Annotated in this window: 49 protein-coding genes, 1 tRNA gene and 3 pseudogenes (1 of these 53 running past the window's edge); 22 read left to right on the top strand and 31 right to left on the bottom strand. The window is 73.1% G+C overall.

The annotated features are described in order from the left end of the window. Positions 1-740: the 3' portion of a LysR family transcriptional regulator gene (locus tag ACFV18_RS08165; RefSeq protein WP_380480523.1), read on the top strand. 244 nt of this gene lie to the left of the window's left edge; the window shows 740 of its 984 coding nt (coding positions 245-984); the start codon falls outside the window, past its left edge; it ends in the stop codon at positions 738-740. A 52-nt stretch (positions 741-792) separates the two neighbouring features. Here ACFV18_RS08165 and ACFV18_RS08160 read toward each other — a convergent pair. The 5 genes and pseudogenes from ACFV18_RS08160 to ACFV18_RS08140 all read right to left on the bottom strand — a co-directional run. After that, positions 793-1,144 (bottom strand): annotated as a pseudogene (locus tag ACFV18_RS08160) (XdhC family protein); the annotation flags it as partial. A 46-nt stretch (positions 1,145-1,190) separates the two neighbouring features. Next, entirely contained in the window at positions 1,191-3,401 is a 2,211-nt protein-coding gene (locus ACFV18_RS08155; RefSeq protein WP_380480521.1) for a xanthine dehydrogenase family protein molybdopterin-binding subunit, read from the bottom strand. Further along, a complete protein-coding gene (locus tag ACFV18_RS08150; RefSeq protein WP_380480519.1) occupies positions 3,398-4,387 on the bottom strand; it encodes an FAD binding domain-containing protein in 990 nt (329 codons plus the stop codon). The genes ACFV18_RS08155 and ACFV18_RS08150 overlap by 4 nt, the downstream gene beginning before the upstream one ends. A 2-nt stretch (positions 4,388-4,389) precedes the next feature. Further along, positions 4,390-4,908 carry a (2Fe-2S)-binding protein gene (locus tag ACFV18_RS08145; RefSeq protein ID WP_380480517.1) on the bottom strand — a complete coding sequence of 173 codons (519 nt, stop codon included), beginning with the start codon at positions 4,906-4,908 and terminating at the stop codon, positions 4,390-4,392. 267 nt (positions 4,909-5,175) lie between these two features. After that, on the bottom strand, positions 5,176-7,524 hold the full coding sequence (locus ACFV18_RS08140; protein ID WP_380480515.1) for a heavy metal translocating P-type ATPase: 2,349 nt from the start codon (positions 7,522-7,524) through the stop codon (positions 5,176-5,178). Positions 7,525-7,773: 249 nt separating this feature from the next. On the opposite strand from ACFV18_RS08140, the gene ACFV18_RS08135 reads away from it, so the two are divergent. After that, positions 7,774-8,265, top strand: a complete 492-nt coding sequence (locus ACFV18_RS08135; RefSeq protein ID WP_380480513.1) for a glutathione peroxidase — start codon at positions 7,774-7,776, stop codon at positions 8,263-8,265. A gap of 67 nt (positions 8,266-8,332) precedes the next feature. Here the strand turns inward: ACFV18_RS08135 and ACFV18_RS08130 are convergent, their stop codons facing one another. Continuing rightward, positions 8,333-8,587, bottom strand: a complete 255-nt coding sequence (locus ACFV18_RS08130; protein ID WP_380480511.1) for a hypothetical protein — start codon at positions 8,585-8,587, stop codon at positions 8,333-8,335. Positions 8,588-8,980: 393 nt separating this feature from the next. Between ACFV18_RS08130 and ACFV18_RS08125 the strand changes: the two are divergent. Then, a pseudogene (locus ACFV18_RS08125) lies at positions 8,981-9,079 on the top strand (YkvA family protein); the annotation flags it as partial. Positions 9,080-9,184: 105 nt separating this feature from the next. Here the strand turns inward: ACFV18_RS08125 and ACFV18_RS08120 are convergent. Both ACFV18_RS08120 and ACFV18_RS08115 read right to left on the bottom strand, forming a co-directional pair. Then, complete coding sequence (locus ACFV18_RS08120) at positions 9,185-9,805, bottom strand: GNAT family N-acetyltransferase (protein ID WP_380480509.1); 621 nt, start codon at positions 9,803-9,805, stop codon at positions 9,185-9,187. A 76-nt stretch (positions 9,806-9,881) separates the two neighbouring features. Continuing rightward, positions 9,882-10,745, bottom strand: coding sequence for a metallophosphoesterase family protein (locus ACFV18_RS08115; RefSeq protein WP_380480507.1), 864 nt, complete (start codon positions 10,743-10,745; stop codon positions 9,882-9,884). A 302-nt stretch (positions 10,746-11,047) separates the two neighbouring features. Between ACFV18_RS08115 and ACFV18_RS08110 the strand changes: the two genes are divergently transcribed. Beyond that, positions 11,048-11,902, top strand: coding sequence for a lysozyme (locus ACFV18_RS08110; RefSeq protein WP_380480505.1), 855 nt, complete (start codon positions 11,048-11,050; stop codon positions 11,900-11,902). A gap of 65 nt (positions 11,903-11,967) precedes the next feature. Here the strand turns inward: ACFV18_RS08110 and ACFV18_RS08105 are convergent, their stop codons facing one another. Beyond that, on the bottom strand, positions 11,968-12,915 hold the full coding sequence (locus ACFV18_RS08105) for a GNAT family N-acetyltransferase (protein ID WP_380480503.1): 948 nt from the start codon (positions 12,913-12,915) through the stop codon (positions 11,968-11,970). 250 nt (positions 12,916-13,165) lie between these two features. Further along, positions 13,166-13,723 (bottom strand): TetR/AcrR family transcriptional regulator, encoded by a 558-nt coding sequence (locus ACFV18_RS08100; protein ID WP_380480501.1) that lies wholly within the window; start codon positions 13,721-13,723, stop codon positions 13,166-13,168. Positions 13,724-13,797: 74 nt separating this feature from the next. Here ACFV18_RS08100 and ACFV18_RS08095 point away from each other — a divergent pair, with 74 nt between their 5' ends. Beyond that, a complete protein-coding gene (locus ACFV18_RS08095) occupies positions 13,798-14,805 on the top strand; it encodes a DsbA family protein (protein WP_380480499.1) in 1,008 nt (335 codons plus the stop codon). 18 nt (positions 14,806-14,823) lie between these two features. On the opposite strand, the gene ACFV18_RS08090 is transcribed toward ACFV18_RS08095, so the two are convergent. The 5 genes from ACFV18_RS08090 to ACFV18_RS08070 form a co-directional block, all read right to left on the bottom strand. Continuing rightward, entirely contained in the window at positions 14,824-15,369 is a 546-nt protein-coding gene (locus ACFV18_RS08090) for a Uma2 family endonuclease (protein WP_380480497.1), read from the bottom strand. 78 nt (positions 15,370-15,447) lie between these two features. After that, positions 15,448-16,170, bottom strand: coding sequence for a hypothetical protein (locus tag ACFV18_RS08085; protein ID WP_380480495.1), 723 nt, complete (start codon positions 16,168-16,170; stop codon positions 15,448-15,450). A 327-nt stretch (positions 16,171-16,497) separates the two neighbouring features. Further along, positions 16,498-19,035: an ABC transporter permease gene (locus ACFV18_RS08080; protein ID WP_380480493.1), complete on the bottom strand. Its 2,538-nt coding sequence runs from the start codon at positions 19,033-19,035 to the stop codon at positions 16,498-16,500. After that, positions 19,032-19,832 carry an ABC transporter ATP-binding protein gene (locus ACFV18_RS08075; protein ID WP_380480491.1) on the bottom strand — a complete coding sequence of 267 codons (801 nt, stop codon included), beginning with the start codon at positions 19,830-19,832 and terminating at the stop codon, positions 19,032-19,034. The genes ACFV18_RS08080 and ACFV18_RS08075 overlap by 4 nt, the downstream gene beginning before the upstream one ends. A gap of 331 nt (positions 19,833-20,163) precedes the next feature. Then, positions 20,164-20,247 (bottom strand) — tRNA-Leu (locus ACFV18_RS08070). A gap of 128 nt (positions 20,248-20,375) precedes the next feature. On the opposite strand from ACFV18_RS08070, the gene ACFV18_RS08065 reads away from it, so the two are divergent. Next, positions 20,376-21,464 (top strand): hypothetical protein, encoded by a 1,089-nt coding sequence (locus ACFV18_RS08065; RefSeq protein ID WP_380480489.1) that lies wholly within the window; start codon positions 20,376-20,378, stop codon positions 21,462-21,464. Between the two features lie 3 nt (positions 21,465-21,467). Here ACFV18_RS08065 and ACFV18_RS08060 read toward each other — a convergent pair whose 3' ends face one another. From ACFV18_RS08060 to ACFV18_RS08050, 3 genes are all read right to left on the bottom strand, one after another. Further along, positions 21,468-22,349: a Gfo/Idh/MocA family oxidoreductase gene (locus ACFV18_RS08060; protein WP_380480487.1), complete on the bottom strand. Its 882-nt coding sequence runs from the start codon at positions 22,347-22,349 to the stop codon at positions 21,468-21,470. A 5-nt stretch (positions 22,350-22,354) separates the two neighbouring features. Continuing rightward, positions 22,355-23,038, bottom strand: coding sequence for an O-methyltransferase (locus ACFV18_RS08055; RefSeq protein ID WP_380480485.1), 684 nt, complete (start codon positions 23,036-23,038; stop codon positions 22,355-22,357). 161 nt (positions 23,039-23,199) lie between these two features. Next, positions 23,200-23,865, bottom strand: a complete 666-nt coding sequence (locus ACFV18_RS08050; RefSeq protein WP_380480483.1) for a DedA family protein — start codon at positions 23,863-23,865, stop codon at positions 23,200-23,202. A gap of 318 nt (positions 23,866-24,183) precedes the next feature. Here ACFV18_RS08050 and ACFV18_RS08045 point away from each other — a divergent pair, with 318 nt between their 5' ends. Next, on the top strand, positions 24,184-25,092 hold the full coding sequence (locus tag ACFV18_RS08045) for an aldo/keto reductase (RefSeq protein WP_380480481.1): 909 nt from the start codon (positions 24,184-24,186) through the stop codon (positions 25,090-25,092). An 88-nt stretch (positions 25,093-25,180) separates the two neighbouring features. On the opposite strand, the gene ACFV18_RS08040 is transcribed toward ACFV18_RS08045, so the two are convergent. Together ACFV18_RS08040 and ACFV18_RS08035 are read right to left on the bottom strand one after the other, a co-directional pair. After that, complete coding sequence (locus ACFV18_RS08040) at positions 25,181-27,580, bottom strand: glycoside hydrolase family 2 protein (protein WP_380480479.1); 2,400 nt, start codon at positions 27,578-27,580, stop codon at positions 25,181-25,183. A gap of 134 nt (positions 27,581-27,714) precedes the next feature. Then, positions 27,715-28,995 (bottom strand): alpha/beta hydrolase family protein, encoded by a 1,281-nt coding sequence (locus ACFV18_RS08035; RefSeq protein ID WP_380480477.1) that lies wholly within the window; start codon positions 28,993-28,995, stop codon positions 27,715-27,717. Positions 28,996-29,231: 236 nt separating this feature from the next. Between ACFV18_RS08035 and ACFV18_RS08030 the strand changes: the two genes are divergently transcribed. Continuing rightward, complete coding sequence (locus ACFV18_RS08030) at positions 29,232-31,079, top strand: hypothetical protein (RefSeq protein WP_380480475.1); 1,848 nt, start codon at positions 29,232-29,234, stop codon at positions 31,077-31,079. 127 nt (positions 31,080-31,206) lie between these two features. After that, entirely contained in the window at positions 31,207-32,610 is a 1,404-nt protein-coding gene (locus ACFV18_RS08025) for a hypothetical protein (protein WP_380480473.1), read from the top strand. 23 nt (positions 32,611-32,633) lie between these two features. On the opposite strand, the gene ACFV18_RS08020 is transcribed toward ACFV18_RS08025, so the two are convergent. Beyond that, entirely contained in the window at positions 32,634-34,580 is a 1,947-nt protein-coding gene (locus tag ACFV18_RS08020) for a transglycosylase domain-containing protein (protein WP_380480471.1), read from the bottom strand. A gap of 335 nt (positions 34,581-34,915) precedes the next feature. Here ACFV18_RS08020 and ACFV18_RS08015 point away from each other — a divergent pair, with 335 nt between their 5' ends. Further along, complete coding sequence (locus ACFV18_RS08015; protein ID WP_380480469.1) at positions 34,916-35,605, top strand: hypothetical protein; 690 nt, start codon at positions 34,916-34,918, stop codon at positions 35,603-35,605. Positions 35,606-35,612: 7 nt separating this feature from the next. On the opposite strand, the gene ACFV18_RS08010 is transcribed toward ACFV18_RS08015, so the two are convergent. After that, entirely contained in the window at positions 35,613-36,626 is a 1,014-nt protein-coding gene (locus ACFV18_RS08010; protein WP_380480467.1) for a LacI family DNA-binding transcriptional regulator, read from the bottom strand. A 665-nt stretch (positions 36,627-37,291) separates the two neighbouring features. On the opposite strand from ACFV18_RS08010, the gene ACFV18_RS08005 reads away from it, so the two are divergent. Both ACFV18_RS08005 and ACFV18_RS08000 read left to right on the top strand, forming a co-directional pair. Further along, positions 37,292-38,269, top strand: a complete 978-nt coding sequence (locus ACFV18_RS08005; protein WP_380480465.1) for an ROK family protein — start codon at positions 37,292-37,294, stop codon at positions 38,267-38,269. A gap of 256 nt (positions 38,270-38,525) precedes the next feature. After that, positions 38,526-39,860 carry a condensation domain-containing protein gene (locus ACFV18_RS08000; protein WP_380480463.1) on the top strand — a complete coding sequence of 445 codons (1,335 nt, stop codon included), beginning with the start codon at positions 38,526-38,528 and terminating at the stop codon, positions 39,858-39,860. Here ACFV18_RS08000 and ACFV18_RS07995 read toward each other — a convergent pair. From ACFV18_RS07995 to ACFV18_RS07980, 4 genes are all read right to left on the bottom strand, one after another. After that, positions 39,857-40,516, bottom strand: coding sequence for an SDR family oxidoreductase (locus ACFV18_RS07995; RefSeq protein ID WP_380480461.1), 660 nt, complete (start codon positions 40,514-40,516; stop codon positions 39,857-39,859). The genes ACFV18_RS08000 and ACFV18_RS07995 overlap by 4 nt on opposite strands. A 93-nt stretch (positions 40,517-40,609) precedes the next feature. Beyond that, positions 40,610-41,170 carry a GNAT family N-acetyltransferase gene (locus ACFV18_RS07990; RefSeq protein ID WP_380480459.1) on the bottom strand — a complete coding sequence of 187 codons (561 nt, stop codon included), beginning with the start codon at positions 41,168-41,170 and terminating at the stop codon, positions 40,610-40,612. A 224-nt stretch (positions 41,171-41,394) separates the two neighbouring features. Continuing rightward, positions 41,395-41,736 carry a winged helix-turn-helix domain-containing protein gene (locus ACFV18_RS07985; protein WP_380480457.1) on the bottom strand — a complete coding sequence of 114 codons (342 nt, stop codon included), beginning with the start codon at positions 41,734-41,736 and terminating at the stop codon, positions 41,395-41,397. Next, the gene (locus ACFV18_RS07980; RefSeq protein ID WP_380480455.1) at positions 41,733-42,542 is read right to left on the bottom strand and encodes a hypothetical protein; all 810 of its coding nucleotides are present in this window, start codon (positions 42,540-42,542) and stop codon (positions 41,733-41,735) included. Before ACFV18_RS07980 ends, ACFV18_RS07985 begins: the two co-directional genes overlap by 4 nt. Before the next feature lie 137 nt (positions 42,543-42,679). Between ACFV18_RS07980 and ACFV18_RS07975 the strand changes: the two genes are divergently transcribed. The 3 genes from ACFV18_RS07975 to ACFV18_RS07965 all read left to right on the top strand — a co-directional run bounded on the left by ACFV18_RS07975 (position 42,680) and on the right by ACFV18_RS07965 (position 45,434). Next, on the top strand, positions 42,680-43,072 hold the full coding sequence (locus ACFV18_RS07975; protein ID WP_380480453.1) for a DUF1992 domain-containing protein: 393 nt from the start codon (positions 42,680-42,682) through the stop codon (positions 43,070-43,072). A 400-nt stretch (positions 43,073-43,472) separates the two neighbouring features. Next, on the top strand, positions 43,473-44,615 hold the full coding sequence (locus ACFV18_RS07970) for a Cmx/CmrA family chloramphenicol efflux MFS transporter (protein ID WP_380480451.1): 1,143 nt from the start codon (positions 43,473-43,475) through the stop codon (positions 44,613-44,615). 126 nt (positions 44,616-44,741) lie between these two features. Further along, positions 44,742-45,434 (top strand): hypothetical protein, encoded by a 693-nt coding sequence (locus ACFV18_RS07965; RefSeq protein ID WP_380480449.1) that lies wholly within the window; start codon positions 44,742-44,744, stop codon positions 45,432-45,434. Between the two features lie 313 nt (positions 45,435-45,747). Here ACFV18_RS07965 and ACFV18_RS07960 read toward each other — a convergent pair. The 3 genes and pseudogenes from ACFV18_RS07960 to ACFV18_RS07950 form a co-directional block, all read right to left on the bottom strand. Beyond that, positions 45,748-45,921 (bottom strand): annotated as a pseudogene (locus ACFV18_RS07960) (SDR family oxidoreductase); the annotation flags it as partial. A gap of 21 nt (positions 45,922-45,942) precedes the next feature. Continuing rightward, complete coding sequence (locus tag ACFV18_RS07955; protein ID WP_380480447.1) at positions 45,943-47,259, bottom strand: cytochrome P450; 1,317 nt, start codon at positions 47,257-47,259, stop codon at positions 45,943-45,945. A gap of 210 nt (positions 47,260-47,469) precedes the next feature. Continuing rightward, positions 47,470-47,754, bottom strand: coding sequence for a hypothetical protein (locus ACFV18_RS07950; protein WP_380480445.1), 285 nt, complete (start codon positions 47,752-47,754; stop codon positions 47,470-47,472). A 203-nt stretch (positions 47,755-47,957) separates the two neighbouring features. Between ACFV18_RS07950 and thrS the strand changes: the two genes are divergently transcribed. The 4 genes from thrS (at position 47,958) to ACFV18_RS07930 (ending at position 51,605) form a co-directional block, all read left to right on the top strand. Next, on the top strand, positions 47,958-49,172 hold the full coding sequence (thrS, locus tag ACFV18_RS07945) for a threonine--tRNA ligase (protein WP_380480443.1): 1,215 nt from the start codon (positions 47,958-47,960) through the stop codon (positions 49,170-49,172). A 213-nt stretch (positions 49,173-49,385) separates the two neighbouring features. Beyond that, positions 49,386-50,024 (top strand): hypothetical protein, encoded by a 639-nt coding sequence (locus tag ACFV18_RS07940; RefSeq protein WP_380480441.1) that lies wholly within the window; start codon positions 49,386-49,388, stop codon positions 50,022-50,024. A 176-nt stretch (positions 50,025-50,200) separates the two neighbouring features. Then, positions 50,201-50,995: a thioredoxin domain-containing protein gene (locus ACFV18_RS07935; protein WP_380480439.1), complete on the top strand. Its 795-nt coding sequence runs from the start codon at positions 50,201-50,203 to the stop codon at positions 50,993-50,995. A 4-nt stretch (positions 50,996-50,999) separates the two neighbouring features. Beyond that, positions 51,000-51,605: a vitamin K epoxide reductase family protein gene (locus tag ACFV18_RS07930; RefSeq protein ID WP_380480437.1), complete on the top strand. Its 606-nt coding sequence runs from the start codon at positions 51,000-51,002 to the stop codon at positions 51,603-51,605. A gap of 44 nt (positions 51,606-51,649) precedes the next feature. Here ACFV18_RS07930 and ACFV18_RS07925 read toward each other — a convergent pair whose 3' ends face one another. Continuing rightward, positions 51,650-52,261 (bottom strand): TetR/AcrR family transcriptional regulator, encoded by a 612-nt coding sequence (locus tag ACFV18_RS07925; RefSeq protein WP_380480435.1) that lies wholly within the window; start codon positions 52,259-52,261, stop codon positions 51,650-51,652. 27 nt (positions 52,262-52,288) lie between these two features. Next, on the bottom strand, positions 52,289-53,134 hold the full coding sequence (locus ACFV18_RS07920; protein WP_380480433.1) for an alpha/beta fold hydrolase: 846 nt from the start codon (positions 53,132-53,134) through the stop codon (positions 52,289-52,291). A gap of 183 nt (positions 53,135-53,317) precedes the next feature. On the opposite strand from ACFV18_RS07920, the gene ACFV18_RS07915 reads away from it, so the two are divergent. From ACFV18_RS07915 to ACFV18_RS07905, 3 genes are all read left to right on the top strand, one after another. After that, complete coding sequence (locus ACFV18_RS07915) at positions 53,318-53,818, top strand: SRPBCC family protein (protein WP_380480431.1); 501 nt, start codon at positions 53,318-53,320, stop codon at positions 53,816-53,818. After that, complete coding sequence (locus tag ACFV18_RS07910) at positions 53,815-54,570, top strand: alpha/beta fold hydrolase (RefSeq protein ID WP_380480429.1); 756 nt, start codon at positions 53,815-53,817, stop codon at positions 54,568-54,570. Before ACFV18_RS07915 ends, ACFV18_RS07910 begins: the two co-directional genes overlap by 4 nt. Before the next feature lie 84 nt (positions 54,571-54,654). Continuing rightward, positions 54,655-55,275 carry a YbhB/YbcL family Raf kinase inhibitor-like protein gene (locus ACFV18_RS07905; protein WP_380480427.1) on the top strand — a complete coding sequence of 207 codons (621 nt, stop codon included), beginning with the start codon at positions 54,655-54,657 and terminating at the stop codon, positions 55,273-55,275. Positions 55,276-55,355 lie beyond the last annotated feature (80 nt).

The following is a 55,355-nucleotide window of genomic DNA, read 5'->3' as shown; positions in this document are numbered from 1 at the left end:
CCGCCGCCCGCGCCGAGGCCGCCGGGCCCGGCCGCCGCCGGCTGCGGATCGGCAGCGTCGGCAGCCGCGCGGTCGCCGCCTGGCTGCGCCGCATCCACGACCGGCTCCCGGAGACCGAGACCACCATTCACATCGACATCTCGGCGATCGCCCTGATCCACCTGGTCGCCGTCGAACAGCTCGACATCGCCTTCGTCCACGAGAGCGAGGGCTTTCCGCTGCACGTGCCGGTCGGCACCGAGCAGCGGGTGCTGGTCGCCCGCGAACCCCAGTTCGTCGCCCTCGCCGAGACCCACCCCGCCGCCGGCCGGCCGGTCGTCAGCCTCGCCGACCTCGCCCACGACACCTGGATGGTCGACCCGACCGCCGACCACGAGTACGCCGCGCTGCGCCGGGTCTTCGCCGAGGCCGGACTCGACCCGCGCGTAGTCCAGGTCCGGGACAACGCCACCGCCGCCGAACTCGTCGCCTCCGGCGAAGCCGTCCGCCCCTGCCAGCCCACCTCGCCGCCCGGCCCCGGCACCGTCCTTCGCCCCGTCCACGGCGACCCGCTCGCCGTCCGGCTACTGCTCACCTGGCGCCCCGACACCGTCGGCGGCCCGGCACTCGACGGCCTCTGGGGCGACCTCTGCCACGCCTACCTCGACCTGGCCGGCGTCAACCCCGCCTACCGCGCCTGGCTGCGCCGCCACAACCGCTCCCTGCACACCCTCCTCGCCCCGGCAGGGCCACCGGCCTGACGCCCCCTCCCGCCCCGCGCCGGATTCACCCGACCGGGCCGGGGCAGGCCGGCGACGCTCTACCGCCGCTCGGCGCGCCCACCGCCGCCGCGACCACTTCCCGGACGTCGGCCTCGTCAATGATGCCGCCGCAGGTCAGGCCCACCGCGAACGCGGTCTCATCGCTGTACCGAAGCTCTCGCGCACGGGCCGGCCGTCCTCCAGGGCCTGCCGGCACAGCTCGTACACGGCGCCCTCGACGCACCCGCCCGAGCCCGACCCGACGGCGGCGCCCTCGCGGTTCACGGCCAGTGCGGCGCCGGGTTCCCGGGGGTGCCCTTTCCGCTGACCCCGACGACGGTCGCCGCGGCGAAGTCCCGGCCCTGCCCGGCCCACCCATCGAGGGAGTCGGCGATGTCGAGCAATGTCTTCCTCCTTACGGATCCTCGCAGTTCGGAGCACGGACGCGGCTCAGAGCATGAGCTGGTCGATGGTGAAGGGCAGGGAGCGCAGGCGCCGCCCCGTGGCGTGGCGGACAGCGTTGCCGACGGCCGCCGCGAGCCCGACCAGACCGATCTCGCCGACGCCCTTGGTGCCGACGGCCGTCGCGCGGTCGGGACCGCCCACGAACAGCACCTCCACGTCGGGTACGTCCGCGTTGACGGGCATGAGGTAGTCGCCGAAGGTGGCGTTGGCGATGCGCCCGGTACCCCGGTCGGTGAGGGTCTCCTCGAACAGGGCCTGGCTGATGCCGCCGACCGTGCCGCCGATGATCTGGCCAGCGGCGGTCTTCTCGTTGAGGATCCGCCCGCCGTCGATCGCGGACACCACCCGGGCGACGCGCAGCAGGCCGAGGGCCGGATCGACGCGTACCTCGACGAACTTCGCTCCGAAGGCACCCGCGAGGGCCATGCCCAGGTCCTCGGACCGGGGAGGTGTGCTCCTGCCGTCGGCGCTCAGTTCTTCGAGGCCGTGGCGGGCCAGGATGTCCGCGAAGGACTCCCCCCGGGCCGTGTCCCCGGTGCGGTGGATGCGTCCTCCGGTGACGGTGACATCGTCGGGCGCCGCCCCGCGCAGCGAGGAGGCGGCGTCGTCGGCCACCACGTCCAGGAACTCCCGCACCAGCCGCCGGCACGCCGCGTGGACGGCGTTGGCGAGCGCGCCGGTGAGGCCGGAACCGCCCGCCTGGGGCGCGTACGGCATGTCGGAGTCGCCGAGGTCGAAGCGGACCCGCTCGACCTCCAGGCCGAGTAGCCCGGCCGTCAGCTGGGTCATCACCGTGTAGGTGCCGGTTCCGATGTCAACGGCGGCGCTGCGCACGTGGGCAGAGCCGTCCCGGCGCACGGAGACGCGCGCCTGGCAGGGCACCTGGTAGAAGGGGTAGGAGACGCCGGCCAGGCCGTATCCGACGAGCCAGCGGCCGTCCCGCATCGAACCGGGTTCCGGTGTGTACCGGGACCAGCCGAAGCGCTCGGCGCCCCGCAGGTAGCACTCCCGCAGCGCGTTGCTCGACCAGGGCAGGCCCGACAGCGGGTGCTGCTGGGCGTGGTTGCGCAGGCGGAACTCCAGGGGGTCCATGCCGAGGGCGTGGGCGACGTCGTCGATGGCGGACTCCAGGGCGAAGTTGCCCTGGCCCTCGGCCGGCGCCCGCATGGAGCCGGGGCAGGGGATGTTGAGTCGGACCTGCTTGTCCTCGGTGAGCACGTGGGGGCAGGCGTAGGCGACGGCCGAGCCGAACGACACCGGTTCGTAGTCGTCGTCCTCCATGGCCACCGAGGACAGGCCGTGGTGCTCGATGGCGAGGAGGTCGCCGTCGCGCGTGGCGCCGATCCTGATCCGCTGGACGCTGTTCGGCCGGTGTCCCACCGAGGTGAACATCTGCGGGCGGGTCAGGACGAGTTTGACGGGCCGCCTGACCTGCCGGGCCGCCAGCACGGTGAGGATGACGTGCGGCCACACCCGCAGACCGGCCCCGAAGCCGCCGCCGACGAACGGCGCGAGGACCCTGATGCCGCTCTCGGGCACCTTGAATACGACGGCCAGCGTGGTGCGGACGTTGTGCGGCCACTGGGTGGAGTCGTGCACCGTGAGCGCGTCGCCGTGCCACGAGGCCAGCGTGGTCATCAACCCCAGCGGGTTGTTGGTGTTGTCGGGGGTGGTGTACGTGTCCTCGACGACGACGTCGGCCCGGGCGAAGCCGGCGGCGACGTCGCCCTTGCGGGTGTCCAGTCCCCAGGGATCGTCCACGATCTCGGCCCGGGGGTCGTCGAGGTCGAGCACGGCCTCGGTCGCCTGGTAGTCGACGTGCACCAGCCGTGCCCCGTGCCGCGCCTGCTCGGCGCTCTCGGCCACGACGACGGCGACGTGCTGGCCGTAGTGCAGGATCCGGTCGTCCTGCAGCGGCGCCGGGGGCGATCCGCCCAGGAGTGTCAGTGGACCGCGCGCCAGCTCGGGCGCGGTGAGGTGGGTGATGACGGCCAGAACGCCCGGGGCCGCCTCGGCCCGCGACACGTCGATGTCCCGGATGCGTCCGGCGGCGACGGTGCTGCCCACCAGGGCGGCGTGGACCATGCCCGGCAGGGAGAAGTCGTTGGGGTAGTGCGCCGCCCCGGTGACTTTCAGCGGGGCGTCCACGCGCTCGATTCCCGCGCCGACGATGCCGCTGGTTCCGAAGGTCGTCATGACCGTACTCCTGCCACCGTCTCGAGGGTGCGGACGAGGGTGCGCGCGGCCAGGTCCACCTTGAACGCCATGCCCGGCAGCGGCCGGGCGCCTTCCAGGGCGGCCCGCGCCGCCGCGCGGAACACCTCCGGGGTCGCTCGGGAGCCGCGCAGTACGTCCTCGGCGCCCCAGGCACGCCAGGGCACGGTGCCCACGCCGCCGAGCGCGACGTGTGCCTCCCGGACGAGCCCGTCCTCCAGGACGAGGGCCACGCCGGCCGAGGTCAGGGCGAACTCGTACGAGGCCCGGTCGCGGACCTTGAGGTAGTGCGAGCGCGCGGCGGGCGGGAGCAGCGGGATCTCGACCGCGGTGATCAGCTCGCCGTGCCGCAGCACGTTCTCGACGTGCGGGGTGTCGCCCGGCGGGAGGTGGAACCGGGTGAGGGGGACCGACCGCGGGCCGTCGGTGCCCTGGATGTGGACGACGGCGTCGAGGGCCGCCAGGGGCACCGCCACGTCCGAGGCGTGCAGGGCGATGCAGTGGTCGCTGGTGCCGAGGATGGCGTGCATGCGGTGGCTGCCGTCGACGGCGGCGCATCCTGACCCGGGATCGCGCTTGTTGCAGGCCAGGACAGCGGGGTCCCGGAAGTAGCGGCAGCGGGCCCGCTGGAGCAGGTTGCCACCGATCGTGGCCATGTTGCGGAGCTGGGGCGACGCCCCGAGCAGCAGGGCTTCCCGGACGAACGGCAGGCGTTCGCGCACGACGGTGTCGGCGGCGAGTTCTTCCATCGTCGTCAGCGCACCGGCCCGGATCGTGGTCCCGGTGTACGTGATGCCGCCGAGCGGGAGGCGGGTGATGTCGAGGAGCCGCCCAGGCCGCACCACCCCGTCCTTCATGAGGTCCAGCTGCGTGGTCCCGCCCGCGAGGTACGAGGTGTGCGGGTCGGCGGTGGCGTCGGCGACCGCCTGGGCGACGTCAGTGGCCCGGGCGTAGGCGAAGGGGTACACGGTCAGCGCTCCCCGGTGACATCGCGGATGGCCGCGCGGATGTTCGGATAGACGCCGCAGCGGCAGAGGTTGCCGCTCATGAACTCGCGGATGTCCTCGTCGGTGCCAGCCCGTCCCTCGGCGACGAGGCAGACCGCGGACATGATCTGTCCCGGAGTGCAGTAGCCGCACTGGAACGCGTCGTGGCGCGCGAAGGCGGCCTGCATGGGGTGCGGCTCGCCGTCCGGGGACAGCCCCTCGATGGTGGTGACTTCCCGGCCCTCGCACTGGGCGGCCAGGACGAGGCAGGCGACCACGCGCTTCCCGTCCACCATGACCGTGCACGCACCGCAGGCACCCTGGTCGCACCCCTTCTTCGCCCCGGTGAGGCCCAGATGGTCACGCAGCGCGTCGAGGAGCGTGACGCGGGCGTCGACCCGGAGGGCGTACGCGGCGCCGTTGACGGTGAGCGTGACGTCAACGTGCGGCACGACGGGAGGCGACTGCCCGGAGCGGCGTGCCTCGGTCGTTGGGTGCTTCATGGTGCCTCGATTTCTTGAGCGCCGGGGAGACCTGGGGAAGGACATGCACGACTATTCCCTGGGAGCAGGGCCCGCGTACCAGGGTTGACCCCTGGTCAAGCCCCTGGGGTACCCGCGCCACCTGCCGTCGCGCTACGTCACGTGACGACACGCCAATGGACTGGGCCACGCTCCTGACGGTGTGCAGCGAGCGCGCCCCGTCGCCCGGGGACCGTCCGCCGTGTGGCGGACGGTCCCGGCGGGCCGCTGATGCAGGACGACGATCTGTCAGGCGGCGCTCAGCGAGAAGTAGTTCTCCTCCTCCTGTGCGAAGTGCAGTTGCAGGACGGAGTGCAGGCCGTAGAGGCAGGCCCGCAGGTCGTCGTGCTGTTCGGGGGCGAGGGCGCCGACGGGCTCCGCGTGGGCGAGGTGGGTGCTGATGCGGTGGGCGAGGCGGTGGATCTCGGTGTGGGTGCGGCTCATGGTGGCGGTGGTTTCGGGGCCGCCGAGGGCGTCGGCGAGGGCGGGGTAGAGCTCGTGTTCCTCGGCTTCCTCGTGCGGGAGGAGTCGGGTGGTGAGCAGGTGGTCGACGTGCCGGACGGCGAGGAGTGCGTCGGCGGGGTCCGAGGTGGTGAGGCGGTCGGCGGCGTCGCGGACGGCTTCCACGACCTCGCGCAGGTCGTCGTGTTCGGCGGCGAAGCGGTGAACGAGTTCTTCGGTGTCGGCGGAGATCTCCGGCCCGGTGCCGCGCCCGGGGCGCAGGGCGCGCAGGGCGTTGAGGATGACGGCGACGTCGATGAGTTCCTGGAGCAGGGCGCCGGCGGCGGGCGGCAGCAGGCCGAATCCGGCGAAGCCCATGGCGACGAGGGAGAGCAGCATGCCGCCGAGCGCGGACTGGACGGCGATCCGGCGGGAGCGGGTGGCGATCTGGGCGGCGTCGGCGAGGCGGTCGACGCGGTCGGCGGTGAGGACGATGTCGGCGGCTTCGGAGGAGGCGCTGGCGCCGCGGGCGCCCATGGCGACGCCGACGTCGGCGGCGGCGAGTGCGGGGGCGTCGTTGACGCCGTCGCCGACCATGACGGTGACGGCGCGTTCGCGTTCGGCGCGGACGGAGGCGACCTTGTCGGTGGGCGACTGACGGGCGCGGACCTCGTCGAGGCCGACCACGGCGGCGATTTCGCGGGCGGGTTCGGGGCGGTCGCCGGTGATCATGACCAGCCGGGTGACGCCGGCCTCGCGCAGGCGGCGGACGGTGCGCGGGGCGTCGTGCCGGACGGGGTCGCGGAGCAGGACGGCGCCGATCGGCCGGTCGTCCACGGCGACCCAGGCGAGGGCGGCGCCGTCGAGCGCGGCGCGGTTGTCGGCGGCGCGGATCCAGGCGGGCAGGCGCTCCGCGGGAAGGTGCTCGGTGTCGCGTTGGCCGACGGTGGCGGTGCTGCCGTCGGCCAGGGTGGCCCGGGCGCCCTGGCCGGGTTGTTCGGTGACGTCGTGGACGGGGGGCAGGGTGAGGCCCCGTTCGGCTGCGGCGGCGGTGATGGCTTCGGCGAGGACGTGCGGGGAGTACTGGTCTACGGCGGCGGCGAGGGCGAGGACCTCGGCGGGGGTGTGGCCGGGGGCGGTGGCGATGTCGAAGGCGCGGGGGCGCCCGGTGGTGAGGGTGCCGGTCTTGTCGAGGCAGACGGTGCGGGCCCGGCCGAGGGTCTCCAGGGCGGCTCCGTCGCGGACCACGACGCCCTTGCGCGCGGCGCGCGAGATGCCGGAGACCACGGCGACGGGTGCGGCGAGCAGCAGCGGGCAGGGGGTGGCGACGACCAGGACGGCGACGGCGCGGATCGCGTCGCCGGAGATCAGCCAGGCGAGGCCGGCGGCGGCGAGGGCGAGCGGCAGGAACCAGGCGGCGTAGCGGTCGGCGAGGCGGATGACGGGGGCGCGTTCGGCGCCTGCCTGTTGGGTGAGGCGGACGATCTCGGCGTAGGTGCTGTGTTCCTCGGTGGCGGTGGCGCGCAAGTCGAAGGCGCTGCCGGCGTTGACGGCGCCGCTGCGGACGGGGTCGCCGGCCTCGCGGGTGACCTGGGCGGATTCGCCGGTGAGCACGGATTCGTCGAGGACGGCGCGGCTGCCGGTGATCCGGCCGTCCACGGGGACGGTTTCGCCGGGGCCGACGACCAGCCGGTCGCCGATCCGGATGTCGGCGAGCGGGACGGTCTCGGTGGTGTCGCCGGTGCGCCGGCGGGCGGTGCGGGGGGCGTGGCGGAGCAGTTCGCGCAGGTCGCGGGTGGCGCGGCGTTCGGCGGCGGCGTCCAGCCAGCGGCCGCCGGAGAGCATCAGGGCGATCAGCGCGCCGGCCAGGTATTCGCCGGTGGCGAGGGTGCCGACCAGGGCGAGGACGGCGATCAGGTCGACGCCGGCCCGGCCGCGTCGCAGGGCTTGGACGACCCACATCAGGGCGGGGGCGATGGCGGCGGCGGTGGCGACGATCCAGCACCGGTCGGCGAAGCCGTGGGCGCCGGCCGCCCAGGCGATCAGGCCGACGGCGGTGGCGAGGGTGATCGCGCCGAGCAGGACGGGTTCGATGCCGCCGCCGCTCAGCAGCCGTCGGGCGCCGCCCTGTTCGCTCGGCGCGGTGTGCGGTGCCATGGGGGGTCTCCTCCGCTCGGGCTGTGGGTGTCCCTTCCAGTGCACCTCGGTCCACCGGGTCCGGCCAGGGGCCGTCCGTCCCGGCGGACGGGCCACAAGATCCTTCAGGGGCGGGCCACAAGATCCCGGGGCCCCGGGGCGCAAGAGCCCGGAAGCCCGGGTGGCGCGCGGTAGGTTCGGCGGTGTTGGTGTTTCCCGTCCGGCGTCCCGGGGTGCCCGGGGGCCGGCGTACAGAGGGCAGGTGGGGCAATGGCGTCGCTGTTCGAGCTTCCGATCCGGACGCCGGCGGGCGAGCCGTCGTCGCTGGCGGAGTACCGGGGCAAGGTGCTGCTGCTGGTGAACGTGGCGTCGAAGTGCGGGTTGACGCCGCAGTACTCGGGTCTGGAGCGGTTGCAGCAGACGTACGGGGAGCGCGGGTTCACCGTGCTCGGCTTCCCGTGCAACCAGTTCGCGGGGCAGGAGCCGGGGTCGGCGGAGGAGATCCAGGAGTTCTGCTCGACCACGTACGGGGTGTCGTTCCCGCTGTTCGAGAAGGTCGAGGTGAACGGGGCCGGCCGGCACCCGCTCTACGCGCGGCTGACGGAGCTGGCGGACGCCTCGGGCGAGGCCGGGGACGTCCAGTGGAACTTCGAGAAATTCCTGGTGGGCGCGGACGGCGAGCCGGTCGGCCGGTTCCGTCCGCGGACCGAGCCGGAGTCGGCGGAGCTGGTGGCGGCGATCGAGGCGCAGCTGCGCGGCTGACGGACGGAACCCGCCGGGCGGTCGGGAAAGCGGACCGGCCGGCGGGTTCCGTGGTTCTCTCGGGCCTTCAGGCCTCGCCGGGGTGCCAGGCGGGCCACTGCCAGGGGCGGTCGTCCCAGTGGACGCGGACCGGGTCGTGCGGGTCGAGGTCGGGGAAGTGGTGTTTCACCTCCGGTTCGAACTCCTCGGGGGCGAGCGGTTTCCATCCGGCGTCCTTGAAGTGGACGAGGCGGTAGCGGCTGTCGGTGCGGAACTCCGCGACCCGCACCAGGGGCTCCTCGGCCGTGCCCGTCCCGTTTCCGGTGTTGCTGTTGGTCGTCATGCCGCCAGCTTCGGCCGCGTCCGCGTGCCGCGCATGCTCGCACCGCCGATGCCGCCGCAGGTGTCACCGTTCGGCCGCGACCGTGCCGGGAGCGTCACGAAGGGGCTGCGGTCCGGCACGGGCCGTGGTGGACGTGGGCGGTCCCGTACCGTGGAGGGAAGTCGGAGGGTTCCTCGGGAGGACCGCGTGGGCAAGGGCAAGGCGTCGAAGGGGTCGGTGGCGCGGGTGCGCGGGCTGGACGGCCTGGCGGTGACGCGCTCCGCGTGGGGGCTGTACCGGGAGACCCGGCAGCCGGGCGCGCCCGGCCTGGCGGCGCGGGTGTGGGCGCTGCCGCGCCTGGTCCGGGACGTGCTGCTGCGCCGCTACCCGGGGGTGGGGCCGGGCAAGCTGCTGCTGTTGGCGTTCGTGGTGGCGGTGTACCTGGTCAGCCCGATCGACGCGATCCCGGACTTCATCCCGGTGCTCGGCTGGAGCGACGACACCGGCCTGCTGCTGTGGTTCCTGGTGGGCCTGACCCGGGAGTCCGGCCGGTACGTGGCGTGGACGCGGCGCGGGGCCGCCGGCGAACTGCCCGCCGACGGCTGAACACCGCTGCCGCTACAGCGACTTGACCAGCTTCTCGAAGCGCAGGTCGTCCCGGAGCGGGATGCCGAACCGCTCGTCGCCGTACGGGAACGGCTCGTACACGCCGGTGCGCAGGTAGCCGCGCCGCTGGTACCAGGCGATCAGGTCGGAGCGCTGCTCGATGACGGTCATCTCCATCGCGGTGACGCCCCAGGAGGCCCGGGCCAACTCCTCGGCGCGGGCGAGCACCTGGCGGCCGAGGCCGCCGCCCTGGGCGGTCGGGGAGACCGAGAACATGCCGAAGTAGCCGGTGGCGCCGCGCCGTTCGACGTGGCAGCAGGCCAGCAGGCGGCCGTCCCGTTCGGCCAGCAGCACCACCGATTCGGGGCGGGCCAGCAGTTCGGCGACGGCGGCCTCGTCGGTGCGCCGGCCGTCGAGCAGGTCCGCCTCGGTGGTCCAGCCGGCCCGGCTCGCCTCGCCCCGGTACGCGGACTCGACCAGGGCGACCACCGTCGGCACGTCCGGCGCCTCGGCGGTGCGGAAGTCCGGCCCGGTGGCGGTGCGGAAGTCCGGCCCGGTGGCGGTGCCGAGGCCGGCGGTGTCGAGGTCGGCGGTGCGGGAGGCGGTCGGCTCGGCGGTCGGCTCGGCGGTCATGCGGTGCGCTCCTTCGGGTGCTCGAACGGCCATGGTGCCACAGCGCCATGCCCCCACCGGAGCCGCATCAGGGCGCTCAGGGCGCCGGGACGGGCTGCTCGGGCGGGCCGGGGTAGGGCAGGATCTGGCGGAGCAGTCCGCGCGGGTGGCCGCGGCGGCGCCATTCGCGGGGGTAGCCGAGCGAGACCTCTTCGAACCGGACGCCCTCGTACCAGGTGGTGCGCGGGATGTGCAGGTGGCCGTAGACCACGGCGGCGACGTTGAAGCGGCGGTGCCAGTCGGCGGTGAGTTCGGTGCCGCACCACTGGGCGAAGTCGGGGTGGTGCAGGACGTCGGTGGGGCGGCGGTCCAGCGGCCAGTGGCTGACCAGGACCAGCGGCAGCTCGGGGTCGTGCGCGGAGAGCTCTTTCTCGGTGGTCTCGACGCGCTCCCGGCACCACTCGTCGATGCCCGCGTACGGGGCTGGGCTGATCCGGTACTCGTCGGTGCAGACCACGCCGTTCTCGCGGGCGCGGGCCAGCGACTCGGCCTTGGTGTGCACGCCGGGGACCCGGAAGCTGTAGTCGTAGAGCGTGAAGACGGGGGCGACGGCGCAGGGGCCGCCGGGGCCCGTCCAGACGGGGTACGGGTCCTCGGGGGTGACGACGCCGATCTCCCGGCAGCGTTCCACGAGTTGGCGGTAGCGCTCGGGCGCGTCGATGGGGACGGGGTCGCGGGTGGTGGTCCACAGTTCGTGGTTGCCGGGCGTCCAGATCACCTTGGCGAAGCGTCCGGCCAGGAAGCGCAGGGTGCCTTCGACGGCGGAGACCTGTTCGGCGACGTCACCGGCGACAATCAGCCAGTCGTCCGGGCCGGTCGGCCGGAGGGCGTCGAGGACGGGCCGGTTCTCGGCGACGCCGACGTGGAGGTCGCTGACCGCGAGCAGGCGTCCGTCCGCCACCGCACCCCCCGTTCTGTGTCCACCGGTGCACCGGTCGGGTGTCCGCGGGCGCATCCCGGCAGTGGGACGCGCGTTGACACGCTACCGCCGAGGGGGCGGCAAAGCCAGCAGGAAGGGGTTTCTGTCGTAGTGTCAACATCCAGTGGAACCCCGGGTGTTCAGCAGTGACACCTATGTCTGTTCGCTCTACATACGTTCTGACGATGTGTGGTTTCAACACTCTGTTGACTGACGGGGCCATGACTATATGCTCCGCAGCGGCCGAAACCGGCTGCTCCCTTCACCCCACATGAGGACTCGCCATGCCCGCTTCCGGCACCAGCCGCACGTTCCGTCGCGCCGCCACCGCGGTCGCGTCCGCCGCCCTGCTGGTCGGCGCGGTCGCCGCCGCCTCCCCGGCCCAGGCCGCCAAGCCGAGCACCCCCGCCAACTTCCACCCCGAGCTCGACTACGCGGGCTCCACCGTCGCCGCCCACGAGGGCAAGGACACCTCGACCTCCACCGCGAACTCCCTCGCCGCCCTGGCCGCCACCCAGACCAAGGGCATGGACGTCTCCAACTGGCAGGGCAGCGTCGCCTGGAGCACCGCGTACGCCAACGGCGGCCGGTTCGCCTACGTCAAGGCCACCGAGGGCACCACGTACACCAACCCCTCGTTCGCCCAGCAGTACAACGGCTCCTACAACGTCGGGATGATCCGCGGCGCCTACCACTTCGCGCTGCCGAACGTCTCCTCCGGCGCCACCCAGGCCGCGTACTTCGTCGCGCACGGCGGCGGCTGGTCCAAGGACGGCAAGACCCTGCCGCCCGCGCTGGACATCGAGTACAACCCGTACGGCGCGACCTGCTACGGCCTGAGCCAGGCCGGCATGGTGAGCTGGATCCGGGACTTCTCCAACACCGTGCTCGCCAAGACCGGCCGCTACCCGGTGATCTACACCACCACCGACTGGTGGACCACCTGCACCGGCAACAACAGCTCCTTCGGCGCCACCAACCCGCTGTGGATCGCCCGTTACGCCTCCACGGTCGGCACCCTGCCGGCCGGCTGGTCGTACCAGACCATCTGGCAGTACGCCGACTCCGGCACGCTGCCCGGCGACCAGAACTGGTTCAACGGCGCCCTGGACCGCCTCCAGGCCCTCGCCAACGGCTGACGGACCGTCAATTCACCTGCCCGCGACCGAATTTCTCCCCCACACCGGTCGCGGGCAGGGCCGTTTCAGGCGACGGGGACGATCAACTCCCAGGTGTCAACGGCGAAATCGAGCACCATGCCGTTGTCGCGGTACAGCGCGGGCGCGCCGGTGGCGTTGGCGGTGTCCACCCCGAGGCCGACCCGGGTGCGGCCGCGCTCGGCGTAGAACGCGAAGAAGTACCGCAGCAGGTAACCGCCGAGGCCCCGGCCGCGCAGTTCGGAGCGCACGCCGATGTGGGAGGCCCAGGCCGCGTCCGACCGGTCGTCGCGGGTGCGCAGCACGGCGACGTCGCCGTGGCCGTCGAGTTCGGCGATCCACACCAGCGACCAGTCGGCACTGTCCGCGCCGGTGTCGGCGCACCACTTCTCGTAGCTGCGCGGCTGGAAGTCGTAGTGCTCGGCGAAGGTCTCGTGGATCAGCCGGTGCACGGTGCGCCGGTCGTCCTCGGTGGCGCAGGCCCGCAGCCGCAGGCCCGCCGGGGGCTGCGGGAACTGGTCGGTCTTCGGATCGACGTCGCGGGTGAGCGCGTGGTGGCGGCGCATGTGACGCCAGCCGCGACCGGCCAACGCCTCGGTGTCGAAGGTGGGTCGGGCGTTGAGCATCAGGTGCAGCACGGCGCGGTCGGCACCGTTGCGGCGGGCGAGTTCGGCGCCGCGGTCCTCCATCAGCTCGAACAGCTGAAGGCCGGCGGCGGTGTGCCCGGGCAGCAGGTACTGGTCGAGGTCGATCCGCTCCCCCGCCGAGCGGTCGCGGACGATGCCGTATCCGACGAGCTGCCCGTCGGCGTCGTGCAGCAGCCAGGAGTCGCGCTCCAGGTCCACCGAAGGGTCGCCGAGGTCCTCCTGGACCTCCTCCAAGTCGGTGAAGGCGCGCCCCACTTCGATCTCGTCCACCCGGTTGAGCAGCACGCACACCGCCTCGGCGTCCTCAACTGCCGCCGGGCGCACCGTCATTCCGTCCGGGAATGCCATGTCCCCCTCCTCCACTGTCGATTGCGGTGGCAAACCCGGTCTTTCTACCCGTTCCAACGGCCTTGCCCCAAGCGGTTTTTGAGCGCGATGCCGGGCCGGGCACGACGGCGGGCGGCACGGTCCGTCGTTCCGGGGCGCCCGGGCGGACGACCGGGTTCGTCTGCCGGGCGATCAGGTTTCCGGCGATCCGCAGGTTCCCGCCGGAGTCGAGTGTCCCCTGGCGAACTGACGCATCGTCAGACACGTCCGCTCAGGTGCGGAAGAGCCGCCAGAACGCCGCCGCCACCTCGGGGGCGGGCGCCGGGTGCTCGCCGGTGATCCAGTGGGTGACGACGCCCAGCAGCGCACCGGCCAGGTAGGCGGCGTGCAGGTCCACGGGCACCTCGTCGAACCCTGCGGGGCGCGCGCCCTCGCGGAACCGCCCGGTCAGGGCGGCGGTCACCTGCTCGCGCATCCGGTCGGCGAAGCCGGCGCTGCCCTGGCCGCCCAGGACGCAGCGGTAGACGGCGGCCCGGGCCGCGATGTGCTCGAACAGCCCGACCAGGGCCTCGGGGGTGCGGCCGGGCGGCGCGTCGGCCGGACACTGCCGGACCGCCTGGGCGACCTCGGCGATCGGGCCGTCCATCGCGTCCACCACCAGCGCGTCCATCGCCGGGTAGTGCTGGTAGACCGTGGCGCGGTTGATCCCGGCCCGCTTGGCAACCGCGGAGATGGTGATGGCGTCCAGGTCCTGCTCGGCGACCAGCTCCAGGATCGCCTCCCGGAGCCGGGCTCGGGTGCGCTGTACGCGCGGGTCGTCCAGATTCATGGCGTCACTGTACGACGTCCGTCGCATAACCGACGAGTGTTGCTTAAACAACAGGCGTCGCTTACTGTCGAGGTATGCGAATCGAGATCTGGGCGGACCCGGTCTGCCCGTGGGCGTACATCGGCAAGCGGCGACTGGACAAGGCCCTCGCCGACTGGGACGGCGAGCCGGTCGAGCTGGTGTGGCGACCGTTCCGCATCGACCCGACCGCGCCCGTCCCCGCCACCCCGTTCGAGGGATCGGCGGAGGAAGAGCTGCTGCGCGACCTCGGCATCCTGGGCAACCGGAACGACGCCGAAGCCGCCTGCACCATCGGGCCCGCCCCCGTGGCGCAGACGCCACCGATCGCCGAGATCGCCGCCGCCGAAGGGCTCGGGCCGACCTGGGGCGCCGCCTGGCGCGCCAGCAGCCACGACGCGCACCGGCTGCTCGCCCTCGCCCACCAGCACGGCGGCGCCGAACTCCAGCACACCCTCGCCGAAGCCCTCATGAAGGCACACTTCATTGAAGGCCTCGACATCAGCCACGCCGAAACCCTGGAGCGGCTCGCCACCGCCGCCGGATTCCCCGAGGCCGGCACACTGCTGGCCGACGGCGCTGCCGATCAGCAGGTCAAGGAACTGCTGCTGATCGGCAAGGCCCGGGGTGTCGCCACCTCCCCCACCCTGGTCGTGGGCGACCAGGCCCTGGCCGGCGCCCAGTCACCGGAGATCCTCACCCGCTTCCTGCGCGACGCCGGCGGCCGGCCCCACCGGCAGCTCCCCGCCGAGGTCGAACGGCTCCGGTACGCCGACGCCCTGCTCGACAAGCGCGACCCGCTGGGCGCCCTGACCCTGCTCCACCCCCTGCTGGACGAGTACGGCGACGAGCCCGGCGTGCGCCTGCTGGCCGCCCGCGCCTACTTCGCCTCCGCCCAACTCGGGCGCGCGGCAAGCATGTTGGAGGAACTCGTGGCCCAGTCCCCGGACGACTCCTACGCCCGGCTCCTCCTCGGCCGCACCCTCACCCGCCAGGGCCGCACCGAGGAGGCCGCCGTGCACCTCGCCCTGGCGGCCGCCATGACGCCCGAGTACGCGACGTGAACTCCCAACGCCGCCAGGTCAGTTGACACCCGGCTCCGGCCGGGGCAGCTCGTCCAGGTCGAGCGTGTAAGTCCGCCCGTCGGCCAGCTCGATGGGCAGCTTGCCCGAACCGTACTTGCGCGTGTACGCCGCGATGTAGCCGGAGCCGGCGGGCCGGGTGTGGACGACAACCTCACCGGCGTACGGGTCCACCACCACGTAGACGGGGATGCCGTAACGGCCGTACTTCGCGGTGCAGTCGTCGTAGTCCTTGCGCGCCGAGGAGACCGACACCACCTCGGCGATCAGCAGCACGTCCTCGAAGCCGTAGCGCTTGCCCCGCCGCTGCGCGTCCTCCCGCAGGATCGCGAAGTCCGGGGCCGAGTTCTCGTCGGCCGGGAAGTCCAGGTACACGTCGGATGCGGTCTTCGCATGCCGGCCGAGCGAGAGCGAGTCGATCTGCATCGACTTGATGGTGCTGGAGTGCTCCACGCTCCGCGGAGTCATGACCACCTTCCCGTCCGTGCCGAAAAAGACCACGTACCCCGGAGGGAACTCGGTGTGCATGACCGCGTCCACGCTCATCAACTGCTCCTTCCCGTTGCCCACAGGATATGGCGCCCCAGCCCCACGCGGGGCCCACCGCAGGGTGGCGGGGGCGCGTTACGGGTTGGCGGGCGCCCGGGTGTCGCGCCACCACTGGCGGTCGCCCACGTCGTGAACGACCAGGCCGAGTTTCGCCAGTTCGCGGCGGAGTTCGCCGATCTCCTTCTCCTCGCGCTTCTTCAGCGCCTCGGCCCGCGCCTTGAAGAGCACGTTGCCGCCCGGCGGCAGGCCCGGTATGCCGTCCACCCAGCGGCGGTACGCGTCGCGGTAGGGGTCGCCGTCGGGCAGCCACGGGTACCCGTGGGCGCGGAAGGCCTCCGCGAGGCGTTCGACCGACGGGAGGTCGGCGCCCTCGTTCCGGTACTCGGCGATCAGTTCCTCGCCCTGCGTGCCGAGCACCACCAGCCGCTTGCGGTCGGCGAACACGCCGCTGATCGCCGGCCGGGGAGCGCTCCGGCTGGAGTCGGCGCGGTCCGTGGTGATCCTGTCCTGCTCGACGGTGACGGTGACGTAGCCGCGCTCGGCCAGGACCACGATTGCGCCGCCGAGCAGGGCGCCGAGCACCAGACTCCCAATGGTGGCGGCCGGTTCGGGCGCCTTGGCGATGAGGTCGAGCGGCCCCTGCCACGGGATCCACGGCAGGGTGGACGCCCAGTGCGCCAGGAGTTTGACCAGGAATCCGGCCCCTGCTCCCAGAACCGGGAACCCCACCGCCACCAGTACGCGGTCCGAGGTCTTCTTCCGCACCGTGATCGCCGCAGCTCGGTCAGTCTTGCTCATGCGCCCCTCCCCGAAGCAGAGCCTATCGAACGTGAAACGACCGTTCACAGAACGAGCGTACTATGCCCGTCGCGGACAGCCGGCAGCGGGCGGCGGGACGCACTGGGCGACGGCGAGTGCCGCCGTGACCGGGGTGCCGACCCTGTGGGCGGTGTGCAGGTGCACGATGCCGAACGGGAGCAGGTACCCGACGCACACGACCACCACCGGGTACGGCGCCACGCGTACCCAGTGACGGGAGACGCTGGCGGACAACGGGGGACGGGGCAGGAGTTCGTCGGGGCCGCGGACGGCGCCGGGGTCCGGCGCCGTTTCGACAGCGGCTGTCTACTGCCGGTCCGCTGCTACGCGTACCGGGTGGGTGCGGAGCAGTTCCCGGGTCGGGAGGGCGGTCGCGGCGAGGCTGAGGAGGATCGTTGCGGCGGCCAGCGACAGGACGGTGGTGAGCGGGACGTGGGGTGCGGCACCAGTGACACCCCGGGTGATCGGTACCAGGGTGAGCCAGGCGATGCCGCCACCGACTGTCAGTCCGGTGGCGGCCACCAGCAGCGCCTCCCAGCGCATCATGTCGCGGACCTGGCGGCGGGTGGCGCCGGCGAGCCGCAGCAGTCCGACTTCCCGGCGGCGGTCGAGGACGGTCATCACCAGGGTGTTGACGGCGGCGACGGCCGCGAATCCGCCGAGGACGGCGGCCATCACGGTGTTCGCCCAGGAGGTGACCTGCTGGTCGCGGTCCTCCTGCGCGGCGAAGCCGGCGGCGTTCATGACGGTCAGGCCCGGGGCCGCGAGCTTCGCCAACCGCTCTGCCACCTGGACGCGTTCGGCACCGGGTGCGTCGCTCACCAGGACGTGGCTGTCGAAGGCGGCGTTCACATGGCCGGCCACGGCGGCCCGGGGCAGGACCACCTGTCCGAAGCCCAGCCCGCGTTCGTAGGTCGCGACGACCTTCGGCCTCACCTGGGTGCCGTCGCCGAGCCGGAGCGGGACGCGGTCGCCGACCTTGGCGTGCAGGCTGTCGGCGAGTGCGGCGGAGAGGGCGACGGTGTCGGCCGATTCGGCGAGGGCGCCCAACGAGCCACTGCGGACGCCGAGATCGAGGACCTCGGGAAGGCGCGTCAGATCACCGGAAACCCCCAGCGCCGTCGATGAGGCGAGGTCCTGGCCGGAGCTGTGGACCACGCCGGTGCGGACCACACCGATTGCCGTCGCCACTCCGGGCACCCGGGCGGCGTGTTCGACGGTGTCGGCCGGCAGGCCGGCACCGGCCGAGCCGAGCACCTGGTCGGCGACGATCCCGTCGCGCACCTGCTCGCCGGAGACGTGCCGGACGGTGCCCTGCAGAAGCAGAAGGGTTCCGCAGAACGCGACGACCATGACGATCGGGATGATCGCGGAGGCCAGCCGACGGGCGTGGGCCCTGGTGTTGTCGGCCGCGAGGGAGCCGGAAGCGCCGGCCCGGCCCGACCGCAGGGGCAGGCCCAGCAGGCCGGTGCAGACCTGCGCGACATACGGGCCGAGCAGGGCGACCGCGAGCAGGAAGCACATGACCATGCCGAGCGCGGTGTTGGCGGCACCGGCACCGTTCAGATTGTTCGCGACCCCGGTCAGCACCAGGCCGCCCGCCGCCGCGACCAGGCCGATGACCGTGCGCGCCTTCCCGGGGCGGACGCGCTCCACTGCGGCCTCGCCCAGGGCCTGGCCCGGCCGGAGCCGGGCCGGCCGTCGGGCCGCCAGCCTGCCGGCGGCCAGTGCGGCCAGCAGGCTCAGTACGGCCGCGACCAGGACCGGCAGCGGGCCGGCTTCGAGTGCGACTCCCTCCGGCACCGCGCCGCGTGCCACCAGCTGGTCGAACCACCAGCGGGCCAGTGCGATCCCCGGTACCGCGCCCAGGGCCGCGGCGAGCGGAGCGATCAGCAGCGCCTCGGTCGCGATGGTGCGGCGGATCTGGCGCGAGGTCGCGCCGATCGCGCGCAGCAGGGCGAACTCGCGGGCGCGCTGCCCGGTGGCGAGGGCGATGGTGCTCATCACCACGAAGACGGCGGCCAGGGTGGCGGTCCCGCCGAAGGATCCGCCGAGGCCGATCAGGATCTGCTGGGCCTGGAGCAGTCCGGGCCGTTCCACCGTCGCGCGGTCATCGCCGGTGAACACCTTGGCGGATTCGCCGACCGTCTCCCGCACCTTCGAAGCGAGTTCGTTCACCGGCACGCCCTCGCGCGGTGTGACAGCGATGGCGTCCACCCGGCCGGGGTGCCCGGCGAGACGGTCCGCCACCGTGTCGGCGAACCATGCGCTGCCCCGGCCGGCCCGCGCGTCCGCGAGGCCGCAGACGCGGTAGGTGTCGGTGCCCGCGGGCGTGATGAGCTCGACCCGGTCACCGGTACGCAGTTTCGCAGTCTGCGCGGTGGCCTCGTCCAGCACCACCTCTCCGGCACCGGGGGCGCGCCCCTCGACCAATTCTCCGGCGGTCGGGGCGGTGAAGCCGATCGACGCGTAGCCCCGGCCGGTCAGCGTCGGCACGGCCGGGGACTGCACGGGGAACGCCAGGTCCGGTACCGCGGCGGCGACCCCGGGAAGCGCCGCGATGCGTGCGGCCGATCCGGCGTCCACCCGCGCGCGTTCGGGAAGCGCCGTCTCCTTCTCCTCGGTGCTCCTGTCGTGCTTGACGCTGATCCTGGCGTACGGGTCACCGGCCACCACCACCGGCGTGCGCGCGTAGCGCTCGGGTGCGAGACGCGCCGTGACGCCGGTCTGCAGCAAGGTGCCACAGGCCGTGATGATCGCGGCGGCGAACAGCAGCGCGATGAAGCTGCCCGCGAAGGACGCGGGCCTGAAGCGCACCGCGGCACGGGCCAGACCGTTGCTCACGCCGCCGCTCCGGCGCGGCTGCCCGGCGCCGCCGTGAGCGAGAGCATCCGGTCGGCCACCTCCCTCGGCTCGGGACGCCACAACTCGTCGACGATCGCACCGCCGGAAAGGAACAGCACCCGGTCCGCATGCGAGGCGGCCACCGGATCGTGGGTGACCATCACCACCGTCGCCCCCATCGCGTCCACCGCCTGCCGCAGCAGCGCCAGCACCTCCTGGGCCGAGCGGGTGTCCAGCGCCCCGGTCGGCTCGTCCGCGAACACCACCTCGGGTTCGGTGATCAGCGCACGAGCGATCGCCACCCGCTGCTGCTGCCCGCCGGACAGCTGGCCCGGACGACGCCCGCCGAAGCCTCCCAGGCCGACCCGGGCCAACAACTCCTCGGCCCGGCGCCGGTCCTGACGCCCTCCGGCGAGCCGCTGCGGCAGCAGCACGTTCTGGCGCACCGTCAGCGACGGCAGGAGGTTGAACGACTGGAACACGAACCCGATCCGGCTGCGCCGCAGCTCGGTCAGCCGGTTCTCGTCCAGCTCGGTGAGCTCCGTCCCGCCGAGCAGCACCTTGCCCGAACTCGGCCGGTCCAGCCCGGCCGCACACTGCAGGAACGTGCTCTTCCCCGACCCGGACGGCCCCATCACGGCGGTGAAACTCCCGCGCGGCAGGGCAAGATCGACGCCGCGCAGCGCGTGCACAACGGATTCGCCCCGGCCGTGGCTCCGCCACAGGTCGCGCAGCTCGATCGCCGGGTGCGCGGAGTGCGGTCGCTCGACCTGTGTGCGGTCGCGGCGAAGTGCCATGATGTGCCTTCCCTTGCTGTTCAACGACGTGCCACGGGGATTCCGGTGGGTGCCGTCTCCGGGCGGTGCCGGCTTGACGCGCCGTCCGGAATCGCCGTGCGGGGAGGACTGTAGGAAGACGGTATCGGGCCGGGCGTCACTCCCCGGAGCCAATCGGCCCGTCATACCGTGGTACTACCGGGAGAAACGGGGAGCCGGCGAAGCAACGGCAATCGCCGCGGAACGCGAGAACGGAACGCGAGCCCACCGGTTCAGTTCCCGCAAAGCAATGAGGCCGGTCAACCCGACATGTGTCGAGTCGACCGGCCTCAAGGTCAATTGACCTTCGCTGTGCGCGAGGGGGGAGTTGAACCCCCACGCCCTTTCGGGCACTGGAACCTGAATCCAGCGCGTCTGCCTATTCCGCCACCCGCGCAAGGGTGTAGTCGCCGGTTGCTCGTTTGCTCCGTTCGACCTGCTGAGAAGCTTACCGCATGTTTCGGGGCGCTCCGTCCACCCCGTCGGTCGTCCTGGGGCGGGGTGGTGGGGCGTCACAATGGCCGCATGAGAGCGATCTTCACCGTGGTCGGGGCGGCGCTGCTGGTCTGGACGGCGGCCAGCATTCTGCGGACGCTGGTGGTGCCGCGCGGGCTGTACTCGGCGCTGGCGATCCGGCTGTGGTCCTCGCTGCGGCTGGTGGTGCGGACGGTGGCGGCGCCGTTCGGGGGGTACCGGGCGATCGACCGGGCGCAGACCTGGCTGGCACCGCTGATCCTGCTCGGGATGCTGGGGTGCTGGCTGCTGTCCACGCTCGCGGCCTACACCCTGCTGTTGATAGGGACGTCCGATCTGCCGTGGCACGTGGCGTTCCGGGAGGCCGGGTCGAGTCTGTTCACGCTGGGTTTCGCCAGTGGCGACCGCCTGCACCTGTCGGTGATCGACTTCCTCGCGGCGGCCAACGGCCCGCTGATCATCGCGCTGCTGATCGCCTACCTGCCGACGCTGTACTCGGCGTACAACCGGCGGGAGTTGGAGGTGACGCTGCTCCAGTCGCGGGCGGGCGAGCCGGCCTGGGGGCCGGAACTGCTGGCCCGGCAGACGCTGGTGGGGACGGAGGCCGAACTGCCGGAGCTGTACCGGGACTGGGAGCGGCTGGCGGCGGATCTCGGAGAAGGGCACTCCAACTACCCGGTGCTGATCTCGTTCCGTTCCCCGCAGCCGTACCGCAACTGGGTGGTGGGCCTGATCGCGGTGATGGACGCGGCCGCGATGCAGTTGGCGCTGAACCCGCGTTCGGCGCCGCCGGAGGCGCGGCTGCTGCTGCGCGCCGGGTTCACGGCGCTGCGCGACATCGCGACCGCGCTGCGGATCCCGTTCGAAGCGGACCCGGAGCCGGACGAGCCGATCCGGCTGACCTTCGCGGAGTTCGACGCGGCGGTGGCGATGGTGACGGCCGCCGGGCTGCGGCTGGAGCGGCCGATCGCCGACGCCTGGCCGCACTTCCGCGGCTGGCGGGTCAACTACGAGGCGATCGCCTACGAGTTGGCTCGCCGCTCGGACGCGGTACCGGCGCTGTGGACGGGGCCGCGCGACTTCCCCGCCACCCCGATCCCGCCGCGCCGCCCGGCGGACCGCCGCCCGGTCAACCCCTGACGGCTACCGGAGCAGCTGCTCCTCGGCCTGCGCCAGCACCTCCACCACCCGCCGCCCGAACCGGACGTCGCACGGGTGCGGGGTGCCGGAGGCGACGGAGGCCAGCAGCGCGTCCAGGGCGCGGCCGTACGCGGCGGTGGCCGGCGCGTCCCGGTCGGGGAGGTGCGTCACACCGGAGGCGCCGCGCAGTTCGGCGCCCGCGCCGAGCGCGGAGGCCTCGGGCGGGGCGGTCAGACTGAGCGTGACGGTGCTGGACGCGCCGCCCGCGTGACGCAGGATCAGGTGCGCGGTGTCGCCGGGGCCGGGCGCGGCGGTGACGTGTTCGACGTCGCCGAGGGCGGGCATCAGCACCGACAACGCGTGCGGGCCGACGTCCCACAGCGCGCCCTTCTGCTGGCGCCACGGGGAGGCCGCGTAGGGGCTGTCGGTGGTGAACACCGAGCCGATCCAGTGGCAGTGCGCGGTGAACCAGCCGCCCCGCTCGGCCTGTTCGTCGATCCAGTCGCCCTGCGCGCCGGTGAACCGGACGGTGAAGAACACCACCGAGGCGACACCGGCCGCGGCGGCCGCGTCCTCGACGGCGCGGGCGGCGTCCACCGTCGCGGCGACCGGCTTGTCGAGCAGCAGGTGCCGGCCGGCCGCGGCGGCGCGCACCGCGTACTCGGCCTGCACGTCCGGCGGCAGCGCGAGGGCGACGGCGTCCACCGCGGCCAGCAGCTCGTCCACCGCCGCGTATCCGGGCACGCCGTGGGCCGCGGCGAGTTCGGCGGCGGCCTCGGGGCGACGGCCCCACACGCCGGCGAACTCGACGTCCGGGTGGGCGGCCAGCGCCGGGGCGTGCACCAGGCTCGCCCAGGGGCCGGTGCCGAGCAGTCCGATCCGCACGGTGCTCAGCCCTCCACCCGGATCAGCGTGAAGCCGTCGTAGCCCTTGCGGCCGACGGTCTGCACGGTGGTGGCGTCCAAGCGCTTGTCCCCGGCGAGCAGTTCGTGCAGCTGCTGGACGCCGCGCACGGCCTCGTCGGTGCTCTGCTCCTCGGCCAGCCTGCCGCCGCGCACCACGTTGTCGACCACGATCACCGAGCCGGGCCGGGTGAGCGCCAGCGACGCCTCCAGGTAGTGCGGGATGTTCGGCTTGTCGGCGTCCACGAACACCAGGTCGTACGGTTCGACGCCGTCCTCGATCAGCTGCCGCAGGGTGTCGCGGGCCGCGCCGAGCCGGACCTCGACCCGGTCGGCGAGGCCGGCCCGCCGCAGGTTGGCGGTGGCGATCTCGGCGTGCGTCGGGTCGATCTCCAGCGTGGTCAGGGTGCCGTCGGCGGGCAGGGCGCGGGCCAGCCAGATCGCGCTGTAGCCGGCCAGCGTGCCGATCTCCAGGATCCGCCGGGCGCCCTGCATCCGGGCCAGCAGGTGCAGCAGCTTGCCCTGGTTGGCGGCCACCGCGATCTGCGGCAGCCCGGCCCGGTCGGCGGCCTCGACGGCCGCGTCCAGCACCTCGTCCTCGCCGATCAGCCGGGCGGCGGCCCAGTCGTCCACCGCCGTCCAGAGCTGCTGCGGGTTCTCCTGCGTGCTCATTCCCCACCTCCGTGATCGCTTCGCGCTGCGACCCTACTCCCTGCCCTGCGGCCGACGGCGCCGGACGCGACGAGGCCGCCACTGCTCCCGCCCCCGGACGCGAGGAGGCCGCCGCGTCCGGTGCGGACACGGCGGCCTCGGCCGGGCGGGCGTCCGGCGGTTCAGTCGACGAGCGTCTCGGAGAGCGGCTCGCCGCTCTTGCCGCCGGACTGCTCGGGGTGCTCGGCCCGGGACTTCTTGGCCCGCCACTTGAGCACCAGCGCCGAGCCGACGCCGAACACCGCGGCAGCGCCGAGGCCGATGTACGAGGCGCCCTGGAGGTACTTCTCGGCGACCTTGCCGACCTGGTACACCAGCAGCGTGGTGCCGCCCGCCCAGACCACGCCGCCCAGCACGTTGGCGATCAGGAACTTCCAGTACGGCATCCGCAGGGTGCCGGCCAGCGGGCCCGCGAAGATCCGCAGCAGTGCGATGAACCGGCCGAAGAACACCGCCCACATGCCCCAGCGGTGGAACGCGCGCTCGGCGGTGGCCAGATGCTCGGGCCCGAAGTGCTTGGGGAACCTGCGGCCGAGTTTCTCGAACAGCGGCCGGCCGCCCTTGTGGCCGATCGCGTAGCCGATCGAGTCGCCGATGATCGCACCGGCTATCGCGCAGCCGGCGACGCCCCACGGGCTGACGATGCCCTTGGCGGCGAGCAGCGCGGAGGAGACCAGGGCGATCTCTCCGGGCAGCGGAATACCCAGGCTCTCCAGTCCGATGATCAGACCGATGATCACGTACACCGAGGTCGGCGGAACGCTCTCGATCCACTGGTCGAGGTGCAAGGCGGAGTACCTCCGTCTGGGCAGGGACAGGTGGCCGACACACGGCGGCGCACAGGAAAGCTTCGGTAAAGGCCCGAGCCGGCCCAGCCTAGCCGCTCCCGGCCCGCAGGCCGAGCGGCTGCCCCACCCGCAGGTCAGCAGGGGTTCGGGACGCCCCGCACCCGCTCACTCACACCCGGTCCAACTCCCGGCCCCGGCACAATCGTTCCCGATCGGCGGGTGACATTCCGCGCACCCGTCCGGCCTGTTCCCGGCCCCCGGGCGCACCCCATACTCCGTCTCCGAACAGCAGGACAGTACGGACCTCGGGGAGGACGCATGACCACGGCAGCGGCGGCGGCAGGCACCTGGCGGCTCGGCGATCTGGAGGTGAACCGGCTCGGCTACGGCGCGATGCGACTGACCGGCAACGGCATGATGGGCAACTCCGACGGCGCCCCGATCGACCGCGGGCACGCCGTCCGGCTCCTGCACACCGCGTTCGAACAGGGCGTCAACCACGTCGACACGGCCTCCTTCTACTTCTCGCCGCTGCGCTCCGCCAACGAGCTCCTCAACCGGGCGCTCGGCGACTGGCGGGGCCACCAGGTGGTGGTGGCCACCAAGGTCGGCCCGGGGCGCACCCCGTCCGGCGAGTGGCAGACCATGGCCCGGCCGGACGAGCTGCGCGGCCAGGTCGAGGAGAACCTGCGCCAGCTCGGCCGCGACCACCTGGACGTGGTCAACCTGCGCCGCAACGGACCCGACTGCGCCTCGGTCGCCGAGCACTACGGCGCGCTCGCCGAACTGCGCGAGGCCGGACTGATCCGGCACCTCGGGCTGTCCAACGTCCGCCCCGAGCACATCCGGGAGGCGCGGAAGATCGCCCCCGTGGTGTGCGTGCAGAACTCCTTCGGGCTGGACTGGCGACGGGCCGAGGAGACCGGCGTGCTCGGCCTCTGCGCCGCGCTGGGGATCGCCTTCGTCCCGTTCTTCGCCATCGCCGGCCTGCGCCGCGAGGCCGCCGCCGCGACCGAACAGGACCGCCGGGTCGCCACCGTCGCCGCCGAACTCGACGCCACCCCCGCCCAGGTCCGCCTCGCCTGGACCCTGCACCGCGGCCCCCACGTCCTCGCCATCCCGGGCACCACCAACCCCACCCACCTCACCGAAAACCTCGCCGCCGCGACACTCCGCCTGACACCCGGCCAACTCACCCTGCTGGACACCGCCACGCCGCCAGCCTGAGCACCCGCCGGGGCCGGGGAACGGTGCAGGGCGGGGCCGAGGACAGGACGGGCCACTGCCTCTCGGCTCGGCGGCCGCACCCGCGCGTTCACGACGGCTCGACGCAGAACAGCGCGGCCCGGACCTGCGCGGCGCTCGGGCTGCCCGCGCCGTGCACCCGGACGGTCAGGTTCTCGCCGGGCAGCAGTGTGGTCAGGCCCCGGTCGGCGGTGGCGGCGGGGTGCAGGCGGTCGGGCTGGAGCAGCAGGTCGCGGAGCAGCGTGCGGGCGGTGATCCGGACGTCCACCGCGCCGTCCCCGCTCTGCGTCACGTCGAGGTCGAACTCGGGCTGCGGGTAGGCGAACTGCTTGTCGGGGACGGGGAGGTGCACGGCGCGCAGGCCGTCGGCGTCCGCCACCAGAAACTCCTCGGTCGCTCCCTCGTCCGTCAACAGCCCGTCCGGCAGCGGGAGTTGACGGACCGCGCGCGGCGGGACGGTGAGCTTTTCGGTGTGTTCGGCGAGCAGCCGGCCGGTGGTGTCGAGGCGGCGCAGGCGGAGGGTGGTGTTCCATGGTTCGGCGGACTGGTTGATCAGGGCGGCGCGGGGTGCGCCGTCGCGGTCGGCGGGCTGGAGGGTGAGCAGCCGGTCGGCGTACAGGCGGCGCAGTTCGTGGTGCAGGGGCTTCAGCCGGCCGTCGCCGTCGATGGCGGCCCAGGAGGAGACCGGCCAGCAGTCGTTGAGCTGCCAGACGATGGTGCCGGCGCAGTGCGGCCAGTGGGAGCGCCAGTGTTCGATGCCGGTGGCGATGGCGCGGGCCTGGACGACCTGGGTGAGGTAGTGCCAGCGGTCGAAGTCGGTGGGGACGTCGAAGTGCCGTTCCAGGCCCCGGCGGAGTTTGCCGTTGCCGTCGCCGGCCTTCTGGTGGTGCAGCATGCCGGGCGAGTCGGCGGCGAGGGTCTCGCCGGGCAGGGCGCGGCGCAGGGTGGCGTGGGTGGGCGGGGCCTGCCAGCCGAATTCGGCGACGAAGCGGGGGACGTTGGCGCGGTATTCGGCGAAGTCCTGGCGGTTCCACACGTCCCAGGAGTGGTGGGTGCCGTGGTCGGGGTCGTTGGGGTGGTGGTCCCAGCTGCCAGACCAGGGGCTGCCGGCGCTGTACGGGCGGGTGGGGTCGAGTTCGGCGACGATCCGGGGCAGCAGGCCGAGGTAGTAGCCCTCGCCCCAGGAGTCGCCGTTCAGCTTCTCCTCCCAGCCCCAGTCGCGGAAGCCCCACTGGTTCTCGTTGTTGCCGTTCCACAGCACCAGGGAGGGGTGCGGCATCAGGCGGACCACGTTGTCGCGGGCCTCGGCCTCGATCTCGCCGCGCAGTGGCTGTTCCTCGGGGTAGGCGGCGCAGGCGAACGGGAAGTCCTGCCAGACCAGCAGGCCGAGTTCGTCGCAGAGGTCGTAGAACGCGTCCTGTTCGTAGATGCCGCCGCCCCAGACGCGGATCAGGTCGATGTTGGCGTCCACGGCTTGTTGCAGGCGGGTGCGGTAGCGGGCGGGGGTGACGCGGGTGATCAGGGTGTCGTCGGGGATCCAGTTGGCGCCGCGGACGAACAGCGGCTCGCCGTTGACGGCCAGGGTGAAGGGGGTGCCGGTGGCGTCGGGGGTGCGGTGCAGCTCGACTGTGCGGAAGCCGATCTGCCGTTGCCAGGTGTCGAGTTGGGTGTCGCCGTCGGCGAGTGTGACGGCGAGTCGGTAGCGGGTCTGGTCGCCGTAGCCGCGCGGCCACCACCGTTCGACCTCGGGGGCTTCCAGCACGAGCACGACGGTGTCGCCGTCGAAGGTCACCGCTGCCTGCGCACCGGCGACGGTGGCGCGGGCGGTGAGCGGGCGGCCGGTGCCGGTGGTGGTGCGTTCGACGGTGAGGTGCAGTTCGATCCGGCCGGTGGTGCCGTCGGCGGTGATCAGGGGGCGGACGGTCGCGATCCTGGCGGTGGACCAGTGCTCGAGGCGGACGGGCTTCCAGATGCCGGCGGTGGGCAGTGTCGGGCCCCAGTCCCAGCCGAAGCTGCTGGCCATCTTGCGGATGTACTGGAACGGCTCGGGGTACTCGTTGGGCCGCTCGCCGACGATGCCGCGGACCCGCTCGGCCTCCGTGTAGGCGCTGGTGAGACGTACCGTCAACTCGCCTGCCAGGCCGGTGGCGTCGAAGCGGTGACGGCGGTGCATGTTCCGGGTGGTGCCGAGGACGGTGCCGCCGAGGGTGACGGTGGCGACGGTGTCCAGGCCGTCGAAGACCAGGTCGGTGCGCTCGTGGGTGCTGCCGTGCGCGGGCAGGTCGAGGGTGTACGTCCAGTCGCGGCGGCCGACCCAGGCCACCTCCAGTTCGTTCGCGTCCAGGTACGGATCGGGGATCAGCCCGGCCGCCAGCAGGTCGGTGTGCACGCAGCCGGGCACCGCGGCGGGCAGCAACTCCCCGTCGTGGTGCAGGTTCCAGCCCTGGTCGAGCGGGGTGGTGTCCATCATCCGGGCGGCTCCTCGATCGCGGACGTGCGGCGCGAGCAGCACGGTAACCCCGCCCCGTCGGAGCTGTCCACGAACCGGTCGGGCCGCCACCGCCCCACGCTGTGGGTGGCGGCCCGACCGGTCGGTGTCTGCGGTCAGGGCTCGTACACCATCTCCGGGAAGCTCGCCGAGGGGCCGTCCAGCAGGTGGTCGTCGTGGCCGCGCAGCCAGCGGTCGAAGAAGCCGGCCACGTAGGTGCGGGTCGCGAGCACCGCCCGGTCGGGTCGGACCTCGCCGATGTCGCCGCGCAGCGCGTCGGCGGAGATCGCGCCCTGGTCGGCGAGTTGCGGCAGCAGGGATTCGGCGTCGGTGTACGAGCCGTGGCGGGAGCCGTCGAGGGTGAAGTCGGCGTGCCAGCCGGTGCTGTGGCGCCACAGGGCGTCCCAGCCGGGCTGCTGCCGGTAGGGGCCGGAGTCGTCGCTCCGGGTGCCGAGCAGCAGGAACGGCCGGTCCAGGCCCTTCTCGGCCACGTCGGCCGGAAAGACGCCGGTCCGCCCGTCCGGGCCGGGGAAGTGCAGTTGGCCGTCCATGTTGACGGCCGCGTCGATCCGGGGGTCGTCGTGCATGGTCTGGAGGGCGGTGGCGCCGCCGCCGGAGTGGCCGACCATGCCGATCCGGTCGAGGTCGAGTGCGGCGCCGACGCCGGGCGGCAGGGTGCCGGAGCACTTCAGGTGGGCCAGCTGGTCGAGGACGAACCTGGTGTCATCGACCCGGGTGTTGAGCATCTTGCGCAGCAGCGCGCCGACGTCGAGGTTCGGGTTCGGGTCCTTGGCCAGCTCCGGGAACACCGAGGTGGCCAACTCGCCGTTCGGGAGGGACACTTCGGACGCCTCCCAGGTGTGGTCGATGGTCACCACCACGTAGCCCCGCGAGGCCAGGTCCTCCACCAGGCCGGTGCCCCAGGTGCGCGGGTCGCCCAGCCCCGCCGAGTACAGCACCACCGGCCGGGCCCGGCCGGGCAGCGCGGGCGCGTCGGTGCGGGCGTGGGTGCGTACGCCCGACCAGTCGGTGCGGCCGGGTTCGAAGCCCTGGTTCATCTGTGTGGCGCTCCCGGCACTGCCGAAGTGCGCCCCCGCGTCGGGGGTCATGTACGGCGCCCGTGCGCTGCCGAGCGGCGCCCGGCCGGTCGGGTACCAGAGGCTGATCATCAGCTCGCGCGGCCGTCCGGCCTTCCACGGGTCCTCCCGGCCCTGCTCGACCAGGTGCACGCTGGTGGTGCCGACCGCGTACGGTCCGGTGGGCACCGGCAGCGCCGCTGTCGCCAACTGCCCGGCCGGGGCCTTGCCCACCGCCACCGCGCCGGGAGCGGCGGCCACCCCCAGTGCCACCGTCGCGGCCAGCACCACTGCCGCCGTCGCTCGTCCCCGCTTGCGCATCGTCCGTCCCCCTGCTCTCGTCCTCGGTGCGTTCCTCGGCACGGGAGAGAAGGTACGGGCGGGGCGGGTGCGAAGCCGTCGTCCTGCGGAGCCAACTCGCCGGGGCTACCCCGGTATGACACTCCTGCGGTCACTGATACCGAGGGCGCTCACGGGCCGGACCCACCGCCACCGGCACCGCTGTCCTGACCAGCGGATAGCGTCGGTCGCACCCCATCCACCGAGGAGTGCGCAGCATGAGGTCGCCGGACGAACTCGACCAGGTCCCCTGGGCCGAACTCTCGCACGCGTACGGCTCGGCCGAGGACGTCCCCGAGCTGATCGGCGCCCTGTACGCGGCTCGGGCGGCAACGGTGGACGAGGCGGTGCACGAGCTGTTCGGCACGGTCCTACACCAGGGCGACGTCTGTTCGGCCTCCGGCCCCGCCGTGCCGTTCCTCGCGCACGCCGCCCGGCACGGCACCGGCCGGCCCGTCGATGTGCTGCTGCTGCTCGCGATGATGGCCGATCACGAGCCGGAACTTGTCGGCTCGGCCCGCTGGGAGCGCGGCCCGGTGTCCGGGGTCTGCGTGGAGCTGTGCCGGGTGCTGCCCGAGCTGCTGCCCTGCCTGGACGGCGCCGATCCGGAGCTCCGGCAGGCCGCCCTGCGGGTGGTCGCCGCCGTCGCCGATCTGCTGTCGTCGCACCTGGCCACCGAGGTCACGGCCCGGGTGAGTGAACTGTTCGAGAGGGACGCCGTGCCCGAGGTGCGGGGCGACGCGCTGCTGACCCTCGGCGCGCTGACCCTGGGCGCGCTGGGACGGGCGCCGTCCGCGTTCGCCGACCCGCTGCCCGAAGTGCGGCTGGCGGCAGCCGTGTTGGCGGCCGAGCGCGGCGGCCCGCCGTACCCGCCCGAGGTGGTGGAGGCCTTCTGCCTCGACGGTGCGCGCCCGCCGTGGGACATGCCGTGGGCGGACGGCCGCACCCTGGACGACCGGCTGACCCGGCTGCTGGCCCGCGATCCGGACGCGGCACTGGCGGTCGCGGCCCGCTGGATCGCCGCGGGCGACCAGGGCAGCCGGGGCTCCTGGCTGGCCGAACGGATCGTCGAGACCTGGCGCGACCGCGAACTCGAGGTGCTGGACCTGCTGTTGGCCGCCCTCCCGCACCAGCACGACGGCCCCACCGCGCACCTGCGCACCATCGCCCACTGGATCGAGCGCCTGCCCGCCCCGCACGACACCCTGCGGGACACCCTCTTCGCCCACGCGGCCACCGACCCGTCCGCCCTGCTCGGCCTGGTCCGCGCCCGCGACCCGCGCGCCCTGGACCTGCTGTCGGCCCACTCCGACCCTCAACTGCTCGCCGAGGCAGCCAGGTTGATGCCCACGGCAGCCGACCGGCTGGTCCCACTGATCCGCCACCGGCTCGCCACCGCTGCCGACCTGCACCTGATCGCCGCCCTCCCCGCCCTCGGCGAGCCCGCCCGCGCAGCCGTGCCCGAACTGCTCAGCTGCCTGCACACCGGCACCCGCTACGCCGCCACCGCCGCAGCCCGGGCGCTCGGCCGGCTCGGCGACCCCGGCCCGGAGGTGCTCCACGCCCTCGCCACCGCCACTCACAGCGAGGACTCGCCACTGCGGATCGCCGCCACCGTCGCCCACCACCGCCTGACCGGAGACGCCGAACCCGCGCTCGCCGCGTTTCGCGAGCTGCTCACCGCCTCGCCCCAACCCCACTGGGACGCCGACGAGTTGTCCTCCCTCGGTCCGGCGGCCGCAACGCTCCTGCCGCTGCTCGAACCACTGCTGACCGCCCGCGACCACACCCGATTCGCCGCCGCCGACGCCCACCACCACCTGTCCGGCTCCCCCACCCTGGCAACTCCCGCACTGGCCACCCTGATCACCCCCACCGCCCTGGGCCTCTCCGCCCTCCGCTCCCTCGCCACCACCGGCCCCCTCCCCGACCCCCTGCGCCCCACCCTCCGCGCCCTGGCCTTCTCCCCCCACCGCCTCACCCCGGACGACCCCCTCGCCCCCACCGGAGGCGGCCACACCGACCACCAACTCCGCACCCTGGCCCTGTCCTTGCTCGCCCAATGACGACCGCCGACCGACCCCTGCCGCGATCTCGCGCGGCCAGTCCGAGGCCGGACAGCAGGACACGCGTACGTCAAACCCACCCAACGCCACTACGAGAGATGCACAACTCCCGCCCACAGTCGGCCATATGACGATCCGTCACTTCATCGAATCCGCCAGCTCCGTAACCATTTCGATCTTCCCGATCGTCATATCAACAGGACGGCCTGCCAGCCGGGCGGCCGTGTGGCGGAGGGGACGGCGAGTGATGACGGACGGCGGGCGTGCGGGCGGCAAGGGGCGGGTCAGAGTGGGTCAGGTCGCGGCGGGTGTGGTGGCTGTCGGGGCGGTCACCGCGCTCGCGGTGGGGCTGACCACCGGCGGCAGTAGTGCCCCGGCGCAGCAGTCGTTCTCCACGAGCGGCCCGGAGACGACGGCGCCGGGTACCGCCTCGGCGACGCCGAGCCCCTCCCCGTCGCCCTCCTGGGACGGCAAGGTGAAGGTGCTGGGGGACGGCTCCACCTCGGACACGGGGCCGCAGCCCAATCAGCTGAAGATCGAGAAGCTCAAACCCGGGGAGAAGCCACCGCAGTTCGTGGTGTTCTCCTGGGACGGCGCGCTGGAGAACGACGACCACCTGTTCTCCCGGTTCCGGAAGCTGGCCAAGGAGAACAACGCGACCATGACCTTCTTCCTAACTGGGATCTACTTGCTCCCGGAGGCGAAGCACGGGCTCTATCGGCCGCCGCAGCACGACCCGGGCAGCGCCGCCATCTCCTTCCCCACCGGTCAACACGTGAAGGAGACGCTGGAGCAGTTGCGGCTGGCCTGGCGGGACGGCGACGAGATCGGCACGCACTTCAACGGCCACTTCTGCGGCCCGAAGGGCGGCGGCAACTGGAGCACCGAGGAGTGGCGCAGCGAGATCGACCAGGCGATCTCGTTCGTCACCGACTGGAAGACGAACACCGGGTTCGCCGACCAGGCACCGCTGCCGTTCGACTATCGCAAGGATCTCGCGGGCGGCCGGGCCCCGTGCCTGGAGGGGCAGAAGAACCTGATCCCGGCCGAGAAGGCGCTCGGTTGGCGGTATGACGCGAGTTCCCCGGGGGAGTTCCAGGTGTGGCCGGCGAAGAACGGCGGGGTGTGGAACTTTCCGCTCCAGTTGCTGCCGTTCGGCGACACCCAGGTGCTGTCGATGGACTTCAACTTCCTTGCCAATCAGTCCGGCGACAGCACCCAGGGCGATCCGAGGAAGTACCGGGCCTGGGAGAAGCAGACCCGCGAGGGTTATCTGGACGGGTTCGCCCGGGTCTACAACGGCAGCCGGGCGCCGCTGTTCATCGGGAACCACTTCGAGACCTGGAACGGCGGCATCTACATGCAGGCGGTCGAGGACGTGATGAAGGCCGTCTGCAAGAAGCAGGACGTGCGCTGCGTGTCGTTCAAGGAGCTCGCCGACTGGCTGGATGCCCAGGACCCGAAGGTCCTGGACCAGCTCCGCCGGCTCGATCCGGCCCAGGCGCCGGACTGGCCGACGTACCTCAAGTAGCCGTCAGGCAGCCGTCCGCACAGTCAGCCCGCCGCCTTCGTGTAGGCGGTCCAGATTCCGGCGGGGACGGTGTAGTCGGGGGTGGTCGGGGCGGCGCCGGCCACCCCGGCCAGGGGGAGGAGTTCCAGGGTCTTCGGGTCCATCCGGAAGAGCGAGACGGCGGTGGTGACCGCGCCCCGGTAGCCGACGAACCACCCCGCTGTCCGGGCCTGGTTGACGCCGGTCTTTCCGGCGGCGCCGGGGACGGCCTGGCCGACTTCCTTGCCGGTGCCGTCCTTGACCGCCCCGCGCAGCGCGTTGTCCACGTCGGTGGCGACGCGCACGGGGACGGCCCGGACGGCGGTGGGCCGTTCGACGGCGAGGTCGGCGCCGTTGCGGCTGATCCGGTCGACGGAGTACGGGTCGGTGCGCATGCCCTGCCCGCCGAAGGCGGTGTAGGCGTCGGCGAGCCGGATCGCGCTGGGGGTGGAGTTGCCGAGCGAGAAGCCGGGGGTCAGGTCGCCCATGCTGTCGGGGAGCAGTCCGAAGCCGAGGGCGCTCTTGCGGACGTTGTCGAGGCCGACGTCCATGCCGAGTTGCTGCATCGGGCCGTTGACGGACTGTTCGACGGCGGTCCGCAGGCTGATCGGGCCCCAGCTGCGTTCGCCGTCGTTGGCGGCCTTGGCCTTCTTGCCGTCCCGCGCCCAGTACGGCCCTTCGGGGGTTTGCAGGTCGATGCCGTTGTCGCCGTTGTAGCTGGTGGTGGGCTGTACCGGCGCCCTGGGCCGCTGCCGTTCGCGTTGGACACCCTGGTCGAGCCCGGCGGCGTACACGAGCGGGGTGAAGGCCGAACCGGCGGGCACGTTCACGGTGTTGGCGTTGTTGAAGCCCTGTTTCAGGTAGTCGGGTCCGCCGTAGACGGCCAGGATGCGGCCGTCCGCGTTGACGGAGGCCGCGCCGAGGTGGACGTTCTGGTCGGCGGGGCGATGCTCGGGGTCGAGGTTCTTCGCGGCGTCCTGGACGGCCTGGGTGAGCGCGGTCTGCCGGGGCTTCTCGAAGGTGGTGTAGATCTGGTAGCCGCCGAGGTCGAACTGGGCCGGGGAGATGTCGGCGTGGCTCTGCGCGTAGCTCTTCGCCAGGTCCACCAGGTAGCCGGTCTGCCCGCGCAGGCCGGCCTGTTGCGGCGGGGCCTGCGGCTCGGGGAAGACGGTGTAGCGGGCCCGTTCCTCGGCGGACAGCTTCCCGATCTTGACCATCCGGTCCAGGATCCACGCCCACCGTTCCACCGCCCGGTCCCGGTTCTCGCCGCCGAGCGCGGGGTCGTACAGCGAGGCGCCCTTCAGTACGGCGGCCAGGAACGCGCCTTCACTGGCGTCGAGTTGGGACACGTCCTTGCCGTAGTAGGCCTGTGCGGCCCGCTCGATGCCGTAGCTGCCGCGGCCGAACCAGCTGATGTTCAGGTAGCCGCTGAGGATGTCCTGCTTCCTGACCTGCTGGTCCAGCTTGATGGCGATGAACGCCTCGTCGAGCTTGCGGGAGAAGTTCTGCCGCTGGTTCAGGTAGGCGTTCTTCACGTACTGCTGGGTGATGGTGGAGCCGCCCTGGGTGTCACCGCCCGAGCCCATCCGGTAGAACGCCCGGGCGATGCCCTTGAACGAGATGCCGGGGTCGGAGTAGAAGTTCTCGTTCTCGGCCGCGAGCACCGCCCACTGCACGTGCTCGGGCACCTGGTCCAGCGGCACGTCCTGCCGGTTGACCAGGCCGGTGCGCGCCATCTCGGTGCCGTCCGCCCAGTAGAAGACGTTGTTCTGCTGAGTGGCGAAGGCGTTGAGATCCTTGGGAATGTCCGTCCGTATGTACATCACCACAGCCGCGACCGCGAGCAGGGCGATGCCCCCCGTTGCCAGCAGCAGCAGTTGACGCCAGGACGGGAGCCAGCGCCGTAAGCCGCTGCGGCCGGTGCGCGGGTAGTCCGGCCGCAGCTTCGACACCCAGCGCCGCGCGCCGCGACGATCCGCACCCTCGCGTCCCGCGTCCCGACGCGGTCTCGACTTCGGTGTGCGGGCGGGCCGTCGCCTGGCGCGTACCGCCGGCCCGTCCGCTTCCGTTTCCGCTGCCCCGACCGCTTCGCTCGGCTCGCCGGACACCATGCGTTCCCCGATCTGCTCGATTGGCAAATCTCTCCCGCCTACTGTGGACGCGCCCGGCAACCCTCAGGTCTCGGCCCATCCGGTGTGATCATCACCACGCTCGCCGACCGGCCACCACCCCTGGTAACGTCGCGATCTTCGCCGCTCGCACCGGCGGAGTCCCCCTGGCAGGAACCATGACGACCGCACAGCTGCGCCTGCACCACGCCCTGGACGCCCTCGACGCCGCCGGTTCGACCACCCGACCCGGACCGCCGGTGCACGGCTGCGAACACTGCTGGACCGCCCAGGACTTCGCCCTGCTGACCGGCCCCGCGGACCTGGTACCGAACGAGCTGCTGCGCCGGGCCGCCATGAAGAGCTGGGACCTGTGGGACGACTTCCCCACCCTGTACCGGCGGCTCGCACCGCGCATCCTGCGGGAGTTCTCGACCGGTCGACTGATCGCGGACGGCCCCTTGATCGCCAGCCGCCTGCTCACTGCCCGATGGCGGGAGTGGCCGCACGCCGAGCTGGTCACCGAGGTGCTGGACGCCTGGTGGTCCGCCACCCTGGAGGACCCCGAGCCGCCGAGGAGCGTGCCGGAGGTCCTGGAGACGGTGGCCACGACGACCGGCACCCTCACCCCGTGGCTGCGCACCTGGGCGGACACCGCGACCGTGACGGCCGACCGGCACCTCGCCGACGCGCTGGAGCGGTGGCTGCCCCAGGGCGAGGTGCTCGACCTGAAGTTCGGCTTCTACGGCGAACTGGAGGTGGGCGCGGAGTTGACGCAGTGGCTGCTCTCCCTGCCGCCGGGCCGGATCGGCGCGGATCAGCGGTACTGGCTCGATCTGGTCATCTTCCACTGCCGACAGGACATTTGACCGATCGTCAGGGACGGATCTCGCCCGAACCCCGCGGAATCAGGGTGGTGGGGAGCTCCAGCCGGGCGGGCGCGCCGCAGTCCCCGGCCAGGCGGGCGAACAGGCGGCGGGCGGCGAGGGTGCCGAGGGCGGCCGGGTCCTGGGCGACCACGGTGAGGCCGGGGGTGAGCAGGGCGGCGAGCTCCAGATCGTCGAAGCCGACCACGGCCGGGCGGCGCTCGGCGGGCAGGTGGTGCAGGGCGGCCAGCGTGACGCGGTTGTTGGCGGTGAACAGCGCGGTGACGGCGTCCGGTCCGGTGGTCAGGCGGCGCACCGCCTCACCGACCCGGGCGCGGTCGGTGGGGCCGCAGTCCAGCCAGCGTTCGTCCACCGGGAGCCCGGCCTCGGCCATCGCGGCGCGGTAGCCGCGTTCGCGTTCGGCGGCGGTGTGGATGGCCCGCTGGTCGCCGATGTAGCCGATCCGGCGGTGGCCGTGGGCGATCAGGTGCGCGGTGCCCCGGCGGGCGCCGCCCGCGTTGTCGCTGAGCACGGCGTCCGCGTCGATGCCGGCGGCGGGGCGGTCGAGGAACACCACGGGCGTACCGGAGGCGATCTCCGGCAGCAGGTACCGGTGGTCGTCCCCGGCCGGCACGACGATCAGCCCGTCCACCCGGCGGGCGCAGAACGCGAGCGCCAACTCCCGTTCCCGATCGGCCTGTTCGCCGCTGGAGCCGGTGAACAGCAGGCAGCCCTCCGCCGCCGCGACCTGTTCGACGGCCCGGGACAGCGCGGAGGAGAACGGGTCGCTGATGTCCTCCAGCAGGAGCGCGACGCTCGCGGTGCGCCCGGTCCGCAGCACCCGCGCACTGTCGTTGCGCCGGAACCCGAGGGCGTCGATCGCCTCCCGCACCCGCCCGGCCGTCCCCGCCGCCACCCCGGGCTCCCCGTTGACCACCCGGGAGACGGTCTTCAGCCCGACCCCGGCCGCCGCGGCGACATCCTTCATGGTCGGTCGGACACCGGTGCGGAGGCTGCTCGTCATGCCACGGAGAATAGTGCGGGTACCTCCGGCCCGCTCCGACCGGGCGTCGCCGAACAGCCCACCGGCCGCCAGGAGGTCAGGCCGTCAGCCGGTGGTGGCCCCAGTGCGGACCGCTCCCGTGCGGCGCGCCCCGGCGAGGACGGAGTCGAGCAGGCCGGGGAACAGCTCGTCGAGGTCCTCGCGGCGCACCCGCCCCCGATGCACCCGGAGCACCGACCACGGCCCCCGAACCAGCGACCCGACCCGAACACTCGACCGCCCGCCGACGGCCCCGCGTCCGACGCAGGTCCGACGCCGCCGACCACCACGCACACCACCCGACCCCGACGGCGACGCCCTCGGTGGCCCCACCCAACGCCAACCCGGCCTCACCCCCTCCCAACTCCGCCACCCCGCCGCCACCCTGACCGCCGCCTGCCACCGGTGCGCCCTGGCCGCCGTCCCGGTCCCCGAAGCAGCGACCCGACCCGAACACTCGACCACCCGCCGACCGCCCCCGTCCGACGCAGGTCCAGCGCCACTGACCGCCGTGCGGACCCCCCGGTCCCGGCGGGGCCCCTCGCGCTGGACAACGTTGTCAGAGGCGGTCAGAATCACAGGACCCGATCCGACGGCGCCCTGCCCCGCACCACGGCGCTCCCCGTCCCACCTGTGGAGACGTCACCATGAGCCACCCCCCGGCCGACCCCGCGACCCCCGGCGAACCGCTGCTCGCGGCGCTGGACATCGGCGGCACGAAGATCGCCGGCGGCCTGGTCGACACCGGGGGCACCCTGCTGCACCGGCTCCAGGTCCCGACCCCGGCGACCGGCGACCGGCACGAACTGATGGCCGCCGTCGCGCGCGTCCTGGACGGCTTGGCCCGGCTGCCCGAGTGGAGCCGGGTGCGGGCGCTCGGCATCGGCAGCGCCGGGCCGGTCGACATCGCCGAAGGCACCGTCAGCCCCGTCAACCTGCCGGGCTGGCGCGCCTTTCCGCTGCGCGCCGAGGCCACCGCGCACCCGGCCGTCGGCGACCTGCCCGTGATCCTCGGCGGTGACGCGGTCGCGATGACCGCCGCCGAACACTGGCGTGGCGCGGCCCGCCCGTACCGCAACGCGCTCTGTCTGGTGGTCTCCACCGGCGTCGGCGCCGGACTCGTCCTGGACGGCCGCCTGCACACCGGCACCACCGGCAACGCCGGCCATCTCGGCCACATCAGCGTCGACTTCGAGGGCCGCCCGTGCCCGTGCGGCTCCCGCGGCTGCCTCGAAGGGCTCGCCTCCGGCACGGCCATCGCCCGCACCGCCGCCGAGAGCGGCTGGCGCCCCGGCCCCGACGGCGACACCTCCGCCACCGGCGTCGCCCGCGCCGCGAAGGCCGGCGACCCGCTCGCCCTGGCCGCCTTCGACCGCGCTGCCCGCGCCCTGGCGGCCGGCATCGCCGCCACCGCCACCTTGGTCGAACTCGACGTCGCCGTGATCGGCGGCGGTGTCGCAGGCGCGGGCGACGTCCTCTTCGCACCCCTCGCCCACCACCTCGCCTCGTACGCGACCCTCCCGTTCACCCGAAACCTCGCCCTGGCCCCCGCCCGCCTCGGCACCGACGCCGGCCTCATCGGCGCCGCCGCCCTGGCCCGGCCGAGCCTGCCGCACTTCTCGTGACGCTCCCCCCGGCTAAACCCCGCGGCGCCCAGCGGCTGCGATTTCGTGCCGCGCCGGTCAGCCACTTCCCGAATGCACGGTGTTACGTTCTGCATTGAATCGGCCGAATCAGCCCCTTTGTGCGGGCGCTTCCGCCTTGCCGATTCGCAAAAACGCCCCTCCGTCCCGGGAGAACACCAGCATGCGCCAAGCGCCCTTGGAATCGGCCGATATTGCGCCTGGGCAGATTGTCCAATGGAATATCAGGTCTTCGGGAGTGGCGTACGCAGACCGCCACGGCGAGGAATACGACAGGAACGCGTCGTTCAATCAGGACAAGCACCACTCCCTGATCGACGAGACCCGCAACAGCCGCGAACCGCTCGCCTCCTGGCTCGCCGTCACCTTCGAGGTCGAGGGCCCGCTCGACCGGGCGGCCCTGGAGTCGGCGCTGCGCTTCCTGGTCCAGCGGCACCAGGTCCTGCGCTGCGAGTTCCAGCGGCTCCTGGGAGACCTGTCCTGCGCGGTGCACCGACCGGAGGACATCGAACTGGAATCCGTGCACATGGGCGAATTCGACACCTCGCAGGAGGTTCACGCGTTCCTGAGCGGCAGCTTTCAGAAGCATATCGACACACTGGAGTGGCCGCCTTACACCATGGGGGCCGTCGTCCGGGACGCCGGCCCCACCACGGTCTACCTCGCATTCGACCACATCGTGTCCGACGGAATGTCAATGCCGAATGTGGTCCGCGACGTGCAAATCGCGTACGCCGCTTACCGCGCAGGAAAGCACCCCGACCTCCCGCCCGCGGGAAGTTATCTGGATTTCGGCCGGGAGCAGCGTCACCGCTACGCGTCCATCGCCGTGGACGACGACCGCCTCACCTACTGGAAGTCGTTCATCGCCCGGAATGACGGATTCTTCCCGCAGTTCCCGCTGGATCTCGGCACCGAACCCGGCCGCCTGTACCCGCCGGTCAACGAATCCGCGACCCTGCTGGACGGGCACCAGGCCGCCGCGCTGGAGGCCCGCTGCCAGGGCGCGGGCGGAAAGCTGTTCATGGGACTCTTCGCCGCCGTGGCGATCGCTCTGCGCGAGGAGGGCGGACCAGACCTCTACCGCGCCCTGATGCCGCTCAGCGAGCGCGGCCGGGGCACCTGGCGGGACTCCCTCGGATGGTTCGTCAACACCCTGCCGATCGAGTTCTCCGTCGCCAGAGACCTGGACTTCCCCCAACTCCTCGCCGGAGTCCGGGACGGCTTCTCGACCATGATGGAGAGCCTCGACGTGCCCTTCGTCCGGGCCTGGGAACTCCTCGCACCCGAGCATTTCACCGGCCGCTGCTGGCCGTTCCCGGTGAACTTCCTCTCCTACATCGACATGCGCAAGTGCCCGGGAGCCGAGCACCACGACCGCTGGCGCCCGATGGCGCACGTCTGGGTGTCGCGCGTGAACGGCACCACCTCGTGGTTCCAGCGGGACGCCGACGGCCTGCACATCAACTCGATCTACGTCGATCTCCCACAGGCCCACCGGACCATGGCCCGCCTCCAGCACACCCTGCGCGAGACCCTGCTGGCGATGGCGAACCCCGCCGCCACGGGCTAACCGACGAGCGCCGAAACCGCCTCGCCCACGGTCGAGTTGCCGTCGGTCAGCTCCAAGGTCAGCCCGGCCGTCCCCGGCTCGTCGAGCAGCGCGACCAGGACGGCCGCCACGTCGTCGCGCGGTACCTTCCCGCGCCCCGTGGACGAGGTCAGCTCCACCAACCCGGTGCCCGGCTCGTCGGTCAGGTGGCCCGGCCGTAGCACTGTCCAGTCGAGCCCGGGGCGGGACCGCACCTCGGCGTCGGCCGCCGCCTTGGCGCGCAGGTAGGCGGCGAACACCGGATCGGTCCCGGCCGGGGGCTCCCGGTCGGCCCCCATCGCGGACACCACCAGAAAGCGCCGCACCCCGGCAGCCTCGGCCGCGTCCGCGAGCAGCACACAGGCCCCACGATCAACCGTGTCCTTCCGGGCCGCCCCGCTGCCCGGCCCCGCCCCGGCCGCGAACACCACCGCATCGGCGCCCTCCAGATGCCGGGCCACCTCGGCGACCGACGCCAACTCCAGGTCGCACACCACGGGTTCGGCACCCGCCGCCAGCAGATCACCCGCCTGCTCCGGCCGCCGGACGATCCCCGCGACCTCGTCTCCCCGCGCACTGAGCAGCCGTTCAAGCCGAAGCGCGATCTGACCATGACCACCAGCAATGACAATACGCATGCGCCCGACCGTACGCCCGAGTGATCGCTTCCCGTCGGAGCCCAGCCGACCCGCCATACGGACGGGTGAGTTCGGCCCGCACCTGGCGCGAGGTCAACTGCCCTTCGCGGTAGGCACCGCGGCCGATCGGTCGTCGAGGATCCGCTCCCACAGCAAGGAGTCCTGCCAGCGCCCGTCGAGCAGGATCGACGCGTGCGCGAGGCCGCACGGGCTGAATCCGTTGCGGCGCAGCACGTGTTGGGACGGCAGGTTCTCCAGGCTGGTGGACGCCTCGACGCGGTGCAGCCCGAGTTCCTCCGCCATCACTTTCAGCGCGAGGCCGACGGCGCGCCCGGCGTGGCCCTGGTTCTGGGCGGTGGTGGCGATCCAGTAGCCGAGCGAGGCGCGACGCAGGTGGGGCTGCGGCAGGATGCCGCCGACGGTGACCTGCCCGATCACGTGGTCGTCGGCGAGCACCACGCCCGGCCAGACCGTCCCGGCGCGGTGGGCGGTCAGCAGCCGGTCGATCCGCTCCGTCTGGCCCTCCGGGGTGAAGAACGCGGCCGGTTGGGCCGGTTCCCACCGCCGGAAGGCCTCGGCGTCGCGCGCGCGGTGCGCGGCTATCGGGCCGGCGTCGGCGGGCGCGATCAGGCGAACGGTGGTGCGGCTGCCCATGGTTGAGTCCTCGTCGCAGAAGATCGGACGAAACGGCAGCCTACGCGCAGCGCCCTCGCTACCGGTCTGTCCCGTCTCAACTCCGGCCGGGCCTCGGCGAGTTCCTCCCCCGTTCTGCCACCGACCGGCCGGATCGGCGCCACTCCGGCGGCACCCGGCGCAGGATCGCCGTCCGCCCGAGCAGTGGCCTCCACCGCTTCGGCCGCCGCCGGTCTGGGTGGGAATCAGGAGGCCGACCCCGAACGCCCGTTCTCGATCTGCTGGATGAGCCGCTTGAGCTGGGTGACTTCCTCCTGGAGCGCACGGTCCCCGGCGGGCGTGAGGGTGAGCCACGTGCGGGCGCGGCGGCCCTCGTAGCCCTTCTCGACGGCGATCAGTCCGGCCTTTTCGAGCACCGCCAAGTGCTGACTGAGATTGCCTGCGGTGAGGCCGAGTGCCGTGCGCAGGAAGCCGAATTCGACCCGGCGCGCCTGGTGGGCGACCGTGAGGATGCCGAGGCGGACGCGTTGGTGGACAACGTCGTCCAGGCCGACCGCGGGGTGCTGTTCGGGCTGTTCGGTCCTCACGCGGCGCGCCCACCAAAGCGCCCGCCGAACCGCCCGCCGAACCGCCCGCCGAACCGCCCACCGCCCCGCCCGCCGAACCGCCCACCGAACCGCTCGGCCAGGCCGAAGCCGAGGGCGCCGAGCAGCAGGAGAGTGCCAGGGACGGCGTACTGCGGCAGGAAGGCCCAGGGTGAGGTGGTCGGGATGCCCGCCCAGCCGGAGGTGAGCGGGACCAACTCGATGGCCAGGTACAGCGCGGCGAGCAGCAGCAGGACGCGGCTGCGTTCCACCCGGGCCAGCACCAGCAGCGGCAGTCCGACGGCCAGGGCGCCGCCCATCAACCGCGAGAGGAACCTGGTCGCCGGGGCGGCGGGGTCGAGGTGCAGGCCCCAGAAGTCGAGCGGTGCGCCGGGCTGCGGCATCCCGTTCCGGGTGACCCAGAACGAGGTGGCGGCCACCACGGCGAGCAGGGCGATGCCGGTGAGGACGTAGGGCCGGACGGCGGTGCCGACGCCCCGGTTGCGGGCGCGGCGGACGTAGAAGACCGCGGTCGCCAGGTAGGCGAGGGCGAGTCCGACCGGCCAGTAGAGCGGCGAGCCCTGCCTGACGAGGGTGCAGCCGGCGCCCGCCGCAAGCTCGGGACAGGGGACGGACAGGATCCGGTAGGTGAGGCGGCTGACCAGGATCCCGCCGAGCGTGAGCCCGCCGAGCAGCAGCAGCGGGAACCAGGTGCCGCGCTGCGCGGCGCGCACCTTGCGGGTCAACTCGCCCAGGCCGGCCAGGACTTCGTGCGGAGTGCCGGACGGGGGCAGCGATGCGTCTGTCATGCCGTCAGGTTTGCATGACAAACCAGTTTCCGCAAGGGACCTCACCCACCATCTCCCCGCTCCAGAAGCAGAGTTGGGCGAGGACGTAGGCTTGGAGGTGCAGCGATCCGCACACGGAAGAACGGGAGGAACCCGCCATGACCGACCGCAAACCCCCGGGCGTCACCTTCGAGAGCTGGGTCGACCGGCAGATCCGGGAGGCCACCGAGCGCGGCGAGTTCGACAACCTGCCGGGCGCGGGCAAACCGCTCGCCCACGAGAACCGGCCGTACCACGAGATGTGGTGGCTGCGGGAGAAGCTGGAACGCGAGGGCCTGAGCTCGCTGCCGCCGTCCCTCGCCCTGCGCAACGAGCTGCACGAGGCACTCGAGGCCGCCCGCCTCGCCCCCACCGAAGAGCTGCTGCGCAAGCGGCTGGCCGAGGTCAACTCCCGTATCGACGCGGCCCTGCGCCGCCCCCTCGAAGGCCCGCCGCTCGGGGTCGCGCCGGTGGACATCGAGGCCGAGGTCGCCGCCCGGCGCCGCACCTGATCCTGGACCGGCCGCCGAAAACCCGTACCGCAGCGGCGGGTTGGCGGTCGATAACCGCCGAGCGGTGCCGCGCACGGCCGCCGTCGCGCTGTCCCGCGCCAACGGCTGCGAGGCGGCCGCGATGTCGCTGGGCAAGAAGGTCCGACGCCCGGCCGAGGCAGTGGCGCGGCAGAAATTCGGCTGACCGGGCGGGCATCGTTCGGTAGCGTGCGCAGCGTGGTGAGCCCCGAGTCGGACGAGGTGGGGGTCTTCGGCCCTGCCGTCGGCCCCTGAACACCTGAGTCCTGCCCCTGCCTGCCGCGCCGCCCCGTCGAGGGCCGCGCGGCACTGGGGCGTGCTTTCGGACTCCGGGTGACGAGACGGCTGTCCGTTTCCGCTCCTCACCCCGGAGTTCCGTGCGATGCCTCTTGCCCTGTATCTGCTCGCCCTGGCGGTGTTCGCCATGGGCACCTCGGAGTTCATGCTGTCCGGCCTGCTGCCGGATCTCGCCGCCGAACTCGGCGTATCCGTCGGCACGGCCGGCCTGTTGACCTCGGCGTTCGCGATCGGCATGGTCGCGGGCGCCCCGCCGATGGCGGCGTTGGCGCGCCGGTGGCCGCGCCGGGCCGGGTTGTTCGCCTTCATCGTGCTGTTCGCGGTGGCCCACGTGGTGGGTGCCACGGCCGCGTCGTTCGAGGTGCTGTGTGTCAGCCGGGTGGTGGCGGCGTTCGCGAACGCCGGGTTCCTCGCCCTTGCGGTGACGGCGGCGGCCGGGCTGGTCGCACCCGAGCGGCGGGGGCGCGCGGTGGGCGTGCTGCTGTCGGGGACGACGGCGGCCACGGTGGTGGGGGTTCCGGCGGGGGCGCTGCTCGGTCAACTGCTGGGCTGGCGTGCCTCGTTCTGGGCGGTGGCGCTGCTCTGCGCACCGGCCGCCGTCGGGGTGCTGCGGGGTGTCCCGGCCGGACGGGTCGGCACGCACGGGCCTTCCGCGTTGCGTGCCGAACTCGCCGAACTCGCCCGGCCCCGGCTGCTGCGGGTGCTGCTGCTGGGCGCGCTGGTGAACGCCGGAACCTTAGCCGCGTTCACCTTCCTCGCCCCGCTGGTGACCGGCCCGGCCGGGCTCGGGCCTCGCTGGGTGCCCGTGGTGCTGGTGCTGTTCGGCCTCGGCACGGTCCTGGGCGTGGGCGTCGCCGGACGGCTCGCCGACCGCCATCCGCTGCGGCTGCTCGCGGTGGCGGGCCCGCTGCTGCCACTCGGCTGGGCGGCGCTGGCCGGCTGGCCGAGCACGCTGCCGGCCCTCGTTCCGCTGCTCGGTGCGCTCTCCTTCGCCGTCGGCGGCACCCTGATCACCTGCGCCCTGACCGCCGCCCCGGGCGCACCCACCATGGCCGGGGCCTACGCGACAGCCGCCCTCAACCTCGGCGCCACCACCGGCCCGCTCCTCGCCGCCATCACCCTCCCCTCCCCCACCGGCCCCCTCCACACCGCCGCAGCCCTCACCGCAATCGCCCTGCTGCTCACCCCGACCCTCCGCAACCGCGCCCCGGCCCGCACCGACGCCTGACCACCCACCAACACGCCCCGCCGCAACCCATCCCCCTGGCCCCACGTCGGCGCTGGTCAGCGTGGTTGTAGAGTGCTGGCCATCGTCCGATCGGACGATCTGATTCCACTTCAGTCGGGGGACTCCGTGACCGGTACCGAGCAGCACTCGCAGTCGGGGTACGACGGCCTGCGGGCGATCTGGGCAGCGGGGGAGGTGCCGCAGCCGCCGGTGCCGTGGTACCGGCGGCTGACGGGCAGGCAGGTCGGCTTCGGCATCGGGACGGCGGCAGCGGTCGCCCTCGCGGTGCTGGCCGTCTCGGCGATGGACGGGGAGGTGGAGCGGCGCAAGGTCGCGCTGCCGGCCGAGTTCGCGGGCCTGTCGCAGGTGACGGAGGATCAGGATCTGGCCCGGCTGCGCGCCGCGTACGAGTCGGACAACGCCAAGCGCTACGTGCCCCGCAGCATCCAGGTGGTGGCGTACGGGCCGCCGGGGGCGACCGGTCTCGCGGAGGCGGAGTTGCTGGCGGTGGCGATGAGCGGCTCGGTGCCGGACGCCGCCGAGGCGGCCACCCGTATGCTCGGCGGCTACTCCCCCACCGACGCCACCACCCTCCGCGACGGCACCGCCGTCACGGGCCTGCGCACCTTCGACCCCGGCCCGCTCGGCGGCGCGATCGCCTGCGCGCTCCTCCGGGACACCGACCGCGAAGTCCCGGTCTGCGCCTGGGCGGACGGCTCCACCCTGGGCAGCCTGACGGACGGCACGGCCGGCCTCACCCTGAACGAACTCGCCGCCCGCACCCGCGAGTTGCGCGAGCGCGCCGAACACAGGGCCTGAACGGCTCAGCCCGGTGGGCCGGCCGCCCGACCCCGCAGCCGTGATCCACTCGGCGGTGGCACGGTCCGGCTCCCACGGCGGCTTCAGCAGCCCGGCCCATACGACGCTCCACCCCTGGAGGCCGGAGTGGCCCCACCACTGTCGGTCGGGGAGTGCGCCGTGGCCTGCGGTGTACAGCAGGCCGAAACGGACGCCCTTGTCCTCGCTCTGCACGACGCAGTCACGCAGGCTCTCTGGTCCACGTGCGCGACGAACTCGCTGTCATCGTCGCCGGTCGCCCCCGCCGGCTCCTGGGAGGCGGCCACCGACAACACTACTGGTAGCCGCCGTCGCTCTGCAGGAGTTGACCGTTGATCCACTGCCCGGACGGCGAGCAGAGGAAGTCGATCAACCGGGCCGCGTCCTGCGGGGTACCGGGGCGGGCCAACGGCGTGCGGGCGAGGACGTCGGCGCGGACCGCCTCGTTCATCCAACCGGTGTCGGTGGGCTGGCAAACCGCCACCCCCGCTCACAAGCAGTTTTCCGCCCGATCGGGCACAGCCCGGTCCCGCACCGCCCGGTGCAGCACCGCCCGCACCGGCCCGTCGGGGTGGACGGTCAGCCGGTAGCCGACCGTGCTCGGTCGCTCGCGGATCTCCGGCCGGAACGCGGGCAGCAGCTCCTCCAGCAGCAGCGTCATCTCCCGCAGCGCGAACTGCGCGCCGATGCAGGCGCGCGGGCCGAGGCCGAACGGGAAGTAGGTGCCGGGCGCGGGGCGGCGTTCGGCGGCCAGGAAGCGCTGCGGGCGGAAGGTTTCGGGGCCGGGCCACAGCGCCGGGTCCCGGTGCGTCAGGTAGGGGCAGAGGAGCACGGTCGCTCCGGCGGGGACGAGGTGGCCGCCGACGGTGCCGGTCTCGGCGGCGTGCCGGGGCATCAGCCAGGCGACGGGGTACAGCCGCAGCGTCTCGTCGATCAGCGCGCGGATCGCCGACGCCCGCTCGGCGGAGCCCGCGGGCCCGGCGGACAGCACCAGGTCACGCTGCTCGGGGTGGGCGTCGAGCAGCAGGAACAGCCAGCCGAGGGTGGTGGCGGTGGTCTCATAGCCGGCCACCATCAGGGTGAGCAGCTCGTCACGCACCAACTGCTCGTCGTAGCCCGGCAGTTCGCGGGCTGCGCGGAGCAGCACCGCGATCAGGGTGGGTTCCGCGGCCTGCCGGGCGAGCGCGATGGCGTGCTCGGCGGCCTGGTCGGCGTCGGCGACGGCCCGGCTGAAGTCGGCGGTGCTCTCGCCGGTCGCGGGGGCGAACGCGGGGATCGCGGCGAGGCTGTCCCCGGCGGCGACCAGCTGCCGGTACGTGGGCTCGTCCAGCGCCTGCGCGGTGAGCGCGCGCCAGATCACGTCCAGCGAGAAGTACCGCAGGTCGGCATCGAGTTCGCGCATCTCACCGCTGTCGGCGGCAGCCCGCCACCGGTCGGCGAACGCCGCCACCGCGGCGCGCAGCTGCGGCTCGTAGGTGCGGATGCCGCGCACGGTGAACTGCGGCTGCAGCAGCTTGCGTTGGCGCCGCCACGGCTCACCGGCGGCGCACAGCAGGCCGTCCCCGAGCAGCACCTTCGCGCGGTGCCCGTGCTTGACGTACGTGTCGGGCTGGCGGGCCAGCACCTGTTGAACCTCCTCGGGCCCGGTGACCAGCACCACCTGCCGACCGCCGATCCGGAACCCGGCCACGGGGCCGAGCCGCTGAGCGGCCGTCAGCAGATCGACCAGCCGCCCACCCCCGGACCGCCAGCGCACCAACTCCTCGGCGTCGAGCTCCGGAAGGCCACTGTCCGCTGCCGTCACCATCACATCTCTCCCCTGCCGGCCCGCCCGAACGGCACCCACCTTAACGGAGCGTGGGCACCCGACCCCCGCCTGCAACCGACCGGGTCGGCCCTCATCCGGCCTTCAGCAGCCCACTGAGCCCCTCCTGGTCGAGGGCCGGTCCACCCTTGCGGTGACGCGTCGCTGGTCCTCACACCGGCGCGGGCGACCGCGGCATCCACGCCCGCCCCATCAGCGCGGTATGTCCAACCGGTCGAGCAGCTCCATCAATTGACGCTGCGTCAGGTGCGGGCTGGCCGCGGCCCCTTCGCGTAGTTCGTCGGCCGCGTCCGGGTCGGCGAGCAGTGCGGTGACGATGCCGACCGGTGTGCGGGGGTTCGCGGTGGCGGCGCGGCGGACGTCCGGGTCGGGGTCGGCGGCGAGCAGGGCGACCAGTTCGGGGGTGAGGTCGCTGCGCTGGGCGGTGCGGTGGCGCACGTGCAGGTCGGGGTGGGCGGCCAGGCGGCGGACTGGCACGCCCGTTGGCGCACAAATGCCGCGCCTCCCGACGCCCGGCCTGCTAGCGTGCCGGTCATGAAGCGCGCTGCGATGCTGACGACGACGCCGGAGAGTGTCCCGGCGCGCTGACTGCTGTTCTGATCAAGCCCCGGGGCCGAGCGCCCGGGGCTTTCGCATGTGCGTCCGTGGTGGCTCGTCCCCCTTCCGGTGAGGAGACCGCCGTGTTCGACCATCGCAAACTGGGCCGCGAGCTGGACCTGTTCGACACCGATCCGCTGATCGGTTCGGGTCTGCCGTTCTGGCTGCCGGACGGCGCCGTGCTGCGGCAGAGCCTGGAGGATTTCATCCGCGCCCTGGAGCGGCGCGCGGGCTACCGTCACGTGTACTCGCCGGTGCTGGGCAAGCGCGAGCTGTACGAGCGTTCGGGGCACTGGGCGCACTACCGGGACGACATGTTCCCGCCGCTGTCGATGGGCGAGGACGACCAGCTCGTCCTGCGTCCCAGCCTCTGCCCGCACCACGCCGTGATGTTCCGTTCCCGTTCCCGCAGCTACCGTGAACTTCCACTGCGGATGGCCGAGTTGGGCGGCATGTACCGTTCGGAGCGGTCGGGGGTGCTGGGCGGGCTGACCAGGGTGCGGGCGATCCAGCTGAACGACGGGCACATCTTCTGCACCCTGGACCAGGTCGCCGGGGAGGCGCGCGGCGCGCTGGAGCTGATCGCGGTGGCGTACCGGGCGATGGGCATCACCCCGTCCCGCTACCGGCTGTCGCTGCCGGGCGGCGGCGGGAAGTACGTGGCCCGGCCGGAGCTGTGGGAGCGGGCGACCGCGCTGCTGGTGGGGGTGCTGGACGAGCTCGGTGTGCCGTACGAGGAGGGCGTCGGCGAGGCCGCGTTCTACGGGCCGAAGATCGATGTGCAGGTGGTGGACGGCGCGGGCCGCGAGTCGACCCTGTCCACCGTGCAGGTCGATTTCCACCAGCCCGAGCAGTTCGACCTGCACTACATCGGCCGGGACGGGGCGCGGCACCGGCCGGTGATGGTGCACCGGGCGGTGGTCGGCAGTGTGGAGCGGGCGGCGGCGCACCTGATCGAGCAGCACGGCGGGGCGTTCCCGGCGTGGCTGGCGCCGGTGCAGTTGGCGGTGCTGCCGCTCGGCGGGGAGCAGGAGGGCGCGGCGCGCGCGTTGGCCGCCCGCTGCCTGGAGCTGGATCTGCGGGCCGAGGTGCTGGGGGCGGAGCGCGGTTCGCTGGGTGCCCGGGTCCGGGAGGCCCGGCTGGTCCCGTACCAGGTGGTGCTCGGTCCGCGCGAGGTCGCGAGCGGCGCCCTGGCGGTGCGGCTGCGTGACGGCCGCCGGCTCGACCCGCTGCCCGCCGAGGAGGTGCTGGCCCGGATCGGGGCGAAGGTGCGGGCGCACACTGTCGATCTCTGGTGAACTCCCGCCGCCCGACGGTGTGGTGGGGGTCACAGTGGTGGCGTGACGAGCCCACGCCGCACCCCGGGCCGAGCGGGTCCCGACCAGGCCGCCAGCGGCCCCGCCCAACGTCGAAGTCCCCTTTATCCAGGGCTTATCCGCAGGTCGGGCGGCTGTCACGGGGGCCGATGGGCCCTCGTGCGGGGGACCTTCGGCGTGGCATACTCCGGAGCCATGACCGGCATTCACGCGACCAGGGCCCTGCGGGGCGCGGTGTTCACCGCGCTCGCCGTGCCGCTGGCCGCGTTCGGCCAGGTGGCGATCACCGGCCGTGCCCTGCCGCTCACCCTGGTGGGGGTGGCCTGCGTCGCGGTCTTCCTGCTCGCGGTCCTGCTGGACGGCGCGCGCCGCCGCTTCCTGCTGCTGTCCGCGGTGCTGGTGCCGGTCGAACTGCTGCTGAACACCGTCTTCAATCTCGGCCAGGACGCCTGTTCCCGGCCCGTGCACGGCGTGGACCTGCTGGTCTGCGGCGGCGACCAGGTCAGCGGCTCCGAACTGTTCGCGCAGTGGACGCACAACTCGGCAAGCATGCTGCGCCTGCTGGTGCTGGGCGTGCACCTGGCGGTCGCGCTGGCCGCCGCGGCCTGGCTGCGGCTGGCCGACGCCGCCCTCGACGGGGTCGGCGAGGCCCTGCGCACGGTGGCCCGGCTGCTGCCCGGCCGCTGGCGCGCGCTGCTGCTGGCGGCCCGCCCGGCCTGCCCGGCCGAGCTGCTGCCCCCGGCGGGCATCGAGCCCGCCCCGCGCCGTCCGCAGGACGCCGTCCACACCCCCGCCCCGCGTCGCGGACCGCCGCAGCCGGCTTTCGCCTGCTGACGGCCTCACCTCGCACGACGCGCACCGCGGCCGTCTCCGGGCAATCCCGCTGCCCATCACCCCATGTTGTGACCCGCACCCCGCCGGGCCGCCCGCCCCTGCTCCCGCCCAGGTGAGACCACCTGCCGGAGCCGGGCCGCGCCGCCCGCCGCCGGGTGCAGAGGAGACGGATCATCATGCCCAGCACCCACAAGTCCGCCAAGACGGTCTCGGCCCGCGAGCGCCTGAAGCAGGCCCAGAAGGCGGAGGCGCTGCGCGCCAAGCGCCGCCGCACCCTCACCATCGGTATCTCGGTCGTCGCGGCCGTCGCCGTGATCGCGGGTGGCACCACGCTCGCCGTGAAGGCCTCCAAGAACTCCGACTCGGCGGGCGGCCCGGTCGCCGTCCCCGCCAACGCCAGCGGCCCCGACAACACCGTGGTCGTGTACGGCAACCCCGACGCCCCGCACACCCTGGCCGTGTACGAGGACTTCCGCTGCCCGGTCTGCGAGACCTTCGAGACCTCGGCCGGCCCGGCCGTCAAGGAACTCGCCGACCAGGGCCAGTACAAGATCGAGTACCACCTGGCCGCGTTCCTCGACAACAACCTCGGCGGCAAGGGCTCGCGCACCGCCCTGGCCGCGGCCGGCGCCGCGCTGAACGAGGGCGTCGACAAGTTCAAGCAGTTCCACGACGTGCTGTACGCCAACCAGCCCGCCGAGAGCTCGGACGCCTTCGGCGACGTCAACCACCTCCTCGACCTCGCCGGCCAGGTCCCCGGCCTGAAGACCGAGGCCTTCACCAAGGCCGTCACCGAAGGCACCTACAAGGGCTGGGCCACCAAGGTCGCCGCCGCGTTCAACAAGAGCGGCGTCTCCGGCACCCCGACCGTCAAGCTCGACGGCAAGACCCTCGACGTGATCGGCAAGGACGGCAAGGCGCTGGGCAGCGAGCAGTTCAGCGCGCTGGTCAAGCAGACCCTGGGCGGGTGACGCGATGACCACGGCCCGAACCACGCCGACCGGGGCCAGCCGCCGCTTCTCCTGGCTGATCCTGCTGAGCGGGCTGCTCGGCCTGGCCGCGTCCGCCCAGCTCACCCTGGACAAGATCCGGCTGATCGAGAACCCGGCCTTCCAGCCGAACTGCAACATCAACCCGATCATCAGCTGCGGCTCGGTCATGCGCACCGAACAGGCGGAGGTCTTCGGCTTCCCCAACCCGATCCTCGGCCTGGCCGCCTTCGGCGCCCTCGCCGCGATCGGCGCGGGCCTGCTCGCGGGCGCCTCCTACCGCCGCTGGTTCTGGCTCTCCCTGCAGGCCGGAAGCCTCGTCGGTCTCGGCTTCGTCGCCTGGCTCATCCGCCAGGCGCTGTACGAGATCGGCGCCCTGTGCCCCTACTGCATGGTGGTGTGGGCCGTGGTCATCACCCTCTTCTGGTCCACCACCGTCCACAACGTCCGCACCGGAATCCTGCCCAGCCCGCCCGCCGTCCGCCGCCTGGCCGCCCTCGGCCACCAGTGGCTGGTCCCGGCGGCCGGCTTCCTGCTGATAGCCCTGCTCATCCTGACCAGGTTCTGGTACTACTGGTCCACCCTCCTCTGACGCTCCGAAAAGGGCCGGCCCACCTGGTCGGCCCTTTCGGCGTTTCAGGGCGTCCTTGGCGGGGAGGCCAGCGCGGCCGAGACCAGGGCCTGGACGCCCCGCTCGTCGAGGCCGCCGTCCAGCATGACGCCGCGGAAGAGCATCAGGCCGGCCCACATGTCGAGCAGGGTGAGGACGTCGGTGTCGGCGGGGAGGACGCCCCGGGTGATGGCGCGGCGCAGCACGGTGGCGGAGCGGGCGCGGCGGGGCTCGACGAGTTCGGTGCGCAGGCGGTGGGCGAGTTCGGGGTCGGTGGCGGCGTCCGAGATCAGCGCGGGCAGGATGGCCCGGACCTGCGGGGCGCCGTAGAGGCCGGCCAGGGCCTGGGCCACGGCGAGGATTTCGCGCGGGCTGTCGCCGAGGTCGTCCACGGGGATGTCCGGCAGCCGGGTGCGGACGGCGTCCAGGGTGAGTGCGGCCTTGTGCGGCCAGGACCGGTAGACGGTGGCCTTGCCGACGCCGGCCTCCTGCGCGATGCCGCCGACCGTCGCCTTGGCGTAGCCGACCCGGGACAGGACCCGCAGCGTGGTTTCGAGGATCCGCTCCCGGGCCGCCAGGTCGCGTACGGGCGCGCCCTGTTCGCCGGTCAGCGGGTGCAGGTTCCGCTTCTCCCCCATGTGAGTTCTTGCCTCCGTCGTTTCTCGTCAGCGTCCGGCCAGCCAGCCGGTGATCAGTTCGGCGATCCCGCCGCCGGAGCGGGCCCAGCGGACGTGGTCGGCGGATTCGCCGTGCGCGGGCGTGTGGTGGCGGCGTTCCACCTCGGCGGCGGGGAGTTTGGCGACCAGGCGGTCCACGGCGGTGGCGGGGGCGAGGTGGTCGCCGGGGAGGGAGACGGCGAGGACGGGCAGCGCGAGCGCGGCGAGGGCCTGTTCGTAGTCGAGGTCGGCGCCGGCGGGCGCGAAGCGGCCGGTGCGGCCGAGGCGGGCCCAGTCGCGCATCAGCCGGGCGCTCTGGCGGCCGCCGAAGCCGAGCCGGTGGCCGGGCCAGTAGCCCCACAAGGTGGCGATCAGCGCGAGGAGTTGGGTGCTGGCCAGCACGCGCAGGCGGGCGGCGCCGGCGAATCCCCGGAAGTCCACCGAGCCGGAGGCGACCAGCACCAGGCCGTCCACCGCCTCGGGTCGGCGTGCGGCGGCCAGTACTGCGGCCTGCCCGCCGATGCTGTGGCCGAGCAGGAACAGCGGCACGTCCGGGCCGAACCCGGCCCGGGCCGCCGCCGTCACCGCCGGGAAGTCCCGGGCGGCCAGCGCATGGTAGCCGTGTGTCGAGCGACGGTCGGCGGGCGGCCCGCTCCCGCCCTGCCCGCGCAGGTCCACCGCCACGGTGGCGACGCCGCGGGCGGCCAACTCGGCGCAGAACGGCGCGTAGTAGCCGGCCGGCACCCCGAGCGCGGGCCACAGCATCAGCACCGCCGAGGGCGGTCCGTCCGGCACCGTCACCGTCGCGGCCAGCTCCTCGGCGCCCGGCACTGGTATCCGTACGTCCTCCGTCACCGTCCACGCTCCCGTCCCCGCTCGCCCCACAGGTCGGAACGAGTCGTCTCGTTCCACGCTAGCGAGCATTCTCACAAGCCGTCAAGTACCGCCCCCACCAGCACTTTTGGCGAGACCCAACCCCCTTGCACCGCTCTCCGCCCACCGATTACAGTCCGGACCCCCACCCCTTCGGAGGTATGCATGACCCGCCAATGGACCCTTCAGGAGAGCGTGACGGTGCACGCCTCCGCCGAGTCGGTGTACGCCGCGCTGCTCGATCTGCGGAACCTGGCCCGCTGGAGCCCGGAGTGCTTCGCCATCCGGATGCTGGGCCGCGGGCTGGTCGCCGAAGGCACCCGCTTCCTGGGCTTCAACCGCAAGGGCCCGTTCGTCTGGTTCACGGACTGCCGGGTCAGCACTGCCCGGGCGCCCCGGGAATTCGCCTTCCGGGTGGCCATCTTCGGCCTCCCGGTGGCCAGTTGGGGCTACCTGGTCGAACCGGACGGGCCTGGCACCGTCCGCGTCACCGAGAACTGGGAGGACCTGCGCACCGGCCGCGGCTCCCGCCTGACGGAGTTCCTCGGCCGGGCCTTCACCGGCACCCGTCCCGCCGACCGCGCGGAGATCAACCGCGCCGGCATGCGCGCCACCCTCGACCGGCTCCGCGCCGCCGTCGAGTCGACGCAACCGGCCCGCCCGTGACCGCCCCGATCGTGCTGGTCCACGGCATCCGCCTGCCCGCCACCATGTGGCGCCCGCACGTCCGCCGCCTCACGCCCGACTTCCACGTCCGCACCCCGGACCTCCCCGGCCACGGCACCCGCGCCGCCCGCCCGTTCACCCTCGACGGCGCGGTGGCCGCCGTGCACGAAGCCGTCCTGGAGGCCCGCGAGGCGACCGGACGCCGCCCCCTGCTGCTCGGCCTGTCACTGGGCGGCTATGTGTCCCTCGCCCACACCGCCCGCCACCCGGACGATGTCGCCGCACTCGTCCTGCACGGCTGCACGGCCCGCACCGACGGCCCGCTCCCCGCGCTGTACGCCGCCCTCGGCCGCGCCTTCGACCGCCTCGGCCCCGAGCGCGCCGCCGCCCTCAACGCCCGCGTCCTGCGCCGCGCCCTCCCTGCGGAGTCCGCCGACGCCGTGCTGGCCGGCGGCCTCACCATGCCCGCCTTCGGCCAGGCCGTCGCCGAGCTGCGCCGCACCGATTTCCTGCCCCTGGCAAGGGAGTTGACCACCCCGACGCTCTACCTCAACGGCCGGGCCGACCTGCCGTTCCGGGCCGACGAACGCCGTTTCCACGCCGCCACCCGCCACTCCCGCCTGTTCCACACCCCCGGCGGACACCTCCTCGCCCTCCAGCACCCCGCCCGCTTCGCCACCCTGATCCGCCGCGCCCACCACACCCTCCTCCCGGGCGACACGCGAGAGACATTCGGCACCCGAACCTCTTGACCGGCCGCCGAATGGCCGCTTAGCTGACGCCCGCCGCCCAGTCATTTCCTGACTGAGCGTCAATTCGACGACACGGGGGTCACATTGATCATCTCTCGCCTGCCCGCGCTGCGCACGGCCGCCATCGCCGCCGCCGCGCTGGCCGTCACCTGCACGCTCACCGCCGCCGCCCCGGCGTCGGACGCCTCCTCGACGGCCCGCCTCACCCCGTTCACCCTCACCAGCCCGGACTTCCGCGACGGCGGCAAGCTGCCGCAGTGGACGGAGTTCGGCGGCCCGGGCTCCGAGGAAGCGTCCTGCCACGGCAAGAACCTCGCGCCCCAGCTGAACTGGCGCAACTCCCCCGCCGGAACGCAGGGTTACGCGCTGCTGGTGAACGACCCGGACGCGCCGCTGGCCGGCGGCTGGCACCACTGGGTGCTCTACGACATCCCGGGCGCCACCCACCGCATCGAGGGCCACGGCACCCTCCAGTTCACCCAGGGCGCCAACAGCTTCGACACCCACGGCCTGCCGGTGGTCGGCTGGGGCGGCCCCTGCCCGCCCGCCACGGGCCAGCCCCACCACTACGTCTTCACCCTGTACGCGCTCTCCACCCCGACCCTCCCGACGGCGGGAATGACGTACGAGCAGGTCACCGCCGCCATCGAGCCGTACGTCCTCGGGGCCACCAGCATCGTCGGCACCTTCCGCCTGCCCGCCTGACGCCGGCCCAACTCCGGTTTCGCGCACCGCCGTCCCGGTGTGGCACTCCGGCGGCTGCGGACACCGCCCCTACCATGGGC

The sequence above is a fragment of the Kitasatospora sp. NPDC059673 genome, assembly GCF_042734215.1.
Lineage (GTDB): Bacteria > Actinomycetota > Actinomycetes > Streptomycetales > Streptomycetaceae > Kitasatospora.
The sequence above is the reverse complement of the archived record's forward strand: the minus strand, read 5'-3'. Positions and strand labels throughout refer to the sequence as shown.

What these genes read in the sequence shown, in the direction of transcription:
- ACFV18_RS07930 (WP_380480437.1), top strand. Translation starts at nt 51,000, where the DNA reads ATGACCACGGCCCGAACCACGCCGACCGGGGCCAGCCGCCGCTTCTCC.
- ACFV18_RS08015 (WP_380480469.1), top strand. Translation starts at nt 34,916, where the DNA reads ATGACGACCGCACAGCTGCGCCTGCACCACGCCCTGGACGCCCTCGAC.
- ACFV18_RS07935 (WP_380480439.1), top strand. Translation starts at nt 50,201, where the DNA reads ATGCCCAGCACCCACAAGTCCGCCAAGACGGTCTCGGCCCGCGAGCGC.
- ACFV18_RS08155 (WP_380480521.1), bottom strand. Translation starts at nt 3,401, where the DNA reads ATGACGACCTTCGGAACCAGCGGCATCGTCGGCGCGGGAATCGAGCGC.
- ACFV18_RS08030 (WP_380480475.1), top strand. Translation starts at nt 29,232, where the DNA reads ATGAGGTCGCCGGACGAACTCGACCAGGTCCCCTGGGCCGAACTCTCG.
- ACFV18_RS07995 (WP_380480461.1), bottom strand. Translation starts at nt 40,516, where the DNA reads ATGCGTATTGTCATTGCTGGTGGTCATGGTCAGATCGCGCTTCGGCTT.
- ACFV18_RS08090 (WP_380480497.1), bottom strand. Translation starts at nt 15,369, where the DNA reads ATGAGCGTGGACGCGGTCATGCACACCGAGTTCCCTCCGGGGTACGTG.
- ACFV18_RS08005 (WP_380480465.1), top strand. Translation starts at nt 37,292, where the DNA reads ATGAGCCACCCCCCGGCCGACCCCGCGACCCCCGGCGAACCGCTGCTC.
- ACFV18_RS08055 (WP_380480485.1), bottom strand. Translation starts at nt 23,038, where the DNA reads ATGAGCACGCAGGAGAACCCGCAGCAGCTCTGGACGGCGGTGGACGAC.
- ACFV18_RS07980 (WP_380480455.1), bottom strand. Translation starts at nt 42,542, where the DNA reads ATGACAGACGCATCGCTGCCCCCGTCCGGCACTCCGCACGAAGTCCTG.
- ACFV18_RS08040 (WP_380480479.1), bottom strand. Translation starts at nt 27,580, where the DNA reads ATGATGGACACCACCCCGCTCGACCAGGGCTGGAACCTGCACCACGAC.
- ACFV18_RS07975 (WP_380480453.1), top strand. Translation starts at nt 42,680, where the DNA reads ATGACCGACCGCAAACCCCCGGGCGTCACCTTCGAGAGCTGGGTCGAC.
- ACFV18_RS08135 (WP_380480513.1), top strand. Translation starts at nt 7,774, where the DNA reads ATGGCGTCGCTGTTCGAGCTTCCGATCCGGACGCCGGCGGGCGAGCCG.
- ACFV18_RS08065 (WP_380480489.1), top strand. Translation starts at nt 20,376, where the DNA reads ATGAGAGCGATCTTCACCGTGGTCGGGGCGGCGCTGCTGGTCTGGACG.
- ACFV18_RS08075 (WP_380480491.1), bottom strand. Translation starts at nt 19,832, where the DNA reads ATGGCACTTCGCCGCGACCGCACACAGGTCGAGCGACCGCACTCCGCG.
- ACFV18_RS08010 (WP_380480467.1), bottom strand. Translation starts at nt 36,626, where the DNA reads ATGACGAGCAGCCTCCGCACCGGTGTCCGACCGACCATGAAGGATGTC.
- ACFV18_RS07955 (WP_380480447.1), bottom strand. Translation starts at nt 47,259, where the DNA reads ATGGTGACGGCAGCGGACAGTGGCCTTCCGGAGCTCGACGCCGAGGAG.
- ACFV18_RS08035 (WP_380480477.1), bottom strand. Translation starts at nt 28,995, where the DNA reads ATGCGCAAGCGGGGACGAGCGACGGCGGCAGTGGTGCTGGCCGCGACG.
- ACFV18_RS08045 (WP_380480481.1), top strand. Translation starts at nt 24,184, where the DNA reads ATGACCACGGCAGCGGCGGCGGCAGGCACCTGGCGGCTCGGCGATCTG.
- ACFV18_RS07915 (WP_380480431.1), top strand. Translation starts at nt 53,318, where the DNA reads ATGACCCGCCAATGGACCCTTCAGGAGAGCGTGACGGTGCACGCCTCC.
- ACFV18_RS08110 (WP_380480505.1), top strand. Translation starts at nt 11,048, where the DNA reads ATGCCCGCTTCCGGCACCAGCCGCACGTTCCGTCGCGCCGCCACCGCG.
- ACFV18_RS08130 (WP_380480511.1), bottom strand. Translation starts at nt 8,587, where the DNA reads ATGACGACCAACAGCAACACCGGAAACGGGACGGGCACGGCCGAGGAG.
- ACFV18_RS08140 (WP_380480515.1), bottom strand. Translation starts at nt 7,524, where the DNA reads ATGGCACCGCACACCGCGCCGAGCGAACAGGGCGGCGCCCGACGGCTG.
- ACFV18_RS08120 (WP_380480509.1), bottom strand. Translation starts at nt 9,805, where the DNA reads ATGACCGCCGAGCCGACCGCCGAGCCGACCGCCTCCCGCACCGCCGAC.
- ACFV18_RS07990 (WP_380480459.1), bottom strand. Translation starts at nt 41,170, where the DNA reads ATGGGCAGCCGCACCACCGTTCGCCTGATCGCGCCCGCCGACGCCGGC.
- ACFV18_RS08085 (WP_380480495.1), bottom strand. Translation starts at nt 16,170, where the DNA reads ATGAGCAAGACTGACCGAGCTGCGGCGATCACGGTGCGGAAGAAGACC.
- ACFV18_RS07925 (WP_380480435.1), bottom strand. Translation starts at nt 52,261, where the DNA reads ATGGGGGAGAAGCGGAACCTGCACCCGCTGACCGGCGAACAGGGCGCG.
- ACFV18_RS08025 (WP_380480473.1), top strand. Translation starts at nt 31,207, where the DNA reads ATGACGATCCGTCACTTCATCGAATCCGCCAGCTCCGTAACCATTTCG.
- ACFV18_RS08100 (WP_380480501.1), bottom strand. Translation starts at nt 13,723, where the DNA reads ATGAATCTGGACGACCCGCGCGTACAGCGCACCCGAGCCCGGCTCCGG.
- ACFV18_RS08145 (WP_380480517.1), bottom strand. Translation starts at nt 4,908, where the DNA reads ATGAAGCACCCAACGACCGAGGCACGCCGCTCCGGGCAGTCGCCTCCC.
- ACFV18_RS07940 (WP_380480441.1), top strand. Translation starts at nt 49,386, where the DNA reads ATGACCGGCATTCACGCGACCAGGGCCCTGCGGGGCGCGGTGTTCACC.
- ACFV18_RS08095 (WP_380480499.1), top strand. Translation starts at nt 13,798, where the DNA reads ATGCGAATCGAGATCTGGGCGGACCCGGTCTGCCCGTGGGCGTACATC.
- ACFV18_RS08105 (WP_380480503.1), bottom strand. Translation starts at nt 12,915, where the DNA reads ATGGCATTCCCGGACGGAATGACGGTGCGCCCGGCGGCAGTTGAGGAC.
- ACFV18_RS07970 (WP_380480451.1), top strand. Translation starts at nt 43,473, where the DNA reads ATGCCTCTTGCCCTGTATCTGCTCGCCCTGGCGGTGTTCGCCATGGGC.